The 53,059-nt window shown below is 67.8% G+C and carries 60 protein-coding genes and 2 pseudogenes (2 of these 62 cut by a window edge); 24 read left to right on the top strand and 38 right to left on the bottom strand.

Translation table 11 applies throughout. The annotated features are described in order from the left end of the window. Together CSW62_RS21220 and CSW62_RS21225 are read left to right on the top strand one after the other, a co-directional pair. Positions 1 to 923, top strand: partial view of a glycoside hydrolase gene (locus CSW62_RS21220; RefSeq protein ID WP_199170665.1) — the 3' portion only. The gene continues 553 nt to the left of window position 1, outside the view; only the last 923 of its 1,476 coding nucleotides appear in the window; its start codon lies beyond the left edge, outside the window; the stop codon is at positions 921 to 923. Then, positions 920 to 2,497 (top strand): DUF5597 domain-containing protein, encoded by a 1,578-nt coding sequence (locus tag CSW62_RS21225; protein ID WP_143324440.1) that lies wholly within the window; start codon positions 920 to 922, stop codon positions 2,495 to 2,497. The genes CSW62_RS21220 and CSW62_RS21225 overlap by 4 nt, the downstream gene beginning before the upstream one ends. Positions 2,498 to 2,555: 58 nt before the next feature. On the opposite strand, the gene CSW62_RS21230 is transcribed toward CSW62_RS21225, so the two are convergent. From CSW62_RS21230 to purE, 7 genes are all read right to left on the bottom strand, one after another. Next, entirely contained in the window at positions 2,556 to 4,112 is a 1,557-nt protein-coding gene (locus CSW62_RS21230; RefSeq protein WP_099581297.1) for an alpha-N-arabinofuranosidase, read from the bottom strand. A gap of 51 nt (positions 4,113 to 4,163) precedes the next feature. Then, entirely contained in the window at positions 4,164 to 5,729 is a 1,566-nt protein-coding gene (locus CSW62_RS21235; protein ID WP_099581299.1) for a sodium/sugar symporter, read from the bottom strand. Positions 5,730 to 5,755: 26 nt separating this feature from the next. Further along, entirely contained in the window at positions 5,756 to 6,388 is a 633-nt protein-coding gene (locus tag CSW62_RS21240; protein WP_099581302.1) for a 2-dehydro-3-deoxy-6-phosphogalactonate aldolase, read from the bottom strand. Beyond that, on the bottom strand, positions 6,375 to 7,307 hold the full coding sequence (locus CSW62_RS21245; RefSeq protein WP_099581304.1) for a 2-dehydro-3-deoxygalactonokinase: 933 nt from the start codon (positions 7,305 to 7,307) through the stop codon (positions 6,375 to 6,377). Before CSW62_RS21245 ends, CSW62_RS21240 begins: the two co-directional genes overlap by 14 nt. After that, positions 7,307 to 9,043, bottom strand: coding sequence for an IlvD/Edd family dehydratase (locus CSW62_RS21250; RefSeq protein ID WP_099582399.1), 1,737 nt, complete (start codon positions 9,041 to 9,043; stop codon positions 7,307 to 7,309). The genes CSW62_RS21245 and CSW62_RS21250 overlap by 1 nt, the downstream gene beginning before the upstream one ends. 246 nt (positions 9,044 to 9,289) lie before the next feature. After that, positions 9,290 to 10,375, bottom strand: a complete 1,086-nt coding sequence (locus CSW62_RS21255; protein ID WP_099581306.1) for a 5-(carboxyamino)imidazole ribonucleotide synthase — start codon at positions 10,373 to 10,375, stop codon at positions 9,290 to 9,292. 6 nt (positions 10,376 to 10,381) lie between these two features. Next, positions 10,382 to 10,873, bottom strand: coding sequence for a 5-(carboxyamino)imidazole ribonucleotide mutase (gene purE / locus CSW62_RS21260; RefSeq protein WP_099581308.1), 492 nt, complete (start codon positions 10,871 to 10,873; stop codon positions 10,382 to 10,384). A gap of 213 nt (positions 10,874 to 11,086) precedes the next feature. Between purE and CSW62_RS21265 the strand changes: the two genes are divergently transcribed. From CSW62_RS21265 to CSW62_RS21275, 3 genes are all read left to right on the top strand, one after another. Continuing rightward, positions 11,087 to 11,806 (top strand): GGDEF domain-containing protein, encoded by a 720-nt coding sequence (locus tag CSW62_RS21265; RefSeq protein ID WP_099581310.1) that lies wholly within the window; start codon positions 11,087 to 11,089, stop codon positions 11,804 to 11,806. Between the two features lie 175 nt (positions 11,807 to 11,981). Next, a complete protein-coding gene (locus tag CSW62_RS21270; protein ID WP_099581312.1) occupies positions 11,982 to 12,344 on the top strand; it encodes a response regulator in 363 nt (120 codons plus the stop codon). Between the two features lie 67 nt (positions 12,345 to 12,411). After that, complete coding sequence (locus CSW62_RS21275) at positions 12,412 to 14,118, top strand: M61 family peptidase (protein WP_233206746.1); 1,707 nt, start codon at positions 12,412 to 12,414, stop codon at positions 14,116 to 14,118. Here the strand turns inward: CSW62_RS21275 and CSW62_RS21280 are convergent, their stop codons facing one another. From CSW62_RS21280 to CSW62_RS21290, 3 genes and pseudogenes are all read right to left on the bottom strand, one after another. After that, on the bottom strand, positions 14,119 to 14,340 hold the full coding sequence (locus CSW62_RS21280) for a YdcH family protein (RefSeq protein ID WP_099581314.1): 222 nt from the start codon (positions 14,338 to 14,340) through the stop codon (positions 14,119 to 14,121). Positions 14,341 to 14,407: 67 nt separating this feature from the next. Continuing rightward, positions 14,408 to 14,933, bottom strand: a pseudogene (locus CSW62_RS21285) (TIGR02444 family protein). Beyond that, entirely contained in the window at positions 14,875 to 15,528 is a 654-nt protein-coding gene (locus CSW62_RS21290) for a UbiX family flavin prenyltransferase (protein ID WP_099581318.1), read from the bottom strand. Before CSW62_RS21290 ends, CSW62_RS21285 begins: the two are co-directional and overlap by 59 nt. Positions 15,529 to 15,658: 130 nt before the next feature. Between CSW62_RS21290 and CSW62_RS21295 the strand changes: the two genes are divergently transcribed. Continuing rightward, complete coding sequence (locus tag CSW62_RS21295; protein ID WP_099581320.1) at positions 15,659 to 15,832, top strand: YdcH family protein; 174 nt, start codon at positions 15,659 to 15,661, stop codon at positions 15,830 to 15,832. A gap of 84 nt (positions 15,833 to 15,916) precedes the next feature. Here CSW62_RS21295 and CSW62_RS21300 read toward each other — a convergent pair whose 3' ends face one another. Then, on the bottom strand, positions 15,917 to 16,630 hold the full coding sequence (locus CSW62_RS21300; RefSeq protein WP_099581322.1) for a DUF1013 domain-containing protein: 714 nt from the start codon (positions 16,628 to 16,630) through the stop codon (positions 15,917 to 15,919). Positions 16,631 to 16,785: 155 nt separating this feature from the next. Beyond that, entirely contained in the window at positions 16,786 to 17,760 is a 975-nt protein-coding gene (locus tag CSW62_RS21305; protein WP_099581325.1) for an NAD(P)H-quinone oxidoreductase, read from the bottom strand. Positions 17,761 to 17,835: 75 nt separating this feature from the next. Here CSW62_RS21305 and CSW62_RS21310 point away from each other — a divergent pair, with 75 nt between their 5' ends. After that, positions 17,836 to 18,042: a DUF1192 domain-containing protein gene (locus tag CSW62_RS21310; protein ID WP_099581327.1), complete on the top strand. Its 207-nt coding sequence runs from the start codon at positions 17,836 to 17,838 to the stop codon at positions 18,040 to 18,042. Between the two features lie 184 nt (positions 18,043 to 18,226). Further along, complete coding sequence (locus tag CSW62_RS21315; protein WP_099581329.1) at positions 18,227 to 18,736, top strand: DUF1465 family protein; 510 nt, start codon at positions 18,227 to 18,229, stop codon at positions 18,734 to 18,736. Between the two features lie 4 nt (positions 18,737 to 18,740). Here the strand turns inward: CSW62_RS21315 and CSW62_RS21320 are convergent, their stop codons facing one another. Continuing rightward, the gene (locus CSW62_RS21320) at positions 18,741 to 19,442 is read right to left on the bottom strand and encodes a COQ9 family protein (protein ID WP_099581331.1); all 702 of its coding nucleotides are present in this window, start codon (positions 19,440 to 19,442) and stop codon (positions 18,741 to 18,743) included. A 182-nt stretch (positions 19,443 to 19,624) separates the two neighbouring features. Here CSW62_RS21320 and rpsU point away from each other — a divergent pair, with 182 nt between their 5' ends. Then, entirely contained in the window at positions 19,625 to 19,861 is a 237-nt protein-coding gene (gene rpsU / locus CSW62_RS21325; RefSeq protein ID WP_099582401.1) for a 30S ribosomal protein S21, read from the top strand. An 87-nt stretch (positions 19,862 to 19,948) separates the two neighbouring features. On the opposite strand, the gene CSW62_RS21330 is transcribed toward rpsU, so the two are convergent. The 4 genes from CSW62_RS21330 to CSW62_RS21345 all read right to left on the bottom strand — a co-directional run bounded on the left by CSW62_RS21330 (position 19,949) and on the right by CSW62_RS21345 (position 24,207). Then, the gene (locus CSW62_RS21330; RefSeq protein ID WP_099581333.1) at positions 19,949 to 21,379 is read right to left on the bottom strand and encodes an ABC transporter permease; all 1,431 of its coding nucleotides are present in this window, start codon (positions 21,377 to 21,379) and stop codon (positions 19,949 to 19,951) included. Beyond that, complete coding sequence (locus tag CSW62_RS21335; protein WP_099581335.1) at positions 21,376 to 22,293, bottom strand: ABC transporter ATP-binding protein; 918 nt, start codon at positions 22,291 to 22,293, stop codon at positions 21,376 to 21,378. The genes CSW62_RS21330 and CSW62_RS21335 overlap by 4 nt, the downstream gene beginning before the upstream one ends. Positions 22,294 to 22,328: 35 nt before the next feature. Continuing rightward, a complete protein-coding gene (locus CSW62_RS21340; protein WP_099582402.1) occupies positions 22,329 to 23,285 on the bottom strand; it encodes an alpha/beta fold hydrolase in 957 nt (318 codons plus the stop codon). A 112-nt stretch (positions 23,286 to 23,397) separates the two neighbouring features. Next, entirely contained in the window at positions 23,398 to 24,207 is an 810-nt protein-coding gene (locus CSW62_RS21345; RefSeq protein WP_233206747.1) for a M23 family metallopeptidase, read from the bottom strand. A gap of 347 nt (positions 24,208 to 24,554) precedes the next feature. Here CSW62_RS21345 and CSW62_RS21350 point away from each other — a divergent pair, with 347 nt between their 5' ends. The 3 genes from CSW62_RS21350 to CSW62_RS21360 all read left to right on the top strand — a co-directional run bounded on the left by CSW62_RS21350 (position 24,555) and on the right by CSW62_RS21360 (position 25,594). Beyond that, positions 24,555 to 24,911: a UrcA family protein gene (locus CSW62_RS21350; RefSeq protein ID WP_099581337.1), complete on the top strand. Its 357-nt coding sequence runs from the start codon at positions 24,555 to 24,557 to the stop codon at positions 24,909 to 24,911. 138 nt (positions 24,912 to 25,049) lie between these two features. Next, positions 25,050 to 25,316, top strand: a complete 267-nt coding sequence (locus CSW62_RS21355; RefSeq protein WP_099582404.1) for a DUF4160 domain-containing protein — start codon at positions 25,050 to 25,052, stop codon at positions 25,314 to 25,316. Further along, the gene (locus CSW62_RS21360) at positions 25,313 to 25,594 is read left to right on the top strand and encodes a DUF2442 domain-containing protein (RefSeq protein ID WP_099581339.1); all 282 of its coding nucleotides are present in this window, start codon (positions 25,313 to 25,315) and stop codon (positions 25,592 to 25,594) included. The genes CSW62_RS21355 and CSW62_RS21360 overlap by 4 nt, the downstream gene beginning before the upstream one ends. Before the next feature lie 59 nt (positions 25,595 to 25,653). Here CSW62_RS21360 and CSW62_RS21365 read toward each other — a convergent pair whose 3' ends face one another. The 8 genes from CSW62_RS21365 to CSW62_RS21400 form a co-directional block, all read right to left on the bottom strand. Continuing rightward, positions 25,654 to 27,072: an NAD(P)(+) transhydrogenase (Re/Si-specific) subunit beta gene (locus CSW62_RS21365; protein ID WP_099581341.1), complete on the bottom strand. Its 1,419-nt coding sequence runs from the start codon at positions 27,070 to 27,072 to the stop codon at positions 25,654 to 25,656. A gap of 28 nt (positions 27,073 to 27,100) precedes the next feature. Further along, positions 27,101 to 27,436: a proton-translocating transhydrogenase family protein gene (locus CSW62_RS21370; protein WP_099581343.1), complete on the bottom strand. Its 336-nt coding sequence runs from the start codon at positions 27,434 to 27,436 to the stop codon at positions 27,101 to 27,103. 26 nt (positions 27,437 to 27,462) lie between these two features. Beyond that, entirely contained in the window at positions 27,463 to 28,605 is a 1,143-nt protein-coding gene (locus CSW62_RS21375) for a Re/Si-specific NAD(P)(+) transhydrogenase subunit alpha (RefSeq protein WP_199170667.1), read from the bottom strand. A gap of 118 nt (positions 28,606 to 28,723) precedes the next feature. Continuing rightward, positions 28,724 to 28,954: an aa3-type cytochrome c oxidase subunit IV gene (locus tag CSW62_RS21380; RefSeq protein ID WP_099581345.1), complete on the bottom strand. Its 231-nt coding sequence runs from the start codon at positions 28,952 to 28,954 to the stop codon at positions 28,724 to 28,726. Between the two features lie 64 nt (positions 28,955 to 29,018). Next, positions 29,019 to 30,014, bottom strand: a complete 996-nt coding sequence (locus CSW62_RS21385) for a glycosyltransferase family 9 protein (protein ID WP_099581347.1) — start codon at positions 30,012 to 30,014, stop codon at positions 29,019 to 29,021. Continuing rightward, positions 30,011 to 30,517, bottom strand: a complete 507-nt coding sequence (locus CSW62_RS21390; protein ID WP_143324441.1) for a hypothetical protein — start codon at positions 30,515 to 30,517, stop codon at positions 30,011 to 30,013. The genes CSW62_RS21385 and CSW62_RS21390 overlap by 4 nt, the downstream gene beginning before the upstream one ends. Before the next feature lie 13 nt (positions 30,518 to 30,530). Next, positions 30,531 to 31,454, bottom strand: a complete 924-nt coding sequence (locus CSW62_RS21395) for an alpha/beta fold hydrolase (RefSeq protein WP_099581351.1) — start codon at positions 31,452 to 31,454, stop codon at positions 30,531 to 30,533. A gap of 3 nt (positions 31,455 to 31,457) precedes the next feature. Beyond that, a complete protein-coding gene (locus tag CSW62_RS21400; protein ID WP_099581353.1) occupies positions 31,458 to 31,931 on the bottom strand; it encodes a PaaI family thioesterase in 474 nt (157 codons plus the stop codon). Positions 31,932 to 32,022: 91 nt separating this feature from the next. Between CSW62_RS21400 and CSW62_RS21405 the strand changes: the two genes are divergently transcribed. From CSW62_RS21405 to CSW62_RS27125, 3 genes and pseudogenes are all read left to right on the top strand, one after another. Further along, positions 32,023 to 32,532: an RNA polymerase sigma factor gene (locus tag CSW62_RS21405; RefSeq protein WP_099581355.1), complete on the top strand. Its 510-nt coding sequence runs from the start codon at positions 32,023 to 32,025 to the stop codon at positions 32,530 to 32,532. After that, positions 32,522 to 33,109: a hypothetical protein gene (locus CSW62_RS21410; protein ID WP_099581357.1), complete on the top strand. Its 588-nt coding sequence runs from the start codon at positions 32,522 to 32,524 to the stop codon at positions 33,107 to 33,109. Before CSW62_RS21405 ends, CSW62_RS21410 begins: the two co-directional genes overlap by 11 nt. Positions 33,110 to 33,145: 36 nt before the next feature. Then, a pseudogene (locus CSW62_RS27125) lies at positions 33,146 to 33,229 on the top strand (hypothetical protein); the annotation flags it as partial. 11 nt (positions 33,230 to 33,240) lie between these two features. Here CSW62_RS27125 and CSW62_RS21415 read toward each other — a convergent pair. From CSW62_RS21415 to CSW62_RS21425, 3 genes are read right to left on the bottom strand one after another with little or no spacing between them, the layout of a single operon-like run. Beyond that, complete coding sequence (locus tag CSW62_RS21415) at positions 33,241 to 34,596, bottom strand: AarF/ABC1/UbiB kinase family protein (protein WP_099581359.1); 1,356 nt, start codon at positions 34,594 to 34,596, stop codon at positions 33,241 to 33,243. Further along, positions 34,596 to 36,389 (bottom strand): M3 family oligoendopeptidase, encoded by a 1,794-nt coding sequence (locus CSW62_RS21420; RefSeq protein ID WP_099581361.1) that lies wholly within the window; start codon positions 36,387 to 36,389, stop codon positions 34,596 to 34,598. Before CSW62_RS21420 ends, CSW62_RS21415 begins: the two co-directional genes overlap by 1 nt. Before the next feature lie 57 nt (positions 36,390 to 36,446). Beyond that, the gene (locus CSW62_RS21425; protein WP_099581363.1) at positions 36,447 to 37,094 is read right to left on the bottom strand and encodes a hypothetical protein; all 648 of its coding nucleotides are present in this window, start codon (positions 37,092 to 37,094) and stop codon (positions 36,447 to 36,449) included. A 150-nt stretch (positions 37,095 to 37,244) separates the two neighbouring features. On the opposite strand from CSW62_RS21425, the gene CSW62_RS21430 reads away from it, so the two are divergent. Both CSW62_RS21430 and CSW62_RS27130 read left to right on the top strand, forming a co-directional pair. Next, positions 37,245 to 38,717, top strand: a complete 1,473-nt coding sequence (locus CSW62_RS21430; protein WP_099581365.1) for a sigma-54 dependent transcriptional regulator — start codon at positions 37,245 to 37,247, stop codon at positions 38,715 to 38,717. 8 nt (positions 38,718 to 38,725) lie between these two features. Further along, on the top strand, positions 38,726 to 38,821 hold the full coding sequence (locus CSW62_RS27130) for a hypothetical protein (RefSeq protein ID WP_369827558.1): 96 nt from the start codon (positions 38,726 to 38,728) through the stop codon (positions 38,819 to 38,821). A 16-nt stretch (positions 38,822 to 38,837) separates the two neighbouring features. Here the strand turns inward: CSW62_RS27130 and CSW62_RS21440 are convergent, their stop codons facing one another. The 7 genes from CSW62_RS21440 to ykgO form a co-directional block, all read right to left on the bottom strand. After that, positions 38,838 to 39,317, bottom strand: a complete 480-nt coding sequence (locus CSW62_RS21440) for a hypothetical protein (protein WP_099581368.1) — start codon at positions 39,315 to 39,317, stop codon at positions 38,838 to 38,840. A 220-nt stretch (positions 39,318 to 39,537) separates the two neighbouring features. Beyond that, positions 39,538 to 40,026, bottom strand: a complete 489-nt coding sequence (locus CSW62_RS21445; RefSeq protein ID WP_099581370.1) for a hypothetical protein — start codon at positions 40,024 to 40,026, stop codon at positions 39,538 to 39,540. 79 nt (positions 40,027 to 40,105) lie between these two features. Then, positions 40,106 to 40,444 carry a hypothetical protein gene (locus tag CSW62_RS21450; RefSeq protein ID WP_099581372.1) on the bottom strand — a complete coding sequence of 113 codons (339 nt, stop codon included), beginning with the start codon at positions 40,442 to 40,444 and terminating at the stop codon, positions 40,106 to 40,108. Positions 40,445 to 40,510: 66 nt separating this feature from the next. Then, positions 40,511 to 40,780, bottom strand: coding sequence for a DUF2312 domain-containing protein (locus CSW62_RS21455; protein WP_099581374.1), 270 nt, complete (start codon positions 40,778 to 40,780; stop codon positions 40,511 to 40,513). Positions 40,781 to 40,869: 89 nt separating this feature from the next. Continuing rightward, complete coding sequence (locus tag CSW62_RS21460) at positions 40,870 to 41,745, bottom strand: NAD(P)-dependent oxidoreductase (protein WP_099581376.1); 876 nt, start codon at positions 41,743 to 41,745, stop codon at positions 40,870 to 40,872. 23 nt (positions 41,746 to 41,768) lie between these two features. After that, positions 41,769 to 42,386 carry an HAD family phosphatase gene (locus CSW62_RS21465; protein ID WP_099581378.1) on the bottom strand — a complete coding sequence of 206 codons (618 nt, stop codon included), beginning with the start codon at positions 42,384 to 42,386 and terminating at the stop codon, positions 41,769 to 41,771. Then, positions 42,386 to 42,511, bottom strand: a complete 126-nt coding sequence (ykgO, locus tag CSW62_RS21470) for a type B 50S ribosomal protein L36 (protein WP_004616427.1) — start codon at positions 42,509 to 42,511, stop codon at positions 42,386 to 42,388. Before ykgO ends, CSW62_RS21465 begins: the two co-directional genes overlap by 1 nt. A 218-nt stretch (positions 42,512 to 42,729) precedes the next feature. Between ykgO and CSW62_RS21475 the strand changes: the two genes are divergently transcribed. Then, complete coding sequence (locus CSW62_RS21475) at positions 42,730 to 44,028, top strand: lytic murein transglycosylase (protein ID WP_099581380.1); 1,299 nt, start codon at positions 42,730 to 42,732, stop codon at positions 44,026 to 44,028. On the opposite strand, the gene CSW62_RS21480 is transcribed toward CSW62_RS21475, so the two are convergent. After that, complete coding sequence (locus CSW62_RS21480; RefSeq protein ID WP_099581382.1) at positions 44,018 to 44,875, bottom strand: aldose 1-epimerase; 858 nt, start codon at positions 44,873 to 44,875, stop codon at positions 44,018 to 44,020. The two genes, CSW62_RS21475 and CSW62_RS21480, sit on opposite strands and share 11 nt — an antisense overlap. A gap of 69 nt (positions 44,876 to 44,944) precedes the next feature. On the opposite strand from CSW62_RS21480, the gene CSW62_RS21485 reads away from it, so the two are divergent. The 4 genes from CSW62_RS21485 (at position 44,945) to CSW62_RS21500 (ending at position 50,685) form a co-directional block, all read left to right on the top strand. Continuing rightward, on the top strand, positions 44,945 to 46,153 hold the full coding sequence (locus CSW62_RS21485) for a winged helix-turn-helix domain-containing protein (protein WP_099581384.1): 1,209 nt from the start codon (positions 44,945 to 44,947) through the stop codon (positions 46,151 to 46,153). Positions 46,154 to 46,232: 79 nt separating this feature from the next. Next, positions 46,233 to 47,045 carry a response regulator transcription factor gene (locus tag CSW62_RS21490; RefSeq protein WP_199170668.1) on the top strand — a complete coding sequence of 271 codons (813 nt, stop codon included), beginning with the start codon at positions 46,233 to 46,235 and terminating at the stop codon, positions 47,043 to 47,045. Then, the gene (locus CSW62_RS21495) at positions 47,012 to 48,391 is read left to right on the top strand and encodes a FecR domain-containing protein (protein ID WP_099581388.1); all 1,380 of its coding nucleotides are present in this window, start codon (positions 47,012 to 47,014) and stop codon (positions 48,389 to 48,391) included. Before CSW62_RS21490 ends, CSW62_RS21495 begins: the two co-directional genes overlap by 34 nt. After that, positions 48,388 to 50,685, top strand: a complete 2,298-nt coding sequence (locus CSW62_RS21500) for a CHASE2 domain-containing protein (protein WP_233206748.1) — start codon at positions 48,388 to 48,390, stop codon at positions 50,683 to 50,685. The genes CSW62_RS21495 and CSW62_RS21500 overlap by 4 nt, the downstream gene beginning before the upstream one ends. On the opposite strand, the gene CSW62_RS21505 is transcribed toward CSW62_RS21500, so the two are convergent. Both CSW62_RS21505 and CSW62_RS26470 read right to left on the bottom strand, forming a co-directional pair. Next, a complete protein-coding gene (locus tag CSW62_RS21505; RefSeq protein WP_099581390.1) occupies positions 50,682 to 51,173 on the bottom strand; it encodes a hypothetical protein in 492 nt (163 codons plus the stop codon). The two genes, CSW62_RS21500 and CSW62_RS21505, sit on opposite strands and share 4 nt — an antisense overlap. A 56-nt stretch (positions 51,174 to 51,229) precedes the next feature. Beyond that, complete coding sequence (locus CSW62_RS26470) at positions 51,230 to 51,394, bottom strand: hypothetical protein (protein ID WP_158235476.1); 165 nt, start codon at positions 51,392 to 51,394, stop codon at positions 51,230 to 51,232. 567 nt (positions 51,395 to 51,961) lie between these two features. On the opposite strand from CSW62_RS26470, the gene CSW62_RS21510 reads away from it, so the two are divergent. Continuing rightward, the gene (locus tag CSW62_RS21510) at positions 51,962 to 52,507 is read left to right on the top strand and encodes an RNA polymerase sigma factor (RefSeq protein WP_233206749.1); all 546 of its coding nucleotides are present in this window, start codon (positions 51,962 to 51,964) and stop codon (positions 52,505 to 52,507) included. A gap of 85 nt (positions 52,508 to 52,592) precedes the next feature. Beyond that, positions 52,593 to 53,059: the start of a FecR domain-containing protein gene (locus tag CSW62_RS21515; protein WP_099581394.1), read on the top strand. Its footprint extends 511 nt past the window's final position; the window shows 467 of its 978 coding nt (coding positions 1-467); the start codon lies at positions 52,593 to 52,595; its stop codon lies beyond the right edge, outside the window.

Below are 53,059 nucleotides of genomic sequence, written 5' to 3' on the forward strand. Positions count from 1 at the left end.
AGCTCCAGCGCCGCCACGGCATCGCCTTCAGAACGCTGTCGCCGGTCAACGAGCCCAACACCGACTACTGGCACGCGGCCAATACCCAGGAGGGCGCCCACTGGAGCCCGCAGCGCCAGGCGGCGATGATCGTGGCGACCGCTGCCACGCTTCGCGCGCGGGGCCTCAAGACGACGATCAGCGCGCCGGACGAGACCAACTCGCATGTCTTTCTGCGCGACTGGGCCGGCTATCCCGCTGAGGCCAGGGCCGCGATCGGGCAGCTCAACGTGCACAGCTACGGGAGCCTCCATCAGACGGGTGTTCGCGACGTCGCGCGCGCCTCCGGGATCCGCCTGTGGATGTCGGAGAACGATACGCCTCTGGACAAGGATCCGGAAGATTTCGACAGCCTCGACTCGGCCCTGGCCTTCGCCGAGCACGTCGTCATGGACCTCAAGCGGCTCGAGCCCAGCGCCTGGGTGTTCTGGCAGGCCGTGGAAGATCTCAGCACCCGCAACGGCGCGGGCGGCTCCAATTGGGGATTGATCAAGGCCGATCTGCGCGCCGAGCCCAGCGCGGCCCACCCGCTGCACGTGACCCTGAAATACTGGGTGATGGCGCAGTTCAGCCGCCACATCCGGCCAGGCTATCGGCTCGCGCCCGTGGACGATCTGGACACGGTGGCGGCCCTTTCGCCCGACGGCGACGAACTGGTCCTGGTTCACGTTAACGGCGGGCTGTCCCCCCGTCGCCTTGTGACGCCGCCGGGCTGGTCGGGTCGAATGTTCCTCACCGACCGCGTCCATCGCGATGCGCCGATCCAGGGCGCGATCGCCCCGCCGCGATCCGTCGTCACGCTAGTCCTAAGGGCCGATGCAAGGCCCGGAAGTCAGAAGCCGGTCCGAAATGAGAGACCGCGCCGTATGGGAGCACCAGGATGAAACTTCGAACTCTTGCCTTGGCCGGCGCTGTGCTGAGCCTCGCCGCGCCCGCCGCCGCGCAGTCCGTGCGACTGGCGCCGACGGCGTCGGGCAAGCCGGCCCTGCAGGTCGACGGGCGACCGTTTCTCGTGCTCGGCGTCCAGCTCAACAATTCGAGCGGCTATGGGCCGATCCTGCGAGACCTGGCCCCGGCCATCGCCCGGAGCCACGCCAACACCGTCATGGCGCCGGTCGGCTGGGAGTCCACCGAACCCGTCGAGGGACAGTTTGATTTCTCGGTCGTCGACGGCCTGATCGCCGAGGCGCGGACGCAGAAGGTGCGTCTGGCCCTGCTATGGTTCGGCACCTGGAAGAACGGCGCGATGGGCTACACGCCCGCCTGGGTCAAGCGCGATGCGACACGCTTCGAAAGGGTGATCAATGCGCAGGGCCGCCCGGTCGAAGCCCTGAGCCCCTTGAGCGCGGCGGGGCGGGCCGCCGACGCGCGCGCCTTCGCCGCCCTTATGGCCCACCTCAAGCTGGTCGATAGTCAGCAGCGCACGGTGATCATGGTCCAGGTCGAGAACGAGGCCGGTGTCCTGGGCTCGGATCGGGACTATTCGCCAAAGGCCCAGCGGCTGTTCGACGGCGCCGTACCGGACGACATGCCGGGCGCCAAGCCTGGATCCTGGACCGCCAACTTCGGCGCCCGCGCGCCCGAGGCGTTCATGGCCTACCATACCGCGCGCTATGTCGGCGCGGTCGCTGCGGCGGGCAAGGCCGCCTACGATCTGCCGCTCTACGTCAATGTCTGGCCGCGCGAGCAGCCGGGGCTTGAGCGGCCAGGAGACAGCTCCCCGTCGGGCGGGGCCGTTTCGTGGCTGCTGGAGGCCTGGCGACGTCTCGCGCCGGCCGTGGATGTCGTCGGGGTCGACAACTACGACACCAACGTCGCGCCCTACACCGCCATCGCCCGCGCCTATGACGTGGCCGGCAATCCGCTGTTCGTGCCGGAGACCGGCGGCTCGATGGCGCACGCGCGCCACGCCTTCTGGACGGTCGCCCAGCCCTATAGCCTGGGCATCTCCAAGTTCGGCCTGGACGCGGGCTTTGGGCTTGAGGGCGACAAGCCCAAGGCCGAGCCGATCGCCGTCACCTACGGCCTCCTGCAGGACACCGCACCCTTCCTTCTGCCGTTACGGGATGCGGGCAAGGTGGGCGTGGCGGTCGAGGAAGATGGCATGGCCAACATTCCGCTGACCTTCTCGCAATACGATCTGACCGTGCGGTTCGGTCCCGTGCGCGACGGCTACGGCGGACCGCGCGGCCAAGGTACTTCCGACCTGTCCGGCAGGGCCATCGTCGCCGAAGTCGAGCCCGACACGTTCTTCGTGACGGGAACTTCGGCCAACCTGAAATTCGCGTCAAAGCTCGGCGAGACCGGCGGCGTCGAACTGCTGAGCGTCGAAGAGGGGCGGCTCAAGGCCGGTCATTGGACCCGCGAGCGCTTCCTGAACGGCGACGAGACCGCCTTCGGCCTTGTCCTGCCTGCGGAAGGCCGCTCGCTCATGGTCCGCGTCCAACGGCAACCCTGAGGGTCGTGATCGAGAACGGCCGCGGGACCGCGACATTCGCGGTCCCGCGTCGGCAGATCTAGTCGACCGCCACGACCACCACCGACTTGGACGGGATATCGAGCGTCAGCTTATCACCCGACAGCTTGGCGCCCTTGAAGGGCGCCGGCGCGACGGCGGGCTTGGCGCCGAAGGCGTTCACGGCGTCCATCTTTTCGGCGGTCAGCACCTGGCCTGACACGGCCTTGGCCTTCAGCGCGCCCATGGCCACGGACAGCTTGACGCTGTCATCCGGCGACATGTTGGCGACGGCGATATAGGTCTTGCCGTCCTTGCCCTTGGCGGCCGAGGCGTTGAAGGCGGGGATCTTGCTGCCGCCCACGTCGATCTCGGGCGCGGTGACGTCCAGCGGGATCGCCGTCGAGTCCTGGAAGGGCGCGTACATCTTGTAGGCGTAATAGGTTGGCGTCAGGACGATCTGGTCGCCCCGGGTCAGGATCATCGCCTGCAGCACATTGATGGTCTGGGCGATGTTGGTCATCTTCACACGGTCGGTATGCCGTTGGAAAATGTTGAAATTGGCCGCCGCCACCACGCCGTCGCGCAGGGTGTTCATCTGGTAGAGGTGGCCCGGATTGGTGCCCGGCTCGACGTCGTACCAGGTGCCCCATTCATCGACATAGAGGCCGATCCGCTTGGTCGGATCGTTCTTGTCCATGACCGCGATGTGCTTCTGAAGCAGGTCTTCCATCCGCAGGGTCTGGGCGAAGGTCTTGCCCCAGGCGGCCTTGTCGAAGCCGGTGGCCGCCCCCTTCTTGGACCACTCGCCGGTCGGGATCGTGTAGTAGTGCAGCGAGATGGCGTCCATGAACCTACCGGCGTTCTTGGTCACGACATCGGTCCAGTTGACGTCGAACGCGTTCGCGCCTGACGCCACCCGCGCGGCCTTGTTGTCGTCGTTCTTGTGGAAGAACGCCGAGAAGCGGCGGTATTCGTTGGCGTAGTACTCCGGCATCATCTCGCCGCCGCAGCCCCAGCTTTCGTTGCCGATGCCGATGAAGGGCACGTTGAACGGCTTGTCGCGGCCGTTGGCGCGGCGCTCCTGAGCCAGGGTGTCGTCGCCCGGCGAGACCATATACTCGATCCACTCGCGCATCTCGGTCGGGTCCGACGAGCCCATGTTGATCGAGACGTAAGGATCGGCGCCGACCTGTTCGGCGAAGTCCATGAATTCATGGGTGCCGAAGGCGTTGGTCTCGGGCGACCCGCCCCACCAGTTGTTCTTGCGCGAAGGCCGCTTGTCGCGCGGGCCGACGCCGTCGCGCCAGCGGTACTCGTCGGCGAAGCAGCCGCCCGGCCAGCGGATCACCGGCACGTGGATGTCCTTCAGGGCCGTGACGACGTCGGTGCGGATCCCGCGCACGTTCGGAATCTTCGAGTTCGTCCCCACCCAGACACCGTCATAGATGCCGGCGCCCAGGTGCTCGGAGAACTGGCCATAGATGTAGCGCGAGATCGGCGCGCCCGGCTGATCGGCCTTCAGGGTCGCATTGGCCGTCAGCTCGCCGGCGAAGGCCGAGCCGCCGAGGACGACCGTCGCCAGCGCGGCGCGGAAAAGCAACTTGATCTCAGACATGGGCAACTCCTTGAGGTCGCGTGATCTTAACCGGGGCGGGGTCGGAGGAGATCACCACCACACCGCGTAGAGCGCGATCAGGATCACGATCACGCCCAGGCCGGCGATGTTGAAGCCCCTTGTGGTCTTGTAGGTGACGCCGTCCAGCGACACGACATTGACCGCCTTCTTCTGGGGCGCGACCAGCGAGACGATGACTGCGGCGGCCAGGGTCAGCAGGAACACCAGGCCCACGCGGTTCATGAACGGGATCACGAACACGCCCAGCTTGTCGGCGACGAAGAAGGCGCCCGACAGGGCCGCGCCGCCGATCGCCGCCACCAGGGCGGAGGCCGTGGTGGCGCGCTTCCAGAACAGGCCCAACATGAAGATCACCACGATCCCCGGCGTGAAGAAGCCGGTGAAGTCCTGGATGAACTGGAAGGCCTGCTCGGCCTTGCCCAGCAGCGGCTTGGCCATGAGGATGCCGACGATCACCGCCACGACGGCGGTGATGCGGCCGACGGTGACGAGGTGTTTCTCGCTCGAGCCGGTCTTGACCTTGGCATAGATGTCCAGGGTGAAGATGGTGGCGATCGAGTTGATCTTGGCCGCCAGCGACGCGACGATCGCGGCCACCAGGGCGGCGAACACCAGTCCCAGCAGGCCCGGCGGCAGCAGCTTCATCATCTCCGGATAGGCCTGGTCGGGCTTGGCCAGGCCGGGGACCAGCACCAGGGCGGCGATGCCCGGCAGCACCACGATCACCGGCATCAGCAGCTTGAGGTAAGCGGCCAGGGCGATGCCCTTCTGGGCCTCGGCGATGTCCTTGGCGCCGAGCGCGCGTTGGATGATGTACTGGTTGAAGCCCCAGTAGCTGACGTTCATCACCCACAGGCCGCCGAACAGCACGGAAAGGCCCGGCAGGTCCTTGTAGTGCGGATTGTCGCGCGACAGGATCATGTCGAACTTGTCGGGGAACTGGGTGGTCAGCTGGTGGAAGCCGGCCATCAGGTCGCCGCCGCCGATCTTGCTCAGCGACAGGAAGACGATGATCAGGCCGCCGGTGATCAGCAGGGCCACCTGAACGATGTCGGTCAGGGCGACGGCCTTCAGCCCGCCCCACAGCTGATAGGCCAGGGCGAAGACGCCGATGATCACCAGGGCGGTCATCTGGTCGACGCCGGCCACGGTGTGGATGGCGATCGAACCCAGCCATAGGATCGAGGTCAGGTTCACGAAGACGTAGAGGATCAGCCAGAACACTGCCATCACGTTGCGGACGCTGGGCCCGTACCGCTGCTCCAGGAACTGCGGCATGGTGCTGATGTTGTTCTTCAGGAAGATCGGCAGGAAGAACTTGCCGACGATCAGCAGGGTCAGGGCCGCCATCCACTCATAGGACGCGATGGCCAGGCCCAGGGCGTAGCCCGAGCCGCTCATGCCGATGATCTGCTCGGCCGAGATGTTGGCGGCGATCAGTGACGCGCCGATCGCCCACCAGGGCAGGGCCTTCCCGGCCAGGAAGTAGTCGTTGGAGTCCTTCTGCTTGCCGCCCTTGTCGCGGGAAACCCACTGGGCCAGGCCGAAGATGGCGACGGCGTAGATCGCCAGGATGACGAAATCGATGGTCTTCACGTGTTCCCCCCAAGGGACGGTTATTCTTATTGAGTTTGAGCGTTCCAGGCGGCGATCAGGGCGGCGGCCCTCTGGCCGACGTCCTCTGGCGTGTAGCCGGGACGATAGAGCTCGCCGCCGACGCCGATGCCGGCCACCCCGGCCTTCAGCCAGGGCTCCAGATTGGCCGCGCCCACGCCGCCGACGGCGTAGACCAGGATGTCCTTGGGCAGCACGTCCTTGACCGCCTTGATGTGGCCGGGACCAAAGCTGCTGGCGGGATAGAGCTTCAACGCCTTGGCGCCCGCCTTCACGGCCGCGAAGGCCTCCGACGGCGTGGCGAAGCCCGGCATGGCGGTCAGGCCCAGCGCCACGGCGCGGGCGATGACCTCGGGATCGGTGTTGGGCGTAACGATCAGCTTGCCGCCGGCCGCGGCCACGTCGTCGACGGCCTGGGCTGTCAGCACGGTCCCCGCGCCGCACAGGGCTACATCGCCATAGGCTTCGCAGAGCCTGCGAATGCTTTCCAGCGGCTCGGGCGAGTTCAGCGGCACCTCGATGGCGCGGACGCCGGCGTCGACCAGGGCCTTGGCGATGGCCACGACCTCGTCGGGCTTCACGCCCCGCAGGATCGCCACGATGGGCGGGGGACGAGGGGCGGCGGCTTCAGGCGAGGACATGGAACTCACTGTTGTTCTGGGGCGAAAGGACCGAAAGGCCGGCCAGCACGGCGCTGTCGCCGTCGACAGCCACGGTGCGACCGCCGTGCGCGGCGATGGCTCGACCGTAGAAATCATTGAGAGCCGGCGCGCCGACCAGGGTGACCCGCCAGAGGTCGCCGAACCATTGGCGCGCGGCGGCGGCGTCGGCGCCGATCAGCAGACCCGACAGGAAGCCCATGGCGTCGGCGGCCGGCAGGGCGTCCAGAAGTTGCCGGGCGCGGGTCTCGAACAGCAGGTGCGACAGCACGGCCGGACCCTTTTCGGTGATCCGCGCCAAGCCCATGGCGAAGCCTTCGGGCGAGCCCTGGACATCCGCGCCGACACCGGCCGCCAGGGTCGAGTGCTGGCGCAGCAGGGCGAAGGTCTCGCCGACCGGGGCGGTGAGGAAGCCGGTGATCGCGCCGTCCTGGACCACGGTCCACTTGCTGTGGGTGCCGGGCAGGACCAGCAGATGGCGGCCCTGCTTGAGGGCCGGATCGAGTTCGAGGGCGCCCAGAATCTGGGTCTCCTCGCCCCGCATGACGTCGGGGCCGCCCAGCGGATTGATGCAGGACAGGCCCGGAATGATCGACACCGGCAGGCCGTCGGCCTCGATCTTCAGCACCCGCTCGCGCAGGTCGCCGGCCGTGGCCGGGCAAGGGGCGTAGGCCGCCTCGGCCCAGCCAATGCGCGAGCCGACCATGCCGCACAGGATCGCGCCCGAAGGCTGAGCCTCGCGCCAGTCGCCGATCAGGTCGAGAAAGGTCCGCTCCGGCGACTGGGTCAAGGCGCTGACGCCGGGGCCGTCGCGACGGTCCAGCACGCTCTTGCCCTGTCGCAGGTAAAGCCGCAGCCGCGAGGTGCCCCAGTCGCCGAAGATCGAGACGGACGGATCCATCAGTGGCTTTCGCGGGTGACGACCGAGCCGGACGCGCCGACCAGGAAGTCCAGGTCGCAGCCCTTGTCGGCCTGCAGCACGTGGTCGACATAGAGCTTGGCGTAGCCGCGCTTATAGGTCGGGGCCGGACGGTCGGCGCGCCAGGCCGTCAGGCGCTCGGCCATCTCCTCGTCGGAAATCGCGATGGTCAGGGCGCGCGCGGGTCCGTCCAGGGTGATCACGTCGCCGCTGCGCACCACGGCCAGAGGGCCGCCCGCGTCGGACTCGGGCGAGACGTGCAGGATCACCGTGCCGAAGGCCGTTCCGCTCATCCGCGCGTCGCTGATGCGGACCATGTCCTTGACGCCCTTTTCCAGAAGCTTGGTCGGAAGCGGCATGTTGCCGACTTCCGGCATGCCCGGATAGCCCTTGGGACCGCAGCCCTTGAGCACCAGGATCGACGTCTCGTCGACCTCCAGGTCCGGGTCGTCGATGCGGGCCTTGAAATCCTCGATGGTCTCGAAGACCACCGCCTTGCCCGTGTGCGTCAGCAATTCAGGGGTCGCGGCGCTAGGCTTCATCACTGCCCCGCCCGGCGCCAGATTGCCGCGCAGCACCCAGATGCCGCTGTCGGGCTTCACGGGCGCCTCGAGCGAGCGAATGACCTCGGCGTTGAACACCTCCGCCTTGTCGTATTGATCGCCGATCGCCGCGCCCGAAACGGTCAGAGCCTCTCCGTTCAGGAACGGAGCCATCTGCTTCATCACCGCCGGCAGGCCGCCCGCATAGTGCAGATCCTCCATCAGGAAGCGGCCCGATGGCTGCAGGTCGACGAGCAGGGGCACGTCCCGCGAGAGGTTGTCGAAGTCCTCGAGGTCCAGCTTAACGCCAAGGCGTCCGGCCAGCGCCAGAAGGTGGACGACGGCGTTGGTCGAGCCGCCGATGGCGGCGTGGACGCGCAAGGCGTTCTCGAAGGCGGCGCGGGTGGCCACCTGCGACATGGTCAGGCCGTCGTGGACCATCTTGACGATCGTGCGGCCTGTATGGTGCGCCATGGCGGCCCGGCGGGCGTCCACGGCGGGGATCGAGGCGTTGTAGGGCAGGCTCATGCCCATGGCCTCGACAATGGCGGCCATGGTCGAGGCGGTGCCCATGGTCATGCAGGTGCCCGGCGAGCGGCTCATGCCGCTCTCGGCCGACATGAATTCCGGCAGGGTCATTTCACCGGCGCGGACGGCCTCGGAGAACTTCCAGACGTCGGTGCCCGAGCCGATGTCCTTGCCGCGGAACTTGCCGTTCAGCATCGGGCCGGACGAGACGACGATGGTGGGCAGGTCGACGCTGGCCGCGCCCATCAGCTGGCCCGGCGTGGTCTTGTCGCAGCCGCCCAGCAGCACGACGCCGTCGATCGGGTTGCCCCGGATCGACTCCTCGACGTCCATGGCCAGCAGGTTGCGGAACAGCATCGCCGTCGGCCGCATCTGGGTCTCGCCCAGCGACATGGCCGGGAATTCCAGGGGCAGACCGCCAGCTTCCCAGACGCCGCGCTTCACGTGCTCGGCGATGTCGCGCAGGCCGGCGTTACAGGGGGTTATTTCCGACCAGGTGTTGCAGATGCCGATGACCGGCCGCCCGTCGAACACGTCGTCAGGCAGGCCCTGGCTCTTCATCCAGGACCGGTGAATGAAGCCGTCGCGATCCAGTTTCCCGTAGGTACCGCTACTGCGCAGGCGCTTGCCTGCGTTACCGTCGCCCATTTCCATCCCCAATAAGGCCGAGGCCGACCATTTTGGGGTCTATTTATAATATAATAAGTACAAAGGCAAATCGTTCGTCGGCGCGCGGCGCTGCCAGCCCTCCTCTCAGGGGGCGTTCAAGGTCATTGGAAGCGTCATCGGCGGTCCGCGCCTGTCGGCTAGGTCCGCCGCTTGGCGGACGCTCGGCGGACCCTGAGTCTCAGGGCCGGAATGATGAGAGAATGGGGATCGGCGTCGCGACGCCGACTAGTCCCGCAGCGGCCGCAGCCGGTTCACGTGGCCCATCTTGCGTCCCGGACGGGCCTCGCCCTTGCCGTAGAGGTGGACGCGGGTCTCCGGCTCGGCGGCCAGCTTGCGCCAGGCGTCGACGTCGGCGCCCAGCAGGTTGGTCATCTCGACATGGTGGTGCGGCTCGGTCGGGCCCAGCGGCCAGCCGGCGACGGCGCGGATGTGCTGCTCGAACTGGTCGACCTCGCAGCCGTCCTGGGTCCAGTGGCCCGTATTGTGGACACGCGGGGCGAACTCGTTGACCAGCAGCTTGCCGCCGGCCAGCTCGAACAGCTCCACACCGATCACCCCGACATAGTCCAGCGCCGTCAGGATCTTGATGGCGATGGTCTCGGCCTGGTCGCGCGTGGCTGGCGTGACCTTGGCGGGCGCGGAGGTGCGCTTGAGCACGCCGCCCTCGTGGTGGTTCTCCGACAGCGGATAGCAGGCGATCTCGCCGTCGCGGCCGCGTGCGGCGATGACCGACAGCTCGCGTCCGAAGTCGGCGGGGGCTTCCAGGATGGCGGCGCGCCGGCCGATCTTCTCGAACGAGGCCTCGGCGTCGGAAGCCTTCTGGATCCAGGCCTGGCCCTTGCCGTCATAGCCGTCGCGGCGGGTCTTCAGCAGCGAAGGCGCGCCGATCTTGGCCACCGCGGCGGCCAGGCTCTCGCTGTCGTGGACCGGGGAGAAGGCCACGGTGGGCACGCCGATCTCGGCCAGGAAGCTCTTCTCGATCACGCGGTCCTGAGCGGCGGCCAGGGCCTTGGCGCCCGGCGAGACCACCGCGCCGAGCGAAGCGAGTTCAGAAACCGTGTCGGCCGGGACGTTCTCGAATTCATAGGTGACGACGTCGCAGGCCTCGGCCAGGCGCTTCAGCGCCCAACGGTCGTCATAGGCGGCCACGATCTGGCGGGCGGCGACGCGGCCGGCGGGGGAGTTCTCTTCCGGATCCTGGATGACGACGTCGAAGCCCAGGCGCGCGGCGGCCTGGGCCAGCATGCGGCCTAACTGCCCCCCGCCGAGGATGCCGATGGTCGAACCGGGAACGAGGGGAAACTCAGCCATGTGTTCTTAGTCCTCGACGCTCTCGGCGACGCTGTCGGTCTGGGCCTGGCGGAAGGCCGTCAGGCGCTGGTTCAGGGCCGGATCCGACAGCGCCAGGATCTGGGCGGCCAGCAGGCCGGCGTTCTTGGCCCCCGCCTCGCCGATCGCCAGGGTGGCCACCGGCACGCCGCCGGGCATCTGGACGATGGAGAGCAAGGAATCGAGGCCGCTCAGCGCTTTGGACTGCACCGGCACGCCCAGCACCGGCAGGTTGGTCATCGAGGCGGCCATGCCCGGCAAATGGGCCGCGCCGCCGGCTCCAGCGATGATCACCTTGTAGCCGGCCGCTTCCGCGCCCGTGGCGAAGTCGAACAGGCGCTGGGGGGTGCGATGGGCCGATACAACCTTGGCCTCATAGGCCACGCCCAGAGCGTCCAGCGCGTCAGCCGCGCCCTTCATGGTCGGCCAGTCCGAGCGGCTGCCCATGATGATGGCGACGGGCGGCGTGGTCGAAGTCATCGGCGTCGTCTCTTTTCGGCGAGCGTCGGAAAGCCGCCCCGTATGCGGGTCCGCCTGCTGCGGCAAGCCCAAAACGACACAAAACGTTCCGGGGTCGCCTTTAGAGTGGGCGCGTCGATCCGCGCCTGCGGCTTATCGGCGCCCCCGATTGCGTCGAACGGCGTTCCCGTTAACCTTAACGCTAGCTGTGCCATAACGATTCCCTGTGAACTCATGAAGATCTCCGGCGCCCGAACCGAACCTTTCGCCGCTATCCGCAAGCGCGCCCTGGCCCGGGCCGGCGCGCAGGTCGCGGCGCGTGAGGTGACGGCTCCCGACAGCGCCGCCTTCCTGGGCCTGTCGGAAGCCGACATGACCCCGAAGGTCATCGAGGCGCTGCAGACCCTGATGAGCGAGATCGACGACCTGCGGAACGAGGTCGCCATGCTGAAACTGCGCCTGAACGAGGCGCAGGGCCTGGCCGACATGGACGTGCTGACGCCGGTGCTGAACCGTCGGGCGTTCCTGCGCGAGATGAAGCGGGTCTCGGCCTTCGCCCAACGCTATGGGTCGCCGGCCAGCGTGGTGTTCTTCGACCTCGACAACTTCAAGGCCGTCAACGACCGCTTCGGCCACGCCGCCGGCGACGAGGCCCTGAAGGCCGTGGCCAAGCGCTTGCTGGCCAATGTCCGAGAGAGCGACATCGTGGGCCGCATGGGCGGCGACGAGTTCGCCGTGCTGCTGGCCCAGGCCGACAACGAGACCGCCCTGTCCAAGGCCCAGAGCCTGGCCGACGCCGTCCGCTCCGTACCGGTCGAATTCGGCGAGTGGTCGGCCCCGCTGCACATTTCCTACGGCGTGCGCGAGATCCAGCCCGGCGCCGATCCGGAAGAAGCCCTGGCCGAGGCCGACGCGGCCATGTTCGTCCGCAAGCGCAAGCAAGCCTCCGCTTGAGCATCCTCGGGCGCTTCAGCGGTTGAGCAAGGCCGGAGCCGTTGTCCCTCGCATTTCCCGCCGCTGCGCGCGACAGAACAACCGAAGGTGATGCGACCTTTCGCACCGGGACTCTCGTCGACCGGTCGCGCTAACTGCTTTTCACGATCTATTAAGCATGGGTGGGTGCGGGCGAATGCAACGTATTTTGATCGCAGAGGACGATCCGGTCCTCTCGATGATCTACCAGATCACCCTCGCCGAAGCAGGCTTCGATGTCCTGATGTGCCAGGACGGCCAGGAAGCCTTCGAGGCCCTGGAGCAGTTCAAGCCCGACCTGGTTATTACCGACCATTCGATGCCGCGCATGAACGGCGGCGAACTGGTCAGCGCCGTACGCAAGGCCCGGCCTGGGGCCGCCACCCTGATGGCTTCGGCGATCGACGGCCGCCTGCTGAAGGACGACCAGCACGCTGACGCGCGCCTGGAAAAGCCGATCACCCCCGGGCGCCTGCTGCGGGCGGTCCGCGACCTGGAAGCGACCCGGATCGCCGCGTGACGAAACTTTAAGCTGACCGCCCCCCGGCGGCGCTCCTAGGGTGCGCGCCGACTTGGGGGAACGTCGCTTGATCACCAGAGCCCTGCTGTGCGCCGCCGCCGCTGCTTTCGTCGCCACGCCGGCCCTGGCCGCGACGCCGTCCATTGACACCTACCGCCTCGCTCCGGTCATCGAGAACGGCAAGGTCACGGCCCTGTCGGTGACGATCACCCTGCCCGCCGACGCCGACGGCGAGACACGGTTGCGCGTGCCCCAGGACTGGGGCGGCGGCGAAAAGCTCTGGCGCTTCATCAAGGACCCCGTCGTCACCGGCGGGACGCTGTCGCGCCCCGACGAGAAGACCTGGACCATCAAGTCCAAGCCTCGCGCGCCCCTGACCGTCCGCTATCGGGTGGTCTCGGCCTATGACGGCGAGCCGCCGGTCGACAGTCCTAACTACGGCCAGCCGATCGTCGGGCCCGACGGCTTCTATGTGATCGGCCACACCGTCTTCGTGACGCCCGAGGGCCGCGACGACGACAAGGCGCGCTTTTCCTGGGACCCTGCGGGCTCGGGCCTGGTCTTCGCCTCCGACCTGGAGTCGCTGGGCCGCGAGACGGGAACGGTCAACGCCATCAGCGAAAGCGTCGCGGTAGCCTACAAGGACCTCACCCTCCTTCAGCGGGACGCCGCCGGCGCGCCCCTGCGGCTGGCCGTGCGCGGCAAGTTCGGCTTCACGGACGCAGCCTTCGCCGACATGGCCGCCCAGACCATCACGGCCAGCCGCGCCTTCTGGGGCGACGGCAAGGAGCCCTTCCTGATCACCCTGGTCGACCAGGACGGTCCAACCGGCTGGACCTCGTATCGCGGAACGGGGGTGGGCGACGCCTTCGCGGTGATCTCGACCCGCAACGTGGCCCTGAACGACTACAAGCTGTTCCTGGCCCACGAATATTTCCACACGTGGAATTCCAACCGCATCGGCGGCCTCAAGGACGGGCCCGAGGAGCCTCTGGGCTACTGGGTCAGCGAGGGTTTCACCGACTACTACGCCCGCAAGCTGTCGCTGCGCTCGGGGTTCGTGGACCTGGAGACCTTCGTCGCCGCCTGGAACGCCGCGCTGGAGGCCTATGGGACCTCGCCCGGCCGCGCCCTGCCGAACGCCGCGATCGCCGAACGCTTCTGGAACGACAAGGCCGTGCACAAGCTGCCCTACCAGCGCGGCGCCTTGATCGCACTGCTGCTGGAGACCCGGTTGAAGACCCAAGGGGGCCTGGATCCTGTGATGCTAGCCATGCGCGACTACGCCAAGGGTCGAGACCCCGCCGAATGGGACCACGCGGCCGCCAACCTGCTGCCGCGCATCGTCAAGGCCCGGACCGGCGTCGACCTGACGCCGGAGATCGAGCGCTGGGTCATCAAGGGCGAGCCGATCGTCCTGCCGCCCGACGCCTTCGGCGGCTGCCTGACGGTGGAAGGGGTGAGCCGGCCGGAATTCGACGTGGGCTTCGACGCCGACGCCAGCGCCAAGACCGGCGTGATCACCGGGGTGAAACCTGACGGTCCCGCCTACGCGGCGGGCCTGCGCGACGGCATGAAGCGGCTGGGTCGTCAGGGCGGCAAGCCCGGGGACAGCTCGGTGGAGATCGCCTACGTCGTCGAGGACGCCGGCGCGCAGCGCACGATCCGCTTCAAGCCCGAAGGCAAGGCGATGCTGGACTTCCAGCGGGTCGTCATGCCCAAGGACCTGACGCTCGAAGCCCGTGCGGCGTGCGTAAAGGCGGTCGCGGGCTAATTAAGCAATGATGTCCGGGGTCAGCTGATCTTCCAGCCGGCCGATCTCGTCCTTGAGGGCCAGCTTCTTACGCTTCAGGCGGGCGATCTGCAGCATGTCGGGCTGGTAGCGCTCTTGCAGGGCCAGGATGGCGTCGTCGAGGTCCTTATGGTCCTCGCGCAGGAGGCCAAGCCGACGTTCGATCGAAATGTCGGTGTCTTCCGACGGATCATCGTCGTTCATGGACTTAAATCTCAGGTGGGCCCCAGTAGGGATTTAGATAGCAAAGGCTGACGACCCGTAAAGGCGCTCAGCCCGATGTTAATTCAAGCGCCGTCGCCAGCTTTTCCAGCGCGGCGCGGCGCGGCGGGTCGCCGGACGCTTGAGCGGCGGCGACAAGGCCGTCCAGCAGCGGCGCCGGCGCGTCCGGCGGACCGCTGAGGGCCTCCAGACTTTCCATGAGAACCCGCTCGCCTTTCAGTTCGACGGCCTTCACGGCGTCGCGCAGGGCCTCCTTGGCGGCGTCGTCGACCGGCGGGCGCGTCGGCTTCAGCGCCCGGCGCACGCCCCGCAAAGGCGCGCCGACCTCGGCGTCCCAGGCGCGCATCACCTTGGCGGCGTCCTTGAGATCGGCGGTGCGCCCCTCCCCCGCCATCCACGCCGCCCAAAGCAGGTAGGGCACGTTCTGTCCGTGGGCGTCCTGCAAATTCAGGCACGCCTCCGCGACAGGTTGACGCGCATAGGCCTCGAGAGCCCAGTCCCACAGCCGCATCGCCGTTAACCTTCCTCGCCTTCGGCGCCCTTGCCGGAGAGGGCCTCCCGGATGGTTTCGAGATCCTCGCCCCAGCGCTTCACGGGCCGCCAGGCGAGGTCGAACAGGTCCAGCACCCGCCCTACCGACTGGTCGACCATCTCGGCGATCGTGGCCGGCTTGGCGTAGAAGGCCGGCAGCGGCGGGGCGATCACCGCGCCCATCTCGGCCAGCTTGGTCATGGTCCGCAGGTGGCCCAGATGCAGGGGGGTCTCGCGCACCATCAGCACCAGGGTCCGACGCTCCTTCAGCGTCACGTCGGCGGCCCGCGTCAGCAGCGAGGACGTTACGCCAGTGGCGATTTCGCTCATCGTCCGCACCGAGCAGGGCGCGATGACCATCCCCAGCGTCCGGAACGAGCCCGAGGCGACAGCCGCCCCAATGTCGCTCACGCGATGGACAACATCCGCCCGCTCATTGAGCTCGCCGATCGACTGGCCGGTCTCCTGCTGCAGGGTCAGCACCGCCGATTTCGACACGACGAGGTGGCTCTCGACGCCCAGTTCGCGGCACGCATCCAGGATCCGGACGCCGTAGACCACGCCGGAAGCCCCTGAAATTCCAACCACCAGCCTGGGACGCTCATGGGTCCGATCGGCGGTCTTCGGAGCATCGGTCATGGTAAATTTTCGTCCGCCTTGGGAGTGAAATTGGCTACGTCAAGCGCGGCCGCTTGCAATCATATGTGATCTGACAGCGCCGCGCAGCGGGTGTTCACTTTCTTCTCCAACAGCAATGGAGCCGAGAGCCATGGCCATCGAATCCCGTATCCGCGAGCTTGGATCCCGTCACGAGGTCCTCGACCGCAAGATCCAGGAGGAGACCAGTCGACCGGGTAGCGACGGAACGGCGCTTAGAGACCTCAAGCGTCAGAAGCTTCGGCTGAAGGAGGAGATCGAGGGCCTGAGGGCGCGACTTCACTAGCTGCTAAGTGTAGCAGCCGAAAAACGAGAGGCCCCGCTCCAGCACGGAACGGGGCCTCTGCTTTTTTCAGCTTGGAAGCGAGGCTTAGTCCTCGTCGTCCTCGTCCACGTAAGCGCCGGCCTTGCCGAACACGTCTTCGGCCTTGAGGTCGCCTCGCTTGGCGCGGAAGTCTTCTTCCTCTTCCTCGACCTCGGGCTCGAACTGGCCGCCTTCCGAGGCGGGGCGCAGGGTCGGGTCTTCCGGCAGGATGCCCTTCTTCAGGTCGTCCTTGGCCTTCTTCTCGGCGGCCTTCTTGACCAGGGCGTCCAGCTCCAGCTGGCCGATCAGGCCCAGGGTGACCGGATCGATCGGCTTGATGTTGGCCGCGTTCCAGTGCGTGCGGGCGCGGACCTGCTCGATCGTCGCCTTGGTGGTGCCGAGGATCTTCGAGATCTGGGCGTCGGTCACTTCCGGGTGGTGGCGCAGGAACCAGGCGATGGCGTCCGGACGGTCCTGACGGCGCGACACCGGGGTGTAGCGCGGGGCCTTCTTCTGCGGCTTCAGCAGCTCGGCGTGGCGGCTGACCTGGGCCTTCATGCGATAGGCGTCGTTGGCCTGGGCCTTGTCCAGCTCTTCGCGGGTCAGCTGGCCGTTGCCGATCGGGTCGGCGCCGCGGATGTCGCGCGCCACTTCACCATCGGCGATGCCACGCACTTCCAGCGGGTGCAGGCCGCAGAAATCGGCGATCTGCTCGAAGCTCAGCGACGTGTTGTCCACCAGCCAGACAGCGGTCGCCTTGGGCATCAGAATGTCGGACATGCGGTCCTCCAGAAATGACGGCGCCCGGCCTTTCGGCCGGGCGGGATGTTGATGAACGCTATAATCCGCTTCTGGAAAAAAGGGAACGGGGATCAAGCAAACGAAAGCAACGTCAGAGCTTAGGGCCTCAACCTCTCAAATCTTGTCATGGCGCGCTAGACCGTCAGCACCACCTTGCCCACGTGCTCGCCAGCCTCAAGATGGGCATGCGCCTTGGCCGCGTCGGCCAAGGGGAAGGTGGCGTCGATCAGCGGCTTGACCTGTCCCGCCTCGATCCACGGCCAGACCACACGCTCGACCTCGGCGGCCAGGCGGGCCTTTTCGTCGGCCGAACGGGGCCGCAGGGTCGAGCCGGTGATCACCGCCCGCTTCTGCATAATCTTCATGACTGGCGCCTCCAGGACCGGCCCGCCCAGGCTGGCGATGTAGACGATGCGTCCGCCCACGTTCAGGGCGTCAAGGTTCTTCTCGAAATAGCTGGCCCCGACCATGTCGAGCACCACGTCGGCGCCGCCGGCCGCCTTGACGATCGCGGCGAAGTCCTCGGTCTTGGTGTCGATGGCGACGTCGGCGCCCAGGTCCAGAGCCTTGGCCTTCTTGTCGGCGCCGCGTCCGGTGGCGATGACCTTGGCGCCGGCCGCCTTGGCCATGGCGATGGCGGTTGTTCCGATTCCGGACGTTCCACCGTGAACCAGCAGCGTCTCGCCGGCCTTCAGGGCGCCATGCTCGAACACATTGGCGAAGACGGTGAAGACGGTTTCCGGCAGGGCCGCGGCGTGGACCAGGTCCAGACCCTTGGGGATCGGCAGGGCATGACGCGCGTCGACCACCGCATATTGGGCATAGCCGCCGCCGCCCAGCAGGGCGCAGACCTTGTCGCCGACCTTCCAGCGGCCGGAACCGGTCACCACTTCACCCGCGACCTCCAGGCCCAGGGTCTCCGGCGAGCCCGGCGGCGGCGGGTAGAACCCCATGCGTTGCAGCAGATCGGGACGATTCACGCCCGCGGCGGCGATCTTGATCAGGATCTGCCCGGCCCCGGCCTCGGGGCGCTGGACTTCCACGGGTTTCAGCGCCTCGGCCGCGCCCTTGCCGCCCTCGATCGCGATCGCGGTCATCGTTCCGGCCATGCTCGGGCTCCCTCTCATGCTTGCCTTGGACCCTAGGTAGGCGTCAGATGGCTGGCGGAAAAGGGAGAGAAGCCGATGTTCGAAGAGCCCTCGGAGCCTCGCGCCTTCAACGGACACGCCTTGAGCGAGACGACGCACGAAGATCTGGAGATCTACGGCGTCGCCGAACTGGAGGAGCGCATCGCGGCCTTGCAGGCCGAAATCGAGCGCACCAAGACCCAGCTCGCCAAGAAAAAGGCCGGGCGCGACGCCGCCAATGCGCTGTTTGGTCGCCTGGACTAAGGCTTATTTTAAGGTTTCGGTGAGGTTACTGACGTCTTAAGCGGTCAGCCGCCTTCTGACGCTCGTGAGTATGGTCGATCGAAGGGGGTGGGTCGCAACGGGACGGCGAGTTCTGGCACGGGGGTTGCACTCCCCTCCGCCAAGCGAGACGTCCTCGCGGCCTTTCGAGGGGCATTGAGTAGCTATGACCGAAGTGAACGCGTTCGCGGACACGCCTTGGCGCGCTGGAGTGATCCAGGACTTCGCGCGATCGGAACTGTTCGACCGCACGTTCGAGGAAGGCATGCAGCTGGTCGAAGAGACCGCCGCCTATCTCGACGGCGCCGGCCGGCATGACAGCAAGATCCTCTCCCGCAACGCCGCCCTGGGCTACGCCACCGAGAGCATGCGCCTGACCACCCGCCTGATGCAGGTCGCCTCCTGGCTGCTGGTCCAGCGCGCGGTGCGCGAGGGCGAAATGCCGCCGGAAGCCGCCTGCGCGGAAAGCTATCGCCTGGGCGAGGAGGCGGCGGGCGAACCGCCGGCCATCGAGGAACTGCCCTTCGGCCTGATGAACCTGCTGCAGCGCTCCGAGCGCCTGTACGAGCGGGTCCGCCACCTGGACCGCCGCATGTACGTGGAATCACCCAACGAAGAGGCCCCGCGTCCCGTACAGGCTCAGTTCGAACGCCTGGCGGCGGCGTTCGGGGGCTGAGCCGCTACTTCCCGTACCGCATCCTAGCCAGCGCTCCGACCATCTCGCTGGCCAGGTCCATCGGCTTGAGGCCCGCCTTCCACTTCTCGAAGGCCATGACGTTGTCGATGCGCGCGTCCAGGTGCGACAGCGCCGAGGCGCGGCCCGAGGCCATGTCGACGGCCAGGGTCGAGATCAGGATGCCCGAGAGAATCGCCCGCTTCGAATAGTGGTTCTCGTCGGTCGCCACATCGCCGGCCCAGCGCCAGATCATGTCGGCCGATTCCCAGGTCAGCCTCAGGGCCAGGCCCAGGTTGGTCGGGAAGGCCAGGAAGGCGGCCAGCGGACGCAAGACGTCGGCATTCTCTTGAGCGGCGTCGAGGCGCGCGACCACGCCCTCGCGAATCCGTTGGCGAATCTTCAACGTGGCCAGATCGAACGTCCGCAGATTGCCCATCGCGACCGCGTCATGGCGTCGCGACAGCAGGGCGGCCAGGTCGCGCGGGCCTTCGGGCAGCAGCAGTTGGCCCTCGGCGTCGCTGAGACCCGCCGCCGCCAGGGCGCGGCTGACCAGTCCGGCGTTCCAGCCGGCCTTCGGGGCAAGGCGCAGGGCCTCGTCCAGCACGCGCTGCTCGGCGGCGTCGGCCCACGAAGAAGCCGGCTGATCGGAAGCTTGGCCGGCGGTCTCGCCGGAGGTCTGGCTAAGGGTCTGGGCGATTTGCGTCATGAATCCGAGTCTATACCGGTGTTTAGGCCGCGTCGCGCATGGACAGAGCCCCTAGCCTCTGCTATCAGCGCGCCCTCATCGCCTGGGAGAACCCCTCTCAGGTTACCCGGTTTTGTTCGCCCGCCCGGCCCCTCAAGAGGGACTTGGGAATATTGGTCGGGCTGTCGAATGGAGAGATACCCCTGGTCCAGATTTTCGTCCGCGACAACAACGTCGATCAGGCCCTGAAGGCTCTGAAGAAGAAGATGCAACGCGAAGGCTCGTTCCGCGAAATGAAGCGGCACGTGCACTATGAGAAGCCGTCGGAAAAGCGCGCTCGCCAAAAGGCTGAAGCCGTCCGTCGCGCCCGCAAGCTGGCCCGCAAGCGCGCCCAGCGCGAAGGCCTGCTGCCGATGCCGAAGAAGCCGGTCGGTCGGTAAGACCAGCCCTTCTTCAGTTTCGAAGATTTCGAAAGCCGCGCGGTGCTCCGCGCGGCTTTCGTCGTTTCTGGGGGCTAGACCCTCCCCCTACCCCGCCTGCCGCCGAACGATCAGGCCCACCAGCGTCTTCAGGTTCACCTTTCCGGTCGCCAGCGCCCCCACATGGAAGGCGCGGGTCGAGAAGGCGATGATCGCCGCCACGGTGATGGCCATCAGCACCGTGGTGCCCAGCACCTGGACCAGCGGCGGATCGCTCGCGATGCGCACCGGCATCAGGAAAGGCGTGAAGGGCGGAAACCAGGACAGGGCGCTGAGAATCGGCGCGTCGGGCGAGCGGATGGCCTGGCTCATGAACACCACCGGGATGGTCATCACCATCATGATCGGCCCCAGCAGGGTCTGGGCGTCGCGCTGGCTCTCGCAGAACGCTCCGATCCCCGCGAACAGCGCCGCGTACATCAGGTAGCCGCCGACCAGATAGGCGCCGAAGTAGAACACCAGCCCCTTGCCCAGCAGCACGGCCAGCAGGTCGCCGGCCAGGCCGGGGGCGAAGTGGATCAGGGCCAGCCAGCCGCCCATGGCCCAGATGCTCATGACCGTCAGGGTCAGGCCCGCCACGCCCAGGATCTTGCCGCCCATGATCTCGGGCACCGAGGCCGACGACAGCAGCACCTCGAGGATCTTGGATGACTTCTCCTCGATCACGCTGTTGAGCAGGATGCTGGCCCCGGTCAGCACCATCGACCACAGCAGCATCCCGGCCGCGAAGCCGACAATGACCGGCAGGCGGTCTCGCAGACTGACCTTCTCGCCGGAAGCGGCCTTGGGCGACAGGCTGTTGAAGGTCGGCTTGAGGTCGTCGGCGGCGCTCAGGACCCGGGCCGAGACCCCGGCGCGAGCCAGGGCGCGTTCGCGCATCAGGTTCACCACGGCCTCGCGCAGGTCACCCTCCAGCACCGGCGCGCCAAGATTGCGGCTCCACAGGTCCATGACGATGGCGTCGTCGCGCCCGCTGAGGATCAGCACCGAATCGAGACGCTTGTCGGCCACGTCGCGGCGCGCGACCAGGCCCGCTTCGCGCGGCGTCGTGGCGGCTTGGGCCTCGGCCGACGCCGGCAGAATGATCGCCTTGGCCCGGGGCGGCTTGAAACGGGCCGCAGCGGTCGGGTTAACGCGCGCCAGGGCCTCTAGCCCCTCCGCCTGACCGCCCTTGGCCTGGGCCTTGCCAACAGCCTCCTGGGCCTTCGGGCCGGCCGCCGACAGGGCCGCCGCGCGCAGGGCGCGGGCCGCGGCGCGGTTCTGGTCCTCGACCACGGCCTTGGCGACGGCGGGACCCAGGTTCTGGCCGGTCAGGTCGACGATCGCGAGCCGTTCGGGCTTGGCGGTCTTCATCATCATCAACGGCGCGGTGGCGCTGACGCCGATGACCAGCGGCAAGGCCACGATCGACAGCCAGAAGCCCACGGTGCGGACATAGGCCAGGTATTCCCGGCGGGCGATCTTCAGCAGGCGGCTCATGCCTGGTCTCCCGTCAGGACGATGAAGGCGTCGTGCAGGCTGGGCTCCTTGAGCTCGAACCGGCGAAGGGCTAGATCCCGGGCGAAGGCGGCCTTCAGGGCGTCCTGACCCGCGCCGGTCTCTGGCAGGACGGCCACGTGCCGCCAGCCGCCGTCGGGCAGCGGCTCGGACGTCACCGCGCCCAGGCCGGGCAAGGCCATGACCTGCTCGGCCAGCAGATCGCCCTCCAGCACCAGGGCTCGGGGCGCGGCGCAGCGGGCGGTGGCGACGTCACCATCGAACACCTTTCGCCCGCGCGCCATCAGCACGACCCTGTCGCAGAGGCGCTCGGCGTGCTGCATCACGTGAGTGGAGAACAGCACCGTGGCCCCGCGCGCGGCGATCTCGCGGATCATCGCCTCCAGGGCCTGCTGGTTGACGGGGTCGAGGCCCGAGAACGGCTCGTCCAGCACCACCAGTTCGGGCTCATGGGCCAGGGCCGAGATCAGCTGGACCTTCTGGGCCATGCCCTTGGACAGGTCCTTGATCGGCCGCTTCATGGCGAAGCCCAGGCCCTGGGCTTCCAGCATCGCCTTGGCGCGCTTGCGGCCCTCGGCCTCCGGCACGCCCTTCAGGCCCGCGAAGAAGGCGATGGCGTCGATCGGGGTCATGCGCTTGTAGAGGCCGCGCTCCTCGGGGAGGAAGCCGATCTGCTCGTGGACCTTGGTGGCGTCGCTGGCGCCCAGCACCGTGATCCTGCCCGCACTGGGCGGCAGCAGGCCCAGGATCATGCGGATGGTCGAGGTCTTGCCCGCGCCGTTGGGACCCAGGAAGCCGGTGATCCGCCCGGCGGGGACCTCGAAACTGACGTCCCGGACGGCGTGGAAGTCGTCATAGGTCTTGCTGACGCCCTCCAGGCTGACGGCGCTGACCATGATCCCCTCCCGAATCGACTGCTCCGAAAGTTGTATCAGCCCTTCTGGCGAGCGTCGGCCACGAAGGCCACCGCCCGGACGATGTGGTCGGCGAAGCGGCGGCCGATCAGCAGGGTGTGGGTCGCGGCCTCAACGTGGTCGACCATGCCATGCTGGGAGGCGCGGGCCGGGGCGGCCTGCAGCTCTTTCCAGCTCTCGCGGCCCTTGACCGGGCCAGCGGTCAGCACGGCCACCGGCCACTTGGGATCATAGGCCGGCTGCTCGCCGGCCTGTCGCGAGGCCTCGGGCCACAAAGCGACCTCGTCGGCGGAGGTGCGGTTGTGGCGGCCGCTTGCGAAGGCCCAGCCCTTCTCGGCCTTGGCGGCCGGAGGCAGGTCGATCTTGTCGCCCAGGCGCGTGTGGACCAGCGGCTTATAGAGGCCGATCGAAGCGCCGCGCGCGGCCCACTTCGAGATGCTGGCGAAGGCGTCGATGAAGCTCTTCATGCGCGGGTTCTGCGCCGCCTCGGGCGTGGCGGCGTCAAGGAGAACAAGGCCGGCGATCTTGTCCGGATTGCGGCCGGCATATTCCCGCAGTCGCAGGCCCGCCATCGAGTGGCCGACCAGGATGTAGGGGCCGGGCTCGCCCGAGGCGGCGACCAGCTTCTCGAAGTCGGTGACGATGGCGAGGCCGTCGCGCGGGCTGGGCCCCTTCGGCGAATAGCCCATGCCGGCCCGGTCATAGGCGCACGAGCGCCAGCCGGCGGCGGTCAGAGCCTCTTGCGCGGCGCCCCAATCGGCGGCGAAGCCAAAAGCGCCGGCCTCCAGCCAGACCACCGGGCGCTCGCTGCTGGGCCCCTCGCAGACCAGCCGCAGCTTGCGCCCCGGCTCGATCTCGACCAGCTGGCCGCGCGGCTTGGGCGCGCCCGAGGCGCTCACCAGCCCGCCGACGGCGATGTAGGACAAAAGCAAGAGCGCGAAACCCGCGACGCCACGGCCGAGAAACTGGATCATGGCGTTCAATGTAGTAGCGCTTTGTGACGCGTCGAGAACGCGATGCTCTCTGAGCGGAGTTTTAAAGTCTGTCGGCTTCGGATTGCATCCGAAACCTGGAGCGCTGTGCGCGCTAGCCGGCCACGCTGGGAATCGAGCCGCCCACGACGGGGATGGTGGCGCGGACGCGACCGCCCTTCACGCGGGTGACGGTGACGCCGTCCTTGCCCGCCTTGGTCATGCCTTTGGGCCATTTGGAGACGGTCGCGAGACGGACCGTCTTCGGCACCCGGCCTGCGGCCTTCAGCGGCAGGTCGTCAGCCTCCGCGAAGCTGCGGCCCAGGAAGAAGCTGGGGTTCAGGGCCTTGTCGCCCTTGCGGATCTCGAAATGCAGGTGCGAGCCGGTCGAGCGACCCGAATTGCCGACATAGGCTACGGTCTCGCCGCGCCGCAGATAGACGCCGCGCTTGACGCCCCGGGCCGGGCCGGCGAGGTGGGCGTACAGCGTGGTCAGCCCGCCCTTGTGCATGACCTGGACATAGCGGCCATAGGTCGGCGACAGGCCCGTGGCCTTGACCACGCCGTCGGCGGCGACCTTGACCGCCGCGCCGCTGGGGGCGGCGATGTCGACGCCCTGGTGCAGGCGGCCGTTCTCTTCCCAAGGCAGCTGGCGCAGGCCGAACGGCGAATTGACGACCCGGCCGGGCAGAGGCGCGTCGAACTGATAGGCCGGCAGCGGCGGCGCGAGTTCCGCCTCGTCCTCGACGGTCGGCGCGGTCGGAACAATGGCCGGCGTCGGATTGGAGACGGGGGCCGCATGGGACACCCACTCGCCCAGCGCCACCGCGCCGTTCAGCGCTCCCGCCATCGCCGCGACGCCCAGCATGGTGAAGAAGGCGACGCGCACGTGCGGCGACTGAACAGCCAGGCTCTTGGGGATCAAACCGCTTTCCTCTCGGACATTCGGTCAAGGAGAGGACCGCGCCGCGCGCGTCTAGCTCTCATGCTTGACCTTTCGGGGTGATGAATGGCCGGGGTGTATGAATGTCGCATGGGGCGAAAACAGGGCGCAGCTTAACCATTCGCTAACCATGCCGCCAAGCGCGCATCGACACTCGATCAGCATCGTCATGTAATCGTAAAATATTACAGGAACTTCATTTCATTAAAATCCGGACACTTCTTTAATTACAGGTCATGAAGGAGACGTAACGGGACTTCGCGAACTCTCGGGAATACACAGTATTCATCGGCGCAGGGAAATGCGCCAAGCCAGAGGGAATACTTCAAATGCGCAAGTTCATCATGAGCCTGACCACCGTCGCCAGCCTGAGCCTCGCCGCCGTGCCGGTTCTGGGCCTGACCCAAGCCGCCAACGCCGCCGAGCGCGAGCCGGTCGCCACCGTCTCGTTCGCCGACCTGGACCTGTCGAGCCCGTCGCAAGCCGCGATCTTCAAGGCCCGTATCTCCACCGCCGGCGACGCCCTGTGCCGCGCCAAGCAACGCAGCAGCGAAGGCCTGAACACCTCGCTCGGCGCCTGCGTCGCCGACGTCCACCGCGAAGTGAACGCCCAACTGCCCAAGCAACAACGCAAGGCCCTGGCCTTCGCCGCCCGCAGCAACGCGGTCGAGCTGGCCGCCAAGTGAGCATGAGAACGGCTAACCAAAACACCCACTCCCCCACACCCCGCGACAGAGGCTCCAGGTAACCCTGGGGCCTTTGTTTCGTTAGGATTGCAAAAAGAATAAAATATCGGATAGGTTGAAATCGGAATGGAGCGCCGTATGCCGATCATTTCGACCTTCTTCGGCATCATCATCCGCATCTATTTCAGCGACCACAACCCGCCCCACCTCCACGCGGAGTATCAGGACCGCGAGGCGCTATTCGACATCACAACGGGCGAAATCATCGCGGGGCAGCTGCCGCGCACCCAGCGCGCTCAGATCGCATGGTGGATCCGAGCCAATCAGGCCGCGTTGGCGGACAATTGGTATCGCGCGTATAATGACCAACCAACGTTCCGGATAAGGGGATTGGACCAACCATGACCTTTAAGCTCGTCAAGGCTGTCCGCGTAGCGGCCCTTCCGGGTCATAGACTCGATATCGCCTTCTCGGATGGCTCGTTTGGCGTCTTCGACTTCAGCGATATCAAGATGTCACGAGGCGAAATGGCGCTCCCGCTCCACGATGAGACCTTCTTTGCTCGAGTCTTCCTGGAAATGGGCGTCCCGGCCTGGCCCAACGGCTATGACTCCGATCCCAGCAATATTCGTATGAAGCTCGAGGCGGCTGGCGCTCTTCACACCGAAGGCGCCACGGCCTGAAACGAAAAAGGCCCCAGCGTCACCGCCGGGGCCTTCGTCGTTTGTGGCAGTGAGAGGCCCTAAAGCCCCTTCACGATGCCTTCGACCATCTTCTTGGCGTCGCCGAACAGCATCATCGTGTTGTCGCGGAAGAACAGCTCGTTCTCGACGCCGGCATAGCCCGAGGCCATGCCGCGCTTGATGAAGAGGACCGTGCGGGCCTTTTCGACGTCCAGGATCGGCATGCCGTAGATGGCGCTGGTCGGGTCGGTCTTGGCGGCCGGGTTGGTGACGTCGTTGGCGCCGATCACGAAGGCCACGTCGGCCGTCGAGAACTCGCTGTTGATGTCCTCCAGCTCGAAGACCTCGTCGTAGGGGACGTTGGCTTCGGCCAGCAGCACGTTCATGTGGCCCGGCATCCGGCCGGCGACCGGGTGGATGGCGTACTTCACCTCCACGCCCTCTTCCTTCAGCTTGTCGCACATCTCGCGAAGGATGTGCTGGGCCTGGGAAACGGCCATGCCGTAGCCGGGGACGATGATGACCTTGGACGCGTTCTTCATGATGAAGGCGGCGTCGTCGGCCGAGCCCTGCTTGACAGGACGGCTTTCGACCTTGCCGCCGGGACCGGCGACAGCGTCGGCGGCGCCGAAGCCGCCCAGGATCACCGAGACGAACGAGCGGTTCATCGCCTTGCACATGATGTACGAGAGGATGGCGCCCGACGAGCCGACCAGGGCGCCGGTGATGATCAGGGTGGTGTTTTCCAGCGTGAAGCCCAGGGCCGCCGCCGCCCAGCCGGAATAGCTGTTCAGCATCGACACCACGACCGGCATGTCCGCGCCGCCGATCGGGATGATCAGGGTGATCCCGATGATCAGGGCCAGGGCGAAGATGCCCCAGAAGGCCCAGATCGCCGCGCCGCCCGAGACCACCAGCACCACGACCAGGGCGACGATGCCCAGGGCCAGGGCGATGTTCAGCAGGTGGCGAGCGGGCAGCATGATCGGCGCGCCGCCCATGTTGCCGTTCAGCTTGGCGAAGGCGATGACCGAACCGGTGAAGGTGATCGCGCCGATGGCCAGGCCCAGCGACAGCTCGATCAGGCTGTTGAGATGGATGTGTCCGTCCGCGCCGACGATGCCGTAGGCGGCGGGCGTATAGATGGCGGCCACGGCCACGAGGCAGGCGGCCATGCCGACCAGCGAGTGGAAGGCGGCGACCAGTTGCGGCATCGAGGTCATGGCGACCTTGCGGGCGATGACCGCCCCGACCGCGCCCCCGACGGCGACGCCGCCCAGGATCAGACCCAGGGTCACGACGTCCAGCGCGCCCTGGCTCCATAGGGTGGCCAGGGTGGTGCCGACGGCGATGGCCATGCCGATCATGCCGTTACGGTTGCCCGCCTGGCTGGTCACGGGACTGGAAAGGCCACGCAGCGCGAGGATGAACAACACCCCCGAGACGATGTAGAGAATGGCGGCGAGATTGGCGTTCATTGTTCTGGTTCCCCCTGCTCTCGTCCGCTCACTTCTTCTCTTTCTTCTTGTACATCGCCAGCATGCGCTGGGTGACCAAGAAGCCGCCGAAGATGTTGACCGCCGCGAAGGCCGCGGCGAGCGTGCCGGCCCCCTTGGAGATCCAGGTCGAGCCGGCGACGGCGCCGCCGGCGAGGTCGGAATTGGCGCCATGGGCCGCGGCGGCCAGCAGGGCGCCGACGATGATCACCGACGAGATAGCGTTGGTGACGGCCATCAGCGGCGTGTGCAGCGCGGGCGTCACGCTCCAGACGACGTAGTAGCCGACGAAAATGGCGAGCACGAAGATCGCCAGACGGAACACGGTGGGGTCGACGGCTTCCATGGGAGCCTCCCTTCTGTTGCTGTGCGCTAGGCTGTCTTCAGGTTCGGATGCACGATCGCGCCGCCACGGGTGACGACGGCGGCCTGCAGGATCTCGTCCTCGAAATTGGGCTCGAACGCGCCCTCCTTCGTGGTGAACAGGGTCGCCAGGGCCACCAGGTTGCGCGAATAGAGCGCGCTGGCGTCGGTGGCGATGCGGCCCGGCAGGTTGGCATGGCCGAGGATCTTGGCGCCGTTGGCGGTCAGGACCGTCTCGTTCAGCTTGGCGCCCTCGACATTGCCGCCCTGCTCGATGGCCAGGTCGACCAGGATAGAGCCCGCGCGCATCGAGGCCACCTGGGCGGCGCTGACCAGCTTGGGCGCCGGACGCCCCGGGATCAGGGCCGTGGTGATGACGATGTCCTGCTTGGCGATGTGGGCGGAAACCAGTTCGGCCTGCTTGGCCTGGTATTCCTTGGACATCTCCTTGGCGTAGCCGCCGGCGGTCTGGGCGTTCTTGAACTCTTCGTCCTCGACGGCCAGGAACTTGGCGCCCAGGCTTTCGACCTGCTCCTTGGTGGCCGGACGCACGTCGGTGGCGGTGACCACCGCGCCCAGGCGGCGAGCCGTGGCGATGGCCTGCAGGCCGGCGACGCCAACGCCCATGATGAACACCTTGGCCGCAGCGACGGTGCCGGCGGCGGTCATCATCATCGGCAGGGCCTTGCCATAGGCCTCGGCCCCTTCGATCACGGCGCGATAGCCGGCGAGGTTGGCTTGCGACGACAGCATGTCCATCACCTGCGCGCGGGTGATGCGCGGGATGAATTCCATGGCGATCGCGGTCGCGCCGGCCTTGGCCAGGGCGTCCAGCGTTTCCTTGTCCTGATAGGGATTGAGTGCGGCGGCGACGATGGCGCCGCTCTTCAGGGCCGCGATCTCGGCGGCCTCGGGCGCGCGCACCTTGAACAGGACGTCGGCGTCCTTGAGGGCCTCGCCGGCCGTCTTGGCGATCTTGGCGCCGGCGGCCTCGTAGTCGGCGTCCGGATAGGACGCGGCCGTCCCCGCCCCAGCCTGAACCACCACCGAGAAGCCGGCGGCGCCGAGCTTCTTGACGGTTTCAGGCGTGGCCGCGACCCGCGTTTCGTTCGCGCGGGTCTCTTTCGTGACGGCAATGACGGCCATCGGCATACCCCTCCCCAGAGCGCTGTTTGCTCAGCAGCATGGGGCGCTCTGTAGGGGATAGTCTTGCCTCTTGTCGAGGCTGAAGACGTAGCTCAGGGAGAAAATATGCCGATGTCTACCGGTGTCAGTGGTCCGAGGCCGGCTTGTCGCGCAGGAAGAAGATACCGGCGGCCAGCAGCACCGCCGCCGGGATCACCGCGCCGATGAAGCCGGCAGGCGTGCAGAACAGCAGGGTGATGAACAGCAGCAGGGTGGCGATGCTCAGCGAGCCCCACTTGGTCATGTTGTTGAACGCCGCGAAGGTCGCGGCTTGTTCGTGAATGTCCATCTCACCGCGGTGATAGTCGCCGGCCATGTGTCGTCCTTGGAAGCAAAGGGAGAATACCGAGCCCGCCCGATACAACGGGGGGCGCTAAGGCTCAAGCGTGCGAATTGTCCCACGACTCCGTAAGGAACCTCGTGCGCACCGCATCGGCAGCTTGGTCGACCGTGATGTCCGCGATTCGCCCCTCCCCGCCGTCCAGGCGCGAGAGCCAGCGGGAATAGGCCGGCACGGGCGCGGTGCCCATCAGGCCAACGCACGGCGTGCCGACCGACGCGGCGACGTTCAGCGCGCCAGAGTCGTTGCCCAGGAAGCCGGCCGACAGCGCGATCAGGGCTGCGGACTTGTCGAGCGTCAGGTCGCAGGCCACCACGTTATTCGGCAGCTCGCCGATCGCGGCCTTGGCGGCCTGCGCCTCGTGCGGACCGCCGACCCAGAACACCGTGCCGAACAGGTCCGAGAGCCGCGCCGCCGTCTGGGCGAAGCGGTCGGCAGGCCAGGTGCGGGCCGGTTCGCTGGCGCCGACGCCCAGGGTCAGCCAGGGACCCGGCTTGTCGGCGTACCGGGCCTTCACAGCCGCCAGCGCTCCGGGATCCAGCTTCAGGTCCGGCTCGCGGGTGTCGACCACCAGGCCGTGGGCTTCCTCGAACGCCGCCAGCTTGTCGAGACGGTGGGCGGGACGCATCCGCCTGGGCAGGTACGGCCCCGTGGTCAGGAAGCTCTCCTGACCGTGACCCAGGCCAAAACCTCGCCGCTCAGGCACGCCGGCCAGGGCGGCGGCGATGGCGGGACGGTCGATCTTCTCCAGGATCCAAACCGCGCGCGGCTTCTCGGCGCGGCAGAGGCGATAGAAGTCGATGACTTCGCGAACGCCTTTCAGCCTGTCCTTGTAGTGGGGCGCGTACAGCACCCGCGCGACGCTGGGCTCGGCGGTCAGGACCTCGGCGGCGCGGCTGGAAGGCCGCGCGACCAGCACGACCTGCCTCTCGGGGGTCGTGGCCGCGATGGCCCGGATGGTCGGCAAATGCCACATGAGATCGCCGATCCCGCGATCGGGCGCATAGACGAGAACGAGGCCTGAAGAGGCGCTCATCGACGTCTCAGCGCCCACTCACGATAGGCATTCAGCTCCTCGACCATCTTTTCCGGAGATTTCGGCCACCCTCTGGGCAAGGTGCCGTCAGCTCCAAAGATCCTCGCCCATCTTTGGCTTGGCGTAGCCTCCACTGTGGACTCCAGATTGTACGCGACCACCCTGAAGTCCTGCATCGTCCTATGAACGAAGAAGTTCTGCACATCGCGCCATGCCACGGCCTTGCGCGGCAGGAGGATACTCGGGCCGAGCGAAAACCCATCGACATCCAAGATCAGGACGTAGGGCCGAACCAGCGGCTCGGCGAAAATCAATGTGGCCAGTGTCGATAAGACCAAGCCGGTCCACCCCACGTAGTTGGACGGCTCGCTATAGATCACCAACAGGCTTGCCGCGAGAAACCCGCCCCCCAGCAGGACCCAGGGCAAGGCCTTGCGGCGGGAGCCTTTGACGATGCGAGGTTCGAACGCGTTAGAGGAACCGCATTCTAAAGTGTTGGCCATTAAGCGTCGTTCGCTAAGCCCAGTTCGCCAGCAGTCCGCGGAGCCCGGCCACGAAGGCCAGGGGCTGGTCGATCATCACGTGATGATCGGCGTCGGGCAGCGGGAGCAGCAGCACGTCCTTGGGCATTTGCGCCACCATATAGTCCAGCGTCTCGGCATGCATCAGGTTAGAGCGCTCGCCCCACATCAGAGCCGCCGGGCAAGCGATCTGAGGCAGAAGCTGCCCAAGATCGGGCATCTTGAAATTGTACCAGAGGTCCGGATCGAACTTCCACGTCCAGCCGCCCTCGACCTCTTTCAGCGAGCGACTGGCGATATAGTCGGCCACGTGGAGATTCTCGCACGGCTGCGGCGGCGCCAGGCGGAAACGGGCTAGGGCCTCCTCTCGCGTGGCGTAGACACGGTTGCCCTGGCCCGAGCGCGGCGGCGGACCCTTCCAGCGCTTTTCCGGCGGCTGGATGCTGCTGTCGACCATGACGGCTCCACGCAGACGCTCGGGATGGCGAGCGGCGCAGTAGAGGGTCGGAAAGCCGCCGAAAGAATGGCCGACGACGATCGGCTTGACGCCGCCCGCCTCCAGGCCGGCGGCCTCGACCGCGGCGAAGATCTCGTCCGCGAACAGTTCGGCGCTGTAGGCTTGCCGCCAGTCGCTGCCGCCCATGCCCGACCACGAGATCGCCGCCACCCGCCAGTCTTTCGCGAAGAAGGGCGCGATGAAGCTCCACCAGTCGGCGTGGGCGCCGTTGCCGTGCAGGAACAACAGGCCTGGCTTGCCGATCTCGCCCCAGGTCAGCAGCTCGATGTTCGCGCCCTCGACGGCGAAGGTCGAACGCTCGGGCGCGTGGGCGATGGCCGCCTCGAACCAGGCCGGGGCGGGCGGCGGTTCGCCATGGAACGGGGCCAGCAGCGAGGCCGGCGCGGTCTGATCGTCGGCCATGCCTTACGCCTCGTCCTTGAAGGCCAGCTCGCCGGGACGCGGCTTGCGGGGGCTCAGCGCCTTGAAGACGCCGGTGCCGGTGATCAGGGTCCGATCGCCCGCCCAGATGCGGCCGCGCACGGTGAACAGCAGGTCTTCCTCGCCGATCATCTCGCCCTCGCCTTCGACCCAGTCGCCCAGCTTCGCGCCCGAGAGGAAGTCGCACATCAGCCGCACCGTCACCCAGCTGTAGGACTTCTGCAGCGAGATGATCCGGCCCCAGGCCATGTCGGCGAAGCTCATCAGCATGCCGCCGTGGCAGTTGCCGAGGCCATTGGTGTGGTGCTCCTCGACCCGAAACGCCAGGCGCGCCTGGCCGGGGCCTTCGCGGTGCTCGAACAAGGGTCCGATCTGCCGGCCGAAGCCGCGCGACCAGTTCAGCTGAGTGAATCCCTCGGGGATCGCGGCGGTCTGGGCGTCGGTCAAATCGTCGGACATGCCGTCAGGCTAACGAGCGTTTGAAAAAAGAAAAGCCTTCCGTAAGGACGAAGCCGCGACCGGCATCTAACCTTTCGAAACGGGGAGACGGATGAGCCGGGACCACGACATCGACAGGGACTTCGCCGCCTGGCTGGCGCCGCATCTGCCGATGCTGCACCGGACGGCGCGGGCGTTCGCCGAGCCCTCGGATCAGCATGACCTGCTGCAGGAACTGACGGTGGCGCTGTGGAAGGCGCGACCGCATTTTCGGAAGCAAAGCGCGGCCGGAACCTTCGCGCACCGCGTGGCCCACAACGCCGCCCTCACCTGGCGGCGCGGCGAGACCCGGCGGCGGATGCGCGGGGTGTCGATCGAGGCCGAGCTACTGATCCGCGATGCGGGCGACGATCCGCAAGGCCCGCTGCTGGAGCGGCTCTACGCGGCCATCCGCACCCTGGCGCCGGTCGAGCGCTCGCTGGTCCTGCTGTCGCTGGACGGCGTGGCCTATGGCGAGATCGGCCGGATGCACGGCCTGACTGAGAGCAATGTCGGCGCGCGGCTGACCCGCCTGCGCCAGCGGCTCTCGACCCAAGTGAAGGAGGACGCCGATGGACTTTGAGCGCCTCGAACAGGTCTGGCGGTCCGAGGCCAACCGCCCCTCCGAAGAGCAGCAGGCCCGACTGATGGAGGAACTGATGAACACCTTGAAGACCCGCCGCAGGACGGAATTCCTGCTGAGCGCCATCCCGTTCGCGGCCATGACCGTGTTCACGCTCGTCGCCGGCGCGGCCGTGCTGCGCGGCGGCGAGGACTTTCACGGTTGGGCCGGCATGGCGATGCTGGGCGTGTGCTGGGTCGTGATGATCGCGGTCTTCTGGAACGGCTTCCGGGCCCGCACCCGCGACACCGGCCAGCCGATGCGCGACACCCTGGCCAGCCTCCTGGCCCGCAACCAGGCGGCGCGGCGGAACTACCACGTGTTCTGGATGATGACCCCGGTGTTCATCCTGCCGATGTGGTTCGCCATCGAGCGCCTGCAACGCGACGGTAAGATGGACAGCGCTGACGGGATGCAGGCCCTGGCCCTGTGCGGCGGCGCGCTGCTGGCCAGCTTCGGCTGGAACACCCTGCGGTTCTACTGGGTGATGAAACCCGAGCAGCGGCGGCTGGAAGCGTTGCTGGGGGAGTATGAATAGCAAACCCCGTCATCCCGCGCTTCATGCGCGGGACCCATGGTTCAGCTTTCACATGAGAGCGTACTTCCGCTCCGCACCTGCGGCGGAGAGATGGGTCCCGCGCATGAAGCTCGGGATGACGATGAGAGAAGCTAAAGCCCCACCGCGCCCAGCTCCTTCGCCTGCCGCTCGGCCACGCCTTCCTCCGAGAACCCTTCCAGCGACGCCTCGAAAAGCGCCCGCCAGTTGTGGCTGGCGCCCAGATGCAGGAACGCCGCGCCCAGCCCGATCGCCGCGCGGTCCATGAATACGAACTCGCGGGGAATGGTGATGCCGCCGACCGCTTTTAGGGCCTGGCGCACCTTGAAGGCCTCGCGGCGGCCGTACTCGCCGGGCGGGACGTCGTCGGCCACGGTGCGGACCCGGTCGTCCAGCAACGGGCCGTAGATGAAGCGGGCCCAGACGTTCAGCGTATCGACCAGTTCGTCGGTCAGCCCCTGGAAGCCCCAGGTGCGATAGGCCTCGACCTGCTCGGCGCGGTCGTCGTTGGACAGGGCGCGATAGAGCCGCACCACGCCGGCCACGAACTTCGGCGGGAACACGCGGATGCAGCCGAAGTCGAGCAGGTTCAGGTGCGCCGCCCCTTCACCGCCGAAGCTGTAGTTCCCCAGGTGCGGGTCGCCGTGGATGATCCCCAGGTGGGTCATCGGGCTCCACCAGGCCTCGAACAGCAGGGCGGCGATGCGGTCGCGAGTCTCCTGCGGGGCGCTCTTGAAGGCCAGCAGGCCCTGGCCGTCCAACCAGGTCATCGACAGCAGGCGGCCCGTGGACAGCTCCGGAACCGGCGTCGGCGTGCGGATGTTATCGCGGTCCGCGAAGAAGTTTCCGTACACGGACATCATCTTGGCTTCGCGCTCGTAGTCGAGCTCCTCGCGCAGGCGATCACCGATCTCGACGATCATCTCTGTCGGGTCGATCGAGCCGTCCATGCGCTTGAAGATCCCGATCAGGGCGCGCAGCTGGCCCAGGTCGCTTTCGACCGCGCTCTGCATGTCGGGATATTGCAGCTTCACGGCGATGGCGCGGCCGTCGTGAGTGGTGGCGCGGTGCACCTGGCCCAGCGACGCGGCGGCGGCGGCCTCGTGCTCGAAGCTGGCGAACCGGCCCTGCCAGTCCGGGCCCAGCTCGGCCGCCATGCGCCGGCGCACGAACGGCCAGCCCATGGCGGGCGCGTTGGTCTGGAGCTCGGCGAACTCCTTGGCGAACTCCGGCGGCAGCAGGTCCGGCACCGTGGCGAACATCTGAGCCGCCTTCATCAGCGGCCCCTTCAGCCCGCCCAACGCCGCCTTCAGCGCCTTGGCGTTGCGCGCATTGGCGTCGTCGCCGGCGAAGACGCGGTTGGCGCCGTACGACACCGCCGCGCCGGACAGCCCAGCGCCCACCTTGGCGAAGCGGGAGAGCCGGCCCGAGAGGCGGTCGCGTTCGGGGTCGCGGGCATCATCCGCCATCAGGTCACCAAAGCCTCGAACTCGTCCACCAGCCGCTCCAGCTGCGCGCAGCCGGCGGCCCAGAATGCCTTGTCGCGAGGGTTCAACCCGAAGGGCTTCAGGGCCTCGACATAGGTCCGCGTGCCGCCCGCAGCGAGCAGGTCCTCGTACAGCGGAGCGAACTTGGCCGGATCCTCGCGGCGCTTCTCCATCAGGCCACGCACCAGCAGGTCGCCGAACGCATAGGCGTATACATAGAACGGCGCGTGGCAGAAGTGGCTGACATAGGCCCAGTAGTGCTCGTAGCCTTCGTTCAGCTTCACGGCCGGACCCAGGCTCTCGCTCATCACCTCCAGCCACAGGCCGCCGATCTGTTCGGGCGACAGCTCGCCGTCGTGGCGGGCTTCGTGGAAGCGGCGCTCGAAGCGGTGGAAGGCGATCTGGCGAACCACGGTGTTGAGGCCGTCCTCGATCTTGCCGGCCAGCAGCCCCTTGCGGTCCTCCGGCGTGGCCTCGGCGAGCAAGCGGTCGAACACCAGGCCCTCGCCGAAGATCGAGGCCGTCTCGGCCAGGGTCAGGGGCGTGTCGGCCAACAGGGTGCCCAGCGGCTGGCACAGCGTCTGGTGTACGGCGTGGCCCAGCTCGTGAGCCAGGGTCAGGACGTCGCGCCGCTCGCCCATGTAGTTCATGAACACGAACGGGTGGCGATCAGCGGTGACCGGATGGGCGAAGGCGCCGGACTGCTTGCCCGGACGCGGGCGGGCGTCGATCCACGGCTTGTCGAAGAAGACCCGCGCGGCGTCGGCGAACTTCGGCGCCAGATCCTGGAAGCTCTCCAGCACCATGCCCTTGGCCTCGTCCCAGGCATAGGCGCGCGGGGTTGCAGCGGTCAGCGGGGCGTTGCGGTCCCAGTAATCCAGACTGGTGCGACCCATGACCTTGGCCTTCAGAGCGTAGTAGCGGTGCGACAGGCGCGGATAGGCCTCGACCACCGCCTGCTCCAGGGCGTCGACCGCGTCGCCGTCGACCTCGTTGGCCAGGTGGCGCGACTGGGCGGGGCTGTCATAGCGGCGCCAGCGGTCCTCGACCTGCTTCTCGAAGGCCAGGGTGTTCAGCGCCAAGGCCTGGGTCGAGGCGCGCTCTTCCAGCGCCTGGGCCAGGGCGTCGGCGGCGGACTTGCGGCGCGCGACGTCGGGATCGGACAGGCGGTTCAGCGCCTCAGGAAGGGTGAGGGTCTCGTCGCCGACCTTGGCTGCCAGCTTGGCCAGGGTCTCGTCATAGAGGCGCACCCAGTTGGCGACGGCCGGGCTCTTGTCGACGATGAAGCGCTCCAGCTCCGGCGACAGCTCGTGCGGCCGCGACAGACGCACGCGGCGCAGCCACGGGGCCCAGCGGGCGGCGTCGGGATGGGCTTCAAGCGCCTTGGCGATCTCGGTGTCTTCCAGCTGGTTCAGCTCCAGCGTAAAGAACAGGCTCTCGGCGGCGATCTGCGAGGAGCGGGCCCGAAGGTCGGCCTCGAACTTGGCCCAGGCCGGATCGTCGCGGGCGACGGCGGCTTCCAGGCCGGCATAGGCGCCGACGCTCCACAGGCCGTTGGTGGCCCGTTCGTAGAGGGTGATCCCGCGATCCAGCAGTACGCCCAGGCGCGCCGGCTCCTTGCGGGCCTCCAGGAACATCCCCTCCAGCGAAGCCAACTCGTCATTGGCGGCCTTGGCGGCGGCGAGGTCGGTCTCGATCCGGGGATCGTCGCGGCCGACATACAGGTCGGCCAAATTCCATTCGGGCGGGGTGTCGGGCTTGAAGGGGGCGTTCATGGGCTAGCAGATAGGCGCTAGGCCCCCGTCCGCGCAATGCACGACCCCGTTGAGGCGTCAGGCCTTCTTTACGTAGGGCTCGGCCATCCAGGCGAAGACGCAGGTGACCAGATAGGCCGCCAGGGCCGTGCCGCCCATGGCGACGGGCTCCCCGCCCAGCGGCGACAGCAGTGGGACCAACTGCAGGAACAACAGAAAGCCGAGAAGCCCGACCGCGCCTTTCCAGCTCCGGCCCTCCAACCCGCGCCGCCAGCCCCAGGCCGCCGCGGCCATGGCCAGCAGGCCCATCTCGACCGCCTCCTCCAGCACCGCGTGGTTCCACAGTCCAAGACCCACCTTCGGCCCGTCCCACAGCAGCGGCAGGTCCGGGCGGTGGACCAGGAAGTCGAGAAGCCAATGCGAGAACACCGCCAGACCGATGAACAGGCCGGCGCGCCGAGGCAGTTTCAGCAGCGCCATCAGTCCCGCACCGACGGCGATCGACCACAGCACCGCCGCCGGCAGGCTGTGGGTATAGGGCATGTGGCTCAGCACCAGGGCGCTGCCCGGCAGGCTGGGATCGACGCTCGCCCTTTCGACGCCGGCCAGGATCAGCCCGCTCCAGGCGATGTCTATGGCCTGGCAGCCCAGGACATAGGTCCATAGCGGCGCGCGCGGCTCGGCCGCCCGGGCGGCCAGCGCCGCCGCATAGTGTCCAACGAACATGCCCCGTTCCCCGGCAACATCCTGTTAAGGCTAAACCTTAGGCTTCGCGACACGTCTTCGAAAGCCGCTGTTTACCCACGACCTGTATCACTCTGAACCAACAAGAGCCCTGCTCCATGTGGGCATGGCCGGTTCTGGTGGATGTGCCCTATGACCAAAACGGTCCTAGTCGTCGATGACGACCCGACACAACGTCGGTTGATCCAGGCGGTGCTCGAGCGCGACGGGTTCGCGGTCTCGCACGCCGAAGGTGGCGACGCGGCCATCGCGCACCTGACGTCGGGCGCGCCGGCCGACGTGATTTTGCTCGACCTCGTCATGCCCGGCCTGAACGGCCAGGAGACGCTGAAGGAGATGCGCGCCCGCGGCTTCACCCAGCCCGTGATCGTGCTCACCGCCAGCGGCGGCGTCGACACGGTGGTCAAGGCCATGCAGGCCGGGGCCGCTGACTTCTTCATCAAGCCGGCCAGCCCGGAGCGGATCACCGTCTCGATCCGCAACGTCCTGTCGATGGGCGACCTCAAGGGCGAGGTAGAGCGCCTGACCAAGCGGGCCGGCGGCAAGACCACCTTCGCGGACCTGATCGGCGCCTCGCCGGTCATGACCATGGTCAAGCGCATGGGCGAGCGGGCGGCCAAAAGCGCCATCCCCGTGCTGATCACCGGCGAAAGCGGCGTCGGCAAGGAGCTGATCGCCCGCGCGGTGCATGGCTCCTCGGAGCGCGCCGGCAAGCCGTTCGTGGCCGTCAACTGCGGGGCCATCCCAGAGAACCTCGTTGAGTCGATCCTGTTCGGCCACGAGAAGGGCTCGTTCACGGGCGCCTCGGACAAGCACCTGGGCAAGTTCAAGGAAGCCGACGGCGGCACCCTGTTCCTGGACGAGGTCGGCGAGCTGCCGCTCGACGTCCAGGTCAAGCTGCTGCGCGCGCTGCAAGAGGGCGAGATCGATCCGATCGGCTCCAAGCGCTCGCTGAAAGTCGATGTCCGCATCGTCTCGGCGACCAATCGCGACCTGCAGAAAGCCGTCTCGGCCGGACATTTCCGCGAGGATCTCTATTACCGCCTGAACGTCTTCCCGCTGGAGGCTCCGTCCCTGCGCGAGCGCCGCGAGGACATCCCGGCCCTGGTCGAGGCGTTCATCCGCCGCTTCAACGTGGAGGAAGGCAAGCGCGTCATCGGCGCCTCGCCCGAGACCCTGCAACTGCTGACCGCCTTCGACTGGCCGGGCAATGTCCGCCAGCTGGAGAATACGGTCTATCGCGCCATCGTGCTGGCCGACGCCCCGTACCTGCAGCCTTACGACTTCCCGGCCATTTCGGGCCTGGCCGCGCCGATCGAGGCCGTCTCGGTCGCCCCGGCGCCGCCGCCCGCCGCTCTGCTGCAAGCCGCCCACGCCGCCATGGCCGCCCCCACGGGCGCGGCCGAGGCGCCCGTGCGCATCCTCGACGACCGCGGTCACCTGCGGACGCTGGAGGACATCGAGCGCGACCTTATTCAGCACGCCATCGACGTCTATGCCGGCCACATGAGCGAAGTCGCCCGACGCCTCGGCATCGGCCGCTCGACCCTCTATCGCAAGGTCCGCGAGCAGGGCATCGAGGTCGACATGAAGGAGGCCGGCTGATGACGACCATGATGATCTTCCGCCCCGTCTCGCGCGAGCAGCGCCTGAAGGCCCTGCAGAAGCCGGCGCGCCCAGCGCTGTCGGCCAAGCCCGCGCGCGCCTGAGGCGTTCAAGACAAAGTTAGTATCCAGGAGCGGCCAGGCTGAAGCTTGGCCGCTCCTGCGCGTTTTCGAAGACGTTCTGGGGCGCCGCGTCGACGCGGACCCAGCCCGCGCCGGACCGCCGGGTCAGGCCCTCGATCTCCATCTGCTCCAGTTCGCGTCCGACCTGGGCCGGGGTCACCGGCCGGCTCCAGCGGTGATCCAGCTGTCGAGCGATCTCGGGCTCGTTCACGCCGGGCGCCTGGGCCAGGGTCATCAGGATCATGTCGCGGGTGGACCGCCCCCGTCTGCCGCGCTTGCCCGGAGTCGGCGGCGCGAACGGCGCCGGCTCGCCAGACAACACCCGCTCGGACATCCCGGCGTTCTTGAGGGCGTCCAGCGCCAGGATGATCGCTTTCAGTTCGCTCTCGAAGGGCGCTTGCGCGCGCTTCTGAGCTTCAGCCATGCGGGTTTCCAGCTCCGCCTGACGGCGCAGCAGGTATTGATAGATGGTCGCCATTGTCCTTGATCCGGAAGAGCCATGGGATTCGCTCGACGTCGATCCGAGCTTTCGCCCGCGTACGCCAAGACTGGAGCCGCGACCCGCCCGCGACCCAGAACTCCACAACGATGATAATTTTTAACTATTTACAATTGTTCACATTTTCCGCTGAGGTCCTTACCAGAACCTTAACAAGGTTCGCCGAACAACAGTTTTTGGTAAGCTTCGGGGACGAATATCAGACAGTTCTCGCCAGCTTCTCTCGCGAGGCCGCGATCAGGGCGATGGGCACGCCGACCATGAACAGGTGCGCCCCCAGATTGTTCACGAAGGTCGACAAGACGAACGGCCCGCCGTGCCTGGCCTGCGACAGCGGCAGGACGAGGAAGTTCATCACCGCGTAGGTCGCAAGGCCGTAGGCCAGGCCCATGACGACCGGGCGTCGGGTCAGGATCGGCAGCCTCAGGCCGGCCAGCACGTAGCAAGCGACCATCACCGCCATGATGCCGAAATGCGCGGCCATGCCCAGAACCGCCGCCGGCGCGCCGCCGGTGAAGGCCGCCTTGCCCAGCAGGCCGCTGGCCACGCTTTGAAAGATCCGCTCCGGCGCGACGCCCTTAGTGACACCCCAGTAGAAGCAGGCCTCAGTCATATCGAGGGTCCCGGCCACGGCCGTCCCGAGCAGGATGGTCAGCGCGACATGGCGCGGCGACTTGGCGTTTTCCATGAGATTTCCCCTCCCGTTTCCTGGGAAGGAGGCTACGCCCGCGCCCGGCGTTCCGACGCCCGGCTTGGTCGCGTCGGAATCAGTCTTCGTCGCTTTCCGGCGTCGGCTCGGGTTCGCGACCTCGCCGGCCGAAGCCCTTGCCGCGCTTCATCGGCTTGGCTTCACCCTTGGCCTTCCGGGCGATTTCCTTGAGCTTGATGGCCTGGTTGCCCGACAGGGCCTGGCCGCGCGCGCCCTTTTCGGGATCGGCGAAGGCCCGGCCATAGGTCTCGACGCGCTGGGCGACGCTGGTCAGGAACTCGCCCTCCCATTCGGAGAGCGCGATACCCGACTTCTCGGCCGCGCGACGGGCCCGCTTGAGGGCGTTCAGCGCGGCCTTCTTGGCCTGTTCTTTCGGATCGGGCGGCTTGGCGCGCATGTCGCGAGGACTATCCTCGACCCTGCGCGCCAAAACACTACCTAAAAATGGGCACCCGCTAAAAACCTAGATCTCGCCGATGGCCGAGAGGTACAGGTCGAGGATCGCGTCCTCTTCCTGGCGCTTGGCGCGGTCCTGCTTGCGCAGGCGAACCACCTTCTTGAGGATCTTCACGTCGAAGCCATTGCCCTTGGCCTCGGCATAGACCTCCTTCATCTGCTCCATGATCTCGGTCTTTTCGACCTCGAGGCGCTCGACGCGGTCAATGATCGACTTCAGCTGACCCTGGGCGGTCGAGTTCAGAACGTCGGCGTGGGGAGTGGCGTCGTCGGCCATGCGGAAAGTCTCGCGAGAGGCTGGAATTGGGAGGCGCGGAACCTAGTGCGAACGCGCGCGCCTGGGAAGCGCGATTCAGCGACCTTCCACTACCTTCCTTCGACCCTGGCTCTCGCCACTTCGGCGAGGGCGGCCAGGTCGAGATTCTTGTCGGGTCCGCCCAGCAGGGATTCGAGGCTGGCCTCCGCCAGATCGGCCAAAGGCATGGACAGACCCTTGGCCTCGGCGGCGTCCAGGACCAGGCGCACGTCCTTAAGGCCCAGCTCGGCGGCGAAGCCTGGCGGGGTGTAGCGGCGCTCGGCGATCATGCCGCCATAGATCTTGTAGATCGGGGCGTTGAAGAGGGTGCTGGTCAGCATGTCCAGCAACTCGGGCGCCGCGACGCCATAGGCCTCGCCCAGGGCCACGGCCTCGCCCATGCTCTCGATGGCCGAGACGATCATGAAGTTGCCGGCCAGCTTCAGGGCGTTGGCGCGGACGGGATCCTCGCCCAGCGGCCAGACCTTGGCGGCCAGCAGCTCAAGCACGGGCATGGCGGCGGCCACGGCGTCAGGCGCGCCGGCGGCCAGCACATTCAGGCCGCCGGCCAGGGCCACGGGCGGACGGCCGAACACCGGCGAGGCGACATAGCCCAGGCCCAGCTTGGCATGCAGGGCCGACAGCTCGGCGGCCAGTTCGGTCGAGATGGTGGCGAGGTTGACGTGCACCACGCCCTTGCGGGCCTTGGCCAGAACGCCGCTGTCCAGCAGCACCGCGCGCATGGCCTGGTCGTGGGCCAGCATGGTCAGGACGATGTCGGCGTTGAAGGCCTCGTCGGCGCTGGCGGCCGGGCTCGCGCCCTCGGCGGCCAGTTCGTCGACGACGCCGCGCGAGCGGTTCCACACCGTCACCTGCACGCCCTTGCCCAGCAGGTTGCGGACCATGGCCGCGCCCATGGCGCCGAGGCCGATGAAACCGACGTTCATGCGAGATCTCCCGAAAGAGGGAACTAGAGCAGACCGTGCCGCTCGACAGCGGCGCGCAGGTGCGCCGGATCGGTGAAGTGGTGGGTGTGGAAGCCGATGTCCATGGCCGCCGCGATATTGGCGGCGCTGTCGTCGATGAACAGCAGGTCGGCGGCTTGCAGGCCTGTCCGCTCCAGCACGATCTCGTAGATTCGGCGGTCCGGCTTGATCACGCCCTCGTCGCCCGAGACGATCGCGTCGCGGAAATGGCCAAAGTGGACCGGCGACATCGCCTGGACCGCGGGCCACTTGCTCTGGGGCATGTTCGTCAGCGCGAACTGCGGCACGTCACGCGCCGCAAGGGCCTCGATGACGGCGGCGGTCTCGGGAATCGGTCCCGACAGCATTTCGGGGAAGCGCGCGTCCCAGGCCCGGATCTGCGCTTCATGCTCGGGGAAGCGCGCGATCAGCGGCGCTGCATTGTCCGGGAACGCGACGCCCTTGTCGTGCTCGACGTGCCAATCCAGCGTGCAGACATGCGAAAGGAACCGGTCGAGATCGGCCGGTTCCTCAAACATTTTCGCGTACAGTGCGCGGGGATCCCAGCGCACGATGACATTGCCGACGTCCCAGAGAACGGCTCTGGGAGACGACAAGGTCATTAGCCTTGCTTGGCTTTGAAGCGCGGGTCGGTCTTGTTGATGATGTAGATGACGCCCTTGCGACGCACCATCTTGCAGTCGCGGTGGCGACCCTTCAGCGACTTCAGCGAGCTGCGAACCTTCATGACCGGTCTCTGTACTGCGGCGGAGAGGTTCGGGCGCGCAGAATACGGCCAGAACTTCCGGGTGTTTCGGAGGCGGTGCGTATAAGCAGGACGCGAGCCGGAGTCAATGCGCTCGACGCCCTTTCGGCCTAAAGCGTCATGGGGCTTTCGTGGGAACTTCACCCGTCTGGCGCGCTTGTGATTGAAGACTTTACTCGAACCCCGGTAGCTTCCCAGGCATGGCCATCGATCGTCGCGTCTTTCTTGTCCTCCTCCTCGCCGGCTGCGCGGACACCTCGCCGCAGGGTCCGCTGACGGCGATCACGCCGCCGCAACCCGCGCCCAAGCCCCAGACTCCGGTCGCCCCGCAGCCGATTCCGGCGACGGCCGTCCCCGCCGGTGAGCTGGCCTTCGACACCTGGCTGCAGGACTTCCGGGGCCGCGCCATCGCCCAGGGCCTGTCGCCCGCGCTGCTGGATCGCGAGCTGGCCGGCGTCACGCCCGATCCCAAGGTCATCAGCCTGGACAGCCGCCAGCCGGAGTTCTCCAAGCCGGTCGGCGACTATATCAAGGGTGTGATCAGCGACGACCGCGTAGCCGTGGGCCGCCGCAAGCGGGAAGAGCTGACCTACCTGCCGACCATCGAGGCCCGCTACGGCGTGCCGCGCGACATCCTGCTGGCCGTCTGGGCCATGGAATCGGCGTTCGGCCAGCTGCAGGGCAATTTCGACGTCGTCCGCTCGATGGTCAGCCTGGCCGCCGATGGCCGTCGCCGCGCCTGGGCCGAAGGCGAGCTGATCGCCGCGCTGAAGATCATCGATTCGGGCGAGGTCACCCGGGCCCAACTGCGCGGCTCCTGGGCCGGGGCGATGGGCCAGACCCAGTTCATCCCGTCCAGCTACCGCTCGACCGCCGTCGACTTTGACGGCGACGGCCGCCGAGACATCTGGGGCTCGGACGCCGACAGCCTGGCCTCGGCCGCCAACCTGCTGGTCAAGGGCGGCTGGAAGCCCGGCGTGGGCTGGGCCAAGGAGGTGATCCTGCCGGCCGGCTTCGACTATTCGGTGACCGAGGTCGAGAAGCAGATCCCGGCCTGGTGGGAAGCCCGCGGCGTGCGCCGCGCCGACGGCCTGCCCTGGACTGCGGCCGATGCGGCCTCGCCGGCCATGCTGCTGCTGCCCGCAGGCGCGGCCGGCCCGGCCTTCCTGGCCCTGCCGAACCACTTCGCGATCCGCACCTACAACAACTCGACGTCCTACGCCCTGGGCATCGGCCTGCTGGCCGACCGCTTCGGCGGCGGCGAGGCCCCGATGACGCCCTGGCCGGTCGAGACCCCGTTGTCGATGTCGGACCGCATGGCCGCCCAGATCGCCCTGGCCCGCGTCGGCTTCAATCCCGGCCCGGCCGACGGCGTCATCGGCGCCGGCACCCGCAAGGCCCTGCGCGCCTGGCAGCAGAGCCAGCAACTGCCGGCCGACGGCTACCTGTCGAACGACATGGTCGCCCGGCTGAAGGCCCAGGCGGGGATCAGCCCGTAGTCACCTGCATCCAAAGGCTCCGGCTCTCACCGGGCTGGAGCGTCACCATGCCAGTCTCCCCTTCCCCGAACGGGTTGGGGCGACTGCCGCACGGCTCGACACACAGATAGCCAAGGCCCGGCGGGATATAGATGTGCAGCCAGCGGCACTCGGCCGAGGCGGTGATCGTGGTGTCGGGCTGGCCGGGCGCCCGCAGCGCCGCCTTCTGATCCCATCCGGTGTAGCAGTGGTCGATCAGGTCGTGGCCCGCCACGCCCGCGCCGCTCGCCCAGTCTGGTCCCCAGACGCTCCCCTGGACATTGGCGTGCCGCACCGTCGGCAGCACGTCCTCGTCGATCATCCAGACGCCATCGTTGGTCGCCGTCAGGACCTCGCCCTCGCGCGCCGGGAAGTAGGGATGGAACCCGAGACCCGCGGGCATCGCCGTGTCACCGGTATTGGTCACCGACAGCTCCAGGCGCAGGCCGGTTTCGCTAAGCGTGAACCGCTGCTCGGCGCGATAGGCCCACGGCCAGGCGTCCGCCGCGTGGTCATAGGAGAGCACCGCCTTGCCGCCCTCCGCCTTCTCCACGGTCCACGCATGGCGCCAGCCCTGGCCGTGCAGCGGGTGCGGATGGCTAGCCAGGTTCGGGGGCAGCACCACCTCGCGACCCTCGAACGCGAAGCGGCCGTTCGGGATGCGGTTGCAGAACGGAACCAGCGGGAAGCACGCCGAAGCCAGGGCGTCGGTCGCGCCGGTCGCCATGGGCCGCAGCACGTCGCGGCCGCCGACCGTGAACGCGGCGATCGCGCCGCCGACCTCGGGCGCGAGCACCAGGCGGGCCAGGCCCTTTTCGATCACGGTCATGGACGCGCTCCCTCTATGCTAGCGGTCTCCCTGCCTTGCGCCCGGTCCCGACGCAAGTTCAACTAGGGCATGGTCGAGACCCTCTCCGCGAAGGACGCGCGGCGTATCGCGCTGGCGGCCCAGGGCTTTGGACGCCCTCGCCCGGCCGCGCCCGGCAAGCGTCACCTGTTCTCGACGATCGAGGCGCTGGGCGTCGTGCAGATAGACTCGGTCAATGTCGTCTCGCGCTCGCACTACCTGCCGCTGTTCTCGCGGCTGGGGCCCTACGACCGGTCGCTGCTGGAGGCGATGGCCTGGGGCAAGAAGCCCGACCTCGCCGAATACTGGGCGCACGAGGCCTCGCTGACGCCGCTGTCGACCCATCCGCTGCTGCGCTGGCGGATGCAGGACGCCCTCGACGGCGTCGGGGTCTGGAAAAACGTCTCGGGATTCCTGCGCAGCCACGCCGACTTCATCGACAAGGCCCTGGCCGCCGTCGCCGAACGCGGCCCTCTGGCGGCCTCCGACCTGGACCTCGGCGCCAAGGGCGAAGGCGGCTGGTGGGGCTGGAGCGAGGGCAAGCGGGCCATGGAGTGCCTGTTCTGGACCGGCCGCCTGACCACCGCCACGCGCCGGGGAAGCTTCGAGCGGGTCTACGGCCTGCCGGAACGGGTGCTGCCCCAGGCGATCTTCGAAACCCCCACGCCCAGCCGCGCCGAGGCCTGCCGCGCGCTGTTGAAGATCTCGGCCCGCGCCATGGGCGTGGCCACCGAGCGGGACCTGCGCGACTACTTCCGACTGAGCGTGACCGACGCGCGCGACGGCGTGGCCGCCCTGGTCGCCGACGGGGTCCTGACTCCGGTCATGGTGAAGGGCTGGGGCCAGCCGGCCTATCTGTGGCCTGACGCCCGCCGACCGCGCGCGGTGAAGACTACCGCCCTGCTCTCCCCCTTCGACAACCTGATCTGGTTTCGCGAGCGCACCGAGCGGATGTTCGGCGTCCGCGTGCGGCTGGAGATCTATACCCCCGCGCACAAACGCACCCACGGCTACTATGTGCTGCCCTTCCTGCAGGACGAGGCGATCACCGCCCGCGTCGACCTCAAGGCCGATCGCAAGGCCAGAAAGCTGCTGGTCCTGGCCGCCCACGCCGAGCCGGACGCCGATGAGGCCACCGCCGACCGCCTCGCCGAGGAACTGGTGTTGATGGCGTCCTGGTTGGGGCTTTCCGGCGTCGAGGTTCGCCCCATAGGCGATCTCGCCCCCAAGTTGGGTTCGATCATTGGGGTCTGTGCATGAATGCGAGCTCGACCCGACTGTAAAGCATTGTAAAAAATGCTGCCTGAAGGCGAGCAAGCGGGGGCTGGGCGCGGTAACAATGAATGGCTGGTCGCCCGTCCGTCACCCCACAGACAACGGGCTTCCTGCGGCGCGTTCCGCTCCCCCGCGGAACGCGCCACTTCCCAGTATAAGTGAGCGCATGAAAGTCGCCCTGCTCGACGACGACCAAAGCCATAATGCGCTTGTCGCTTCTGTTCTGGACCCTGCAGGCTTTATCTGCACCAGCTTCACGACGCCTTCGCGCCTGTTGGCCGAGCTGCGCAAGCAGACGTTCGACCTGATCATTCTCGACTGGAACATGCCCGAGCTGTCCGGGGTCGAGACCTTGCGCCTGCTGCGCGAGGACCCGCTCACCGCGCCGCCGGTCCTGTTGCTGACCAGCCGCTCGGTCGAGTCGGATCTCGTGGAAGGCCTGAACGCCGGCGCGGACGACTACATCGTCAAGCCGCTGCAACCGCAGGTGCTGCTGGCCCGCGTGAACGCCGTGGCCCGCCGCGTCCAGCGGCCGCCGGCCTCGCCCCAGGTCGAGCAGCACGGCCCCTATCGCCTTGATCCCGGCGCCCAGACCGCCAGTTGGGGCGGCCAGATCGAGGCCCTGACGCCCAAGGAATTCCAGCTGGCCTCGTTGCTGTTCAACAACCTGTCCCGTCCCCTGTCGCGCGAGTATCTGCTGCGGCGCATCTGGGGCCAGCGGCCGGACCTGGAGACCCGCACCCTGGACGCCCATGTCTCGCGTCTTCGCGCCAAGCTGCACCTGCGCCCGGCCAACGGTTTCCGACTCAGCACGGTCTACGGTTTCGGCTATCGTCTGGAAGCTTGCGATCCCGAGACGGCGGGCGGGGGAGAGTAGACATGACCAGGGCTACGGGGGCGGGCCTTCTTGTTCTGGCCGGGCTGATGCTGGCCAGCGGGGCCGACGCCCAGACCGCTTCTTCGGTCGAGCCGCCGGTGGCCTATGTGGTCAAGCCGGGCGACACGCTGATCGGGCTCGCCAGCCGCTACATGAACCGGACGGGCGATTACCGGGCCGTGCAGAAGGCCAATCGCGTGGCCCAGCCCACGCGTCTGCGGCCGGGCTCGCAGCTGAACATCGACCCGAACCTTCTGAAATCGACGCCGATCGCCGCCAGCCTGTCGGCCTTCACCGGCCCGGTGATCATCGAGACCAACGGCCAGCGCACGCCAGCCCGGGTCGGCATGCCCCTGTCGGAGGGCCAGGTAGTCAGCACCGGCCCCGGCGCCTTCGCCACCTTCGAGCTGGAGGACGCTTCGCGCGTCACCCTGCCGTCGAACACCCGCGTGCGGATCTCCAAGCTGCGCCAGGTGCTGATCAACAACGCGCCCCAGCGGGTGTTCCAGCTGGATCAGGGCAAGAGCACCATTTCAGCGACGCCGACCCAGACGCCGGGCGCCCGGTTCGAGGTGCGCACCCCGGTCTCGGTCTCGGCCGTGCGCGGCACCGAGTTCCGGGTCGGCGCCAGCGGCGACGGGGCGCAGACCGAGGTGCTGAAGGGCGCGGTCGGGGTCGACGCCGGCCAGGTGGCGAGCGGCGCCCCGCCGGTGGCGGCGGGCTTTGGCGTCAGCGCATCGGCCGGCGGCGTCGGCGCGCCCGTCGTGCTGCTACCCGGTCCGAAAATGGGTCCCGGCGGCCAGACCCAGAGCGACGCGATCGTCCGCTTCACGGTCGAGCCCGTGCAGGGCGCGGCCGCCTATCGCCTGCTGCTGGCCCGCGACGCCGGCTTCGTGGACATCTTCGCCGAGGCCAGGACCCAGACCACCAGCCGTGAACGGCCGACCGCCGACTTCAGCCAGCTGGAGAACGGCACCTATTTCGTCCGCCTGACCGCGATCGATCCGGGCGGCCTGGAAGGCTTCCCGTCCGACTACAGCTTCGATCGCGACCTCAACACGCTGGACGCCGGCGCGCCGGCCGACAGCCGCGAGGGCAAGCATCGCAAGTTCCTGTTCCGCTGGAGCGCGGCGGGCGACGGCGTGCGCAACTATCGCTTCCAGCTGTTCTCCGACGCCGAGGCTAAGGTCGCGGTCGTCGACCAGCCCGGCCTGACGGAACCCCAGCTGACCCTGACCGACCTGCCGCCGGGGAGCTATTCCTGGCGCGTGGCCGCCGTGCGCTTCAAGGACGGCGCGGTGACCGAGAAGGTCGGGACGCTGCAACAGCTGCAGATCGGGAAGTGACCAGCCTGGCGTCCCGCGCGCCGCGTCCGGCCGGGCGGCTGCTGTCCTGGCTGCTGCTGACGATCGTCTCCAGCCTGGTCATGGTGGTCTTCGCCGTCCTGCCGCCCCAGCGGCTGGACAACGTACTCTATGACATCCTGGCCCGCGCCAACGGCCGACCGGCCGACGCCTCGATCCTGATCGTCGACATCGACGATCGCAGCCTGGCCCAGCTGGGCGCCTGGCCCTGGTCGCGCGAAACCCACGCCAGAATGGTCGACCGGCTGACCGAGGCCGGCGCCCGGACCATCGTCTACGACGTATTGTTCAGCGAGGCCGGCGATCCGGCCCGGGACCAGGCGCTGGGCGAGGCCATCACGCGGTCCGGCCGGGTCTACCTGCCACAGTTCCTGGCCGACGCCGGCGCCGACGCCCCGCCGCGCGTCGTGGGCCCGATCCCGGTGATCGCCCAGGGCGCGGCGGGGGTAGGCCTGGCCCATGTCCGCTTCGACGACGACGGCGTCGTGCGCCGCATGGCCCCGTTCGAGATCAGCGGCGCCAGCCTGACCCCGGACCTGGTGACCGTCGTCCATCGCGCCACCCGCCCGGTCGGGGCGCATGACGTCACCCGCGGCTTCGACCAGACCCTGCTGATCCCGTTCGCCGGCCCGCCGTCGATCTACCGCCATGTCAGCTTCGCCAGCGTGCTGGACGGCGAGACGCCGCCCGCCCTGATCGCCGGTCGCACCGTGTTCGTGGGCCTGACCGCCCCGGGCCTGGGTCCCGCCTTCCCGACGCCGGTGACGCCCGACGCCGCCAGCATGACCGGCGTGCAGCTGCAGGCCAGCATCCTGGACGGCCTCCGGAACGGCCTGATGGTCAAGCCCGCCGGCCCGTGGAGCCGCGCGGCCTTCACCTTGACCCTGCTGTGGCTGCTGATGGTCGGATTCCTGGTCCTGCCGCCGCGCGCCAACCTGGTGCTGACCATCGGCCTCTGCCTGGTCGGCCTGGCCTATTCGGCGGCGATGTTCTGGCTGGGCCAGATCTGGCTGTCGCCGATCGCCACCGTGCTGGGCCTGCAGATCATCGCCCTGGTCTGGAGCTGGGGCCAGCTGGGCCGGGTCAACGACCTGCTGAGCGGCGAACTGGCGCGGGTGCGCGGCATCGTGCGCGGACGCAGGAGCGCCCGGGTCGACTTCGAGAGCGATGTCGTCGCCCGCCAGGCCTCGAACCTGGGCGAGGCGATCACCCAGATGGAAGACCTGCGCCGCTTCTCGGCCGACGCCCTGTTCGGCCTGCCCGACGCGACCCTGGTCGCCGATGCGCGCGGCCGGGTGATCGCCGCCAACGCCGCCGCCCAGGCCCTGTTCAAGCCCAGTCAGGTCCAGCTGACCGGCTCGTCCCTGGCCGACCTGATCAACGCCCTGGAGCCGCTGGGCCATCGTTTCGAACTGGACTGGCCGCCCAACCCCCACCCTTCGGCTCCAGAGCGCATAGAGCCGATCGACCTGCACCTGCCTGACGGCCGCGCCTTCCAGCTTCAGACCGTGTTTCGCCGGGACGAGACGGGCGCCCTCGCCGGCTGGATCGTCCGCCTTGCCGACATCTCGATCCTGACGGCCGCCATGCGCCAGCGCGAACAAGCGCTGCAGCTGCTGACCCACGACATGCGCTCGCCGCAGACCTCGATCCTGGCCCTGCTGGCGACGACGCCGAACGTGCCGCCCGAACTGTCCGAGCGCATCGCCGCCTACGCCAAGCGCACCCTGGCCCTGGCCGACGGCTTCGTGCAGCTGGCGCGGGCCGAGGTGACGCCTGTCCAACTCGAGCCGGTCGACCTAGCCGACATCGCCGTCGAGGCCATCGACGAGGTCTGGCCGCAGTCGCTGCAGCGCAAGATCCGCATCGAGCAGGTCGGCGATGACGCGCCGCTGACGGTTCTGGGTGACCGGGGGGTTCTGGCGCGTACGCTGGTCAACCTGTTGGGCAATGCGGTGAAGTACAGCCCCGAAGGCTCCACCATCACCGTCAGCCTGTCGGAACAGCCCTCGGCCAGCGGCCCGACCGCCAATGTCGCCATCGCCGACCAGGGTCCAGGCTTCTCGCGCGAGGAGGCGGCCACCGCCTTCAAGCCCTTCCAGCGGTTCGAGCGGCCGGGCCACGACTTCGCGGTCAACGGGGTGGGCCTGGGGCTGGCCTTCGTGCAGGCCGCCGTCGCGCGCCACGGCGGCGAGGTCTCGTGCCGCAGCGCGCCGGGGGTCGGGGCGGAGTTCACCGTCCGCCTGCCGCGTCACAGCGCGGGATTGGCGGGTTAGCCCTTGGTCGAAGGCCGTAGGGCCGCGACGAGCCTGTCGGCCACGGCGGCGGGCTCGCCCTTGCGCACGCGGATGGACGACCAGGCGACGGTCTTGCCGCTGCCAGCCTCAACCACCGCCAAGGTGACGGTGCGGGCCGGATCCTTGCTTTGCCACGGCCGCCACCAGGGTCGGCGCTCCGCCGCGCTGCGCCAGGCCTTGTCATCAAGAGTCCCCGCAGCGCTGGACACGCCGACGCTCGCGGGCGCCACCGCCACGCCGACCTGGACGAGATAGGCGGGCTTGCCGCCGCCGGTCCCGCCCAAGGCGTCGATCGCCCGAGCCTGAACCGCCTTGGCGAAGATCGCGTCGGCGCCGTCGGCCGAGCTTGCATAGGGGGCCAGGCCCTTCAGCCCGGTGACATCGCCCTGGCCCACGGCGCGTGGGGAGGCGCAGGCGGCGAGCAGAGTCAGGCAGGCTCCGGCCAGCAGAAAGCCACGTGCGCGCATGGTCGTTCGCCCCAAATAGTCCAACTAACGGATGATAGCGTCGCGCGCGCCGAAGGTCACGCGAGCCAGGCCCTCAGGGCGCTCGCGGCCAAGATGATCATCGCCCAGCACAGGGCCGCCAGGCCCGTGGCCACGGCGAACCGGTCGAGGCGAAGGCGGCGGGTTCGGCACCGTGGGCCGACGGTCGCGACCGGCGGCGCCGTCACACTGGGCTGCTCCATATTCCGCGCTCTCCAATCGCGCCTTCAACCTAAACGGCAAAAATTCCGCGCCAGCCAGGACAATCTCTCTTATTTTACAATGGATTACATTGCCGGCGTGGGCCGCACGCGGAGGATCACACTGAAACGGCGCAAAACTGGTCGTTCCATTCAAGTTTTCGCCGAGCCGAAGGCGCAAGATGTCGGGGTCTCGCAAGGACAAGGCCCGCCCCTCCCCCAAGCAGGGCCTGATAGCGCCGCCCTCCTCCCCTCCCCCGGCCGAGGAGGGCGGCCCCCACTTCGCGCCAAGATTTCCGTGCGCGAAAAAGACGGCGCCGCATCGGCGCATCCGCGCCGCGACATTTCGCCACACAGATCCCGACATCGCCGCTGTCCCTCGAGGAGGGCGCGCGCCACGAGGCCAAGCTTTACCCCGAAAGACGCTGATATTCGAGCTGTCTTGGGGGTTTTTGACGTTCGAACCCTCTCGCCCACACCTGCGACCCCGGCTTGAGGTTCGGTCGCAACAAACGATCGTCTTTCCGCCAAAAAGATGGATAGTGCTGCGCCGTGACGGGGCGGATTTTGTTGAACGCGGGTGACCTTTTGGGCGTGACGGACTCGGACAAGGCCGTATTGCTGGGCCTGTACGAGAAAAAACGCGCCAACCTGGTGCGTTTCTTCGCCGCGCGCCTTGGCTCGCGCGCCGAGGCCGAAGACCTGGTCCAGGACCTCTACATCCGTATCAGCGGCATGGACGTGATGGGTCCGGTCGACAATCCGTCGGCCCTGCTGCACCGGATCGGCTCGAACCTGATGCTGGACCGACTGCGCAGCCAGAAACGATCGGGAACGCGCGACAGCGACTGGCGCAGCGTCAACACCACGGTGGTGGCCGGCCACGAGATCGCCGACGAACCCACCGCCGACGAGGTGGTCGCCGGCCGCCAACGGCTGCAGGCCCTGGTCGAGGCCGTCGAGGATCTTCCGGAAAAGACCCGCCAGGCTTTCCAGTTGCACAAGCTGGAAGGGCACAGCCACATGGAAACCGCGCGACGCATGGGCATCAGCGTCAGTACGGTGGAAAAGCACATAAGCTCCGCCCTAAAGACCCTGACGAGGCGGCTCCGTTGATTTATGCAAGTTCGCATGGGGGATGGCGCTTGGCGGCGCCGTCTGATGTCAAGGGGATGATGGATCCTCGTCGGAGCAACACCGGATGAGCCGGTCAGCGCAACATCTGCAGGAGGCGGCCGATTGGCTGACCCGACTGCAGCGGCCGGAAGTCGAAGAGACCGACTGGCTGGCGTTTGACGCCTGGCTCGACGAGCCCGGTGCGCAGGAGGCGTATGACGCCATCCAGGCGGTCGACGAGGAGATCTTCCAGCGAGGTGCGGCCGTCCGGGGGGAATTGGCCGAACCGAAGCGCGCCGCGGCGAAGCGTCCGTTCCAGATCGACTGGCGTTGGCTGGGCGGTCTGGGCGCCGCAGGCGCCGCGGCGGCCGTCGCCTTGGTCGTCGCCCCATGGGGCGAGCTGCTGCCCGCCTCCGACACGCTTTACACCACGGCCAAGGGCGAGAACCGCGCCATTCAGCTGGCCGACGGCAGCCATGTCGACCTGAACACCGACTCGCACCTTTCCGTCCGCCTCGAAAAGGACGCCCGTCGCGTCACCGTGCATGACGG

It is taken from the genome of Caulobacter sp. FWC2, from assembly GCF_002742625.1.
In the GTDB taxonomy this organism is placed as follows: domain Bacteria; phylum Pseudomonadota; class Alphaproteobacteria; order Caulobacterales; family Caulobacteraceae; genus Caulobacter.

What these genes read in the sequence shown, in the direction of transcription:
- CSW62_RS21295 (WP_099581320.1), top strand. Translation starts at nt 15,659, where the DNA reads ATGGCCATCGAATCCCGTATCCGCGAGCTTGGATCCCGTCACGAGGTC.
- CSW62_RS21485 (WP_099581384.1), top strand. Translation starts at nt 44,945, where the DNA reads ATGGTCGAGACCCTCTCCGCGAAGGACGCGCGGCGTATCGCGCTGGCG.
- CSW62_RS21375 (WP_199170667.1), bottom strand. Translation starts at nt 28,605, where the DNA reads ATGCCGATGGCCGTCATTGCCGTCACGAAAGAGACCCGCGCGAACGAA.
- CSW62_RS21390 (WP_143324441.1), bottom strand. Translation starts at nt 30,517, where the DNA reads ATGGCCAACACTTTAGAATGCGGTTCCTCTAACGCGTTCGAACCTCGC.
- CSW62_RS21450 (WP_099581372.1), bottom strand. Translation starts at nt 40,444, where the DNA reads ATGCGCGCCAAGCCGCCCGATCCGAAAGAACAGGCCAAGAAGGCCGCG.
- CSW62_RS21475 (WP_099581380.1), top strand. Translation starts at nt 42,730, where the DNA reads ATGGCCATCGATCGTCGCGTCTTTCTTGTCCTCCTCCTCGCCGGCTGC.
- CSW62_RS21465 (WP_099581378.1), bottom strand. Translation starts at nt 42,386, where the DNA reads ATGACCTTGTCGTCTCCCAGAGCCGTTCTCTGGGACGTCGGCAATGTC.
- CSW62_RS21455 (WP_099581374.1), bottom strand. Translation starts at nt 40,780, where the DNA reads ATGGCCGACGACGCCACTCCCCACGCCGACGTTCTGAACTCGACCGCC.
- CSW62_RS21310 (WP_099581327.1), top strand. Translation starts at nt 17,836, where the DNA reads ATGTTCGAAGAGCCCTCGGAGCCTCGCGCCTTCAACGGACACGCCTTG.
- CSW62_RS21410 (WP_099581357.1), top strand. Translation starts at nt 32,522, where the DNA reads ATGGACTTTGAGCGCCTCGAACAGGTCTGGCGGTCCGAGGCCAACCGC.
- CSW62_RS21335 (WP_099581335.1), bottom strand. Translation starts at nt 22,293, where the DNA reads ATGGTCAGCGCCGTCAGCCTGGAGGGCGTCAGCAAGACCTATGACGAC.
- CSW62_RS21370 (WP_099581343.1), bottom strand. Translation starts at nt 27,436, where the DNA reads ATGGAAGCCGTCGACCCCACCGTGTTCCGTCTGGCGATCTTCGTGCTC.
- CSW62_RS21360 (WP_099581339.1), top strand. Translation starts at nt 25,313, where the DNA reads ATGACCTTTAAGCTCGTCAAGGCTGTCCGCGTAGCGGCCCTTCCGGGT.
- CSW62_RS21245 (WP_099581304.1), bottom strand. Translation starts at nt 7,307, where the DNA reads ATGGATCCGTCCGTCTCGATCTTCGGCGACTGGGGCACCTCGCGGCTG.
- CSW62_RS21415 (WP_099581359.1), bottom strand. Translation starts at nt 34,596, where the DNA reads ATGGCGGATGATGCCCGCGACCCCGAACGCGACCGCCTCTCGGGCCGG.
- CSW62_RS21405 (WP_099581355.1), top strand. Translation starts at nt 32,023, where the DNA reads ATGAGCCGGGACCACGACATCGACAGGGACTTCGCCGCCTGGCTGGCG.
- CSW62_RS21240 (WP_099581302.1), bottom strand. Translation starts at nt 6,388, where the DNA reads ATGTCCTCGCCTGAAGCCGCCGCCCCTCGTCCCCCGCCCATCGTGGCG.
- CSW62_RS21290 (WP_099581318.1), bottom strand. Translation starts at nt 15,528, where the DNA reads ATGACCGATGCTCCGAAGACCGCCGATCGGACCCATGAGCGTCCCAGG.
- CSW62_RS21250 (WP_099582399.1), bottom strand. Translation starts at nt 9,043, where the DNA reads ATGGGCGACGGTAACGCAGGCAAGCGCCTGCGCAGTAGCGGTACCTAC.
- CSW62_RS21395 (WP_099581351.1), bottom strand. Translation starts at nt 31,454, where the DNA reads ATGGCCGACGATCAGACCGCGCCGGCCTCGCTGCTGGCCCCGTTCCAT.
- CSW62_RS21265 (WP_099581310.1), top strand. Translation starts at nt 11,087, where the DNA reads ATGAAGATCTCCGGCGCCCGAACCGAACCTTTCGCCGCTATCCGCAAG.
- CSW62_RS21385 (WP_099581347.1), bottom strand. Translation starts at nt 30,014, where the DNA reads ATGAGCGCCTCTTCAGGCCTCGTTCTCGTCTATGCGCCCGATCGCGGG.
- purE (WP_099581308.1), bottom strand. Translation starts at nt 10,873, where the DNA reads ATGACTTCGACCACGCCGCCCGTCGCCATCATCATGGGCAGCCGCTCG.
- CSW62_RS21305 (WP_099581325.1), bottom strand. Translation starts at nt 17,760, where the DNA reads ATGGCCGGAACGATGACCGCGATCGCGATCGAGGGCGGCAAGGGCGCG.
- CSW62_RS21380 (WP_099581345.1), bottom strand. Translation starts at nt 28,954, where the DNA reads ATGGCCGGCGACTATCACCGCGGTGAGATGGACATTCACGAACAAGCC.
- CSW62_RS21420 (WP_099581361.1), bottom strand. Translation starts at nt 36,389, where the DNA reads ATGAACGCCCCCTTCAAGCCCGACACCCCGCCCGAATGGAATTTGGCC.
- CSW62_RS21460 (WP_099581376.1), bottom strand. Translation starts at nt 41,745, where the DNA reads ATGAACGTCGGTTTCATCGGCCTCGGCGCCATGGGCGCGGCCATGGTC.
- CSW62_RS21315 (WP_099581329.1), top strand. Translation starts at nt 18,227, where the DNA reads ATGACCGAAGTGAACGCGTTCGCGGACACGCCTTGGCGCGCTGGAGTG.
- CSW62_RS21490 (WP_199170668.1), top strand. Translation starts at nt 46,233, where the DNA reads ATGAATGGCTGGTCGCCCGTCCGTCACCCCACAGACAACGGGCTTCCT.
- CSW62_RS21430 (WP_099581365.1), top strand. Translation starts at nt 37,245, where the DNA reads ATGACCAAAACGGTCCTAGTCGTCGATGACGACCCGACACAACGTCGG.
- CSW62_RS21340 (WP_099582402.1), bottom strand. Translation starts at nt 23,285, where the DNA reads ATGATCCAGTTTCTCGGCCGTGGCGTCGCGGGTTTCGCGCTCTTGCTT.
- ykgO (WP_004616427.1), bottom strand. Translation starts at nt 42,511, where the DNA reads ATGAAGGTTCGCAGCTCGCTGAAGTCGCTGAAGGGTCGCCACCGCGAC.
- CSW62_RS21280 (WP_099581314.1), bottom strand. Translation starts at nt 14,340, where the DNA reads ATGAACGACGATGATCCGTCGGAAGACACCGACATTTCGATCGAACGT.
- CSW62_RS21350 (WP_099581337.1), top strand. Translation starts at nt 24,555, where the DNA reads ATGCGCAAGTTCATCATGAGCCTGACCACCGTCGCCAGCCTGAGCCTC.
- CSW62_RS21365 (WP_099581341.1), bottom strand. Translation starts at nt 27,072, where the DNA reads ATGAACGCCAATCTCGCCGCCATTCTCTACATCGTCTCGGGGGTGTTG.
- CSW62_RS21320 (WP_099581331.1), bottom strand. Translation starts at nt 19,442, where the DNA reads ATGACGCAAATCGCCCAGACCCTTAGCCAGACCTCCGGCGAGACCGCC.
- CSW62_RS26470 (WP_158235476.1), bottom strand. Translation starts at nt 51,394, where the DNA reads ATGGAGCAGCCCAGTGTGACGGCGCCGCCGGTCGCGACCGTCGGCCCA.
- CSW62_RS21480 (WP_099581382.1), bottom strand. Translation starts at nt 44,875, where the DNA reads ATGACCGTGATCGAAAAGGGCCTGGCCCGCCTGGTGCTCGCGCCCGAG.
- CSW62_RS21505 (WP_099581390.1), bottom strand. Translation starts at nt 51,173, where the DNA reads ATGCGCGCACGTGGCTTTCTGCTGGCCGGAGCCTGCCTGACTCTGCTC.
- CSW62_RS21355 (WP_099582404.1), top strand. Translation starts at nt 25,050, where the DNA reads ATGCCGATCATTTCGACCTTCTTCGGCATCATCATCCGCATCTATTTC.
- CSW62_RS21300 (WP_099581322.1), bottom strand. Translation starts at nt 16,630, where the DNA reads ATGTCCGACATTCTGATGCCCAAGGCGACCGCTGTCTGGCTGGTGGAC.
- CSW62_RS21400 (WP_099581353.1), bottom strand. Translation starts at nt 31,931, where the DNA reads ATGTCCGACGATTTGACCGACGCCCAGACCGCCGCGATCCCCGAGGGA.
- CSW62_RS21445 (WP_099581370.1), bottom strand. Translation starts at nt 40,026, where the DNA reads ATGGAAAACGCCAAGTCGCCGCGCCATGTCGCGCTGACCATCCTGCTC.
- CSW62_RS21440 (WP_099581368.1), bottom strand. Translation starts at nt 39,317, where the DNA reads ATGGCGACCATCTATCAATACCTGCTGCGCCGTCAGGCGGAGCTGGAA.
- CSW62_RS27130 (WP_369827558.1), top strand. Translation starts at nt 38,726, where the DNA reads ATGATGATCTTCCGCCCCGTCTCGCGCGAGCAGCGCCTGAAGGCCCTG.
- CSW62_RS21225 (WP_143324440.1), top strand. Translation starts at nt 920, where the DNA reads ATGAAACTTCGAACTCTTGCCTTGGCCGGCGCTGTGCTGAGCCTCGCC.
- CSW62_RS21255 (WP_099581306.1), bottom strand. Translation starts at nt 10,375, where the DNA reads ATGGCTGAGTTTCCCCTCGTTCCCGGTTCGACCATCGGCATCCTCGGC.
- CSW62_RS21425 (WP_099581363.1), bottom strand. Translation starts at nt 37,094, where the DNA reads ATGTTCGTTGGACACTATGCGGCGGCGCTGGCCGCCCGGGCGGCCGAG.
- CSW62_RS21270 (WP_099581312.1), top strand. Translation starts at nt 11,982, where the DNA reads ATGCAACGTATTTTGATCGCAGAGGACGATCCGGTCCTCTCGATGATC.
- CSW62_RS21330 (WP_099581333.1), bottom strand. Translation starts at nt 21,379, where the DNA reads ATGAGCCGCCTGCTGAAGATCGCCCGCCGGGAATACCTGGCCTATGTC.
- CSW62_RS21230 (WP_099581297.1), bottom strand. Translation starts at nt 4,112, where the DNA reads ATGTCTGAGATCAAGTTGCTTTTCCGCGCCGCGCTGGCGACGGTCGTC.